Annotated in this window: 42 protein-coding genes and 1 pseudogene (2 of these 43 running past the window's edge); 22 read left to right on the forward strand and 21 right to left on the reverse strand. The window is 71.1% G+C overall.

All coding sequences use genetic code 11. The annotated features are described in order from the left end of the window. A protein-coding gene (locus ACIA5C_RS02730) for a GH92 family glycosyl hydrolase (protein WP_396050515.1) crosses the window boundary here: on the reverse strand, nt 1–3,405 show its 5' portion. 1,980 nt of this gene lie to the left of the window's left edge; only the first 3,405 of its 5,385 coding nucleotides appear in the window; its start codon is at nt 3,403–3,405; the stop codon falls past the left edge of the window. Nucleotides 3,406–3,538: 133 nt separating this feature from the next. After that, nucleotides 3,539–4,174, reverse strand: a complete 636-nt coding sequence (locus ACIA5C_RS02735) for a TetR/AcrR family transcriptional regulator (RefSeq protein ID WP_396050516.1) — start codon at nt 4,172–4,174, stop codon at nt 3,539–3,541. An 88-nt stretch (nt 4,175–4,262) separates the two neighbouring features. Between ACIA5C_RS02735 and ACIA5C_RS02740 the strand changes: the two genes are divergently transcribed. After that, nucleotides 4,263–5,759, forward strand: a complete 1,497-nt coding sequence (locus tag ACIA5C_RS02740; RefSeq protein ID WP_396050518.1) for an MFS transporter — start codon at nt 4,263–4,265, stop codon at nt 5,757–5,759. On the opposite strand, the gene ACIA5C_RS02745 is transcribed toward ACIA5C_RS02740, so the two are convergent. After that, nucleotides 5,756–6,754, reverse strand: coding sequence for a LacI family DNA-binding transcriptional regulator (locus ACIA5C_RS02745; protein ID WP_396050519.1), 999 nt, complete (start codon nt 6,752–6,754; stop codon nt 5,756–5,758). The genes ACIA5C_RS02740 and ACIA5C_RS02745 overlap by 4 nt on opposite strands. Before the next feature lie 121 nt (nt 6,755–6,875). Here ACIA5C_RS02745 and ACIA5C_RS02750 point away from each other — a divergent pair, with 121 nt between their 5' ends. From ACIA5C_RS02750 to ACIA5C_RS02765, 4 genes are all read left to right on the forward strand, one after another. After that, nucleotides 6,876–8,231, forward strand: coding sequence for an extracellular solute-binding protein (locus ACIA5C_RS02750; RefSeq protein WP_396050521.1), 1,356 nt, complete (start codon nt 6,876–6,878; stop codon nt 8,229–8,231). Next, complete coding sequence (locus ACIA5C_RS02755; RefSeq protein ID WP_396050523.1) at nt 8,228–9,097, forward strand: carbohydrate ABC transporter permease; 870 nt, start codon at nt 8,228–8,230, stop codon at nt 9,095–9,097. The genes ACIA5C_RS02750 and ACIA5C_RS02755 overlap by 4 nt, the downstream gene beginning before the upstream one ends. Continuing rightward, the gene (locus ACIA5C_RS02760; RefSeq protein ID WP_396050525.1) at nt 9,094–9,978 is read left to right on the forward strand and encodes a carbohydrate ABC transporter permease; all 885 of its coding nucleotides are present in this window, start codon (nt 9,094–9,096) and stop codon (nt 9,976–9,978) included. Before ACIA5C_RS02755 ends, ACIA5C_RS02760 begins: the two co-directional genes overlap by 4 nt. A 124-nt stretch (nt 9,979–10,102) precedes the next feature. Continuing rightward, complete coding sequence (locus tag ACIA5C_RS02765; protein ID WP_396050526.1) at nt 10,103–10,876, forward strand: hypothetical protein; 774 nt, start codon at nt 10,103–10,105, stop codon at nt 10,874–10,876. 45 nt (nt 10,877–10,921) lie between these two features. Here ACIA5C_RS02765 and ACIA5C_RS02770 read toward each other — a convergent pair whose 3' ends face one another. Both ACIA5C_RS02770 and ACIA5C_RS02775 read right to left on the reverse strand, forming a co-directional pair. Continuing rightward, nucleotides 10,922–11,131 carry a hypothetical protein gene (locus tag ACIA5C_RS02770; RefSeq protein ID WP_396050528.1) on the reverse strand — a complete coding sequence of 70 codons (210 nt, stop codon included), beginning with the start codon at nt 11,129–11,131 and terminating at the stop codon, nt 10,922–10,924. Between the two features lie 153 nt (nt 11,132–11,284). Continuing rightward, a complete protein-coding gene (locus ACIA5C_RS02775) occupies nt 11,285–12,907 on the reverse strand; it encodes an aminotransferase class V-fold PLP-dependent enzyme (protein ID WP_396052001.1) in 1,623 nt (540 codons plus the stop codon). Between the two features lie 161 nt (nt 12,908–13,068). Here ACIA5C_RS02775 and ACIA5C_RS02780 point away from each other — a divergent pair, with 161 nt between their 5' ends. From ACIA5C_RS02780 to ACIA5C_RS02795, 4 genes are all read left to right on the forward strand, one after another. Further along, nucleotides 13,069–13,272 (forward strand): hypothetical protein, encoded by a 204-nt coding sequence (locus tag ACIA5C_RS02780; protein WP_396050530.1) that lies wholly within the window; start codon nt 13,069–13,071, stop codon nt 13,270–13,272. Then, nucleotides 13,239–15,974 (forward strand): ATP-binding protein, encoded by a 2,736-nt coding sequence (locus ACIA5C_RS02785; RefSeq protein WP_396050531.1) that lies wholly within the window; start codon nt 13,239–13,241, stop codon nt 15,972–15,974. Before ACIA5C_RS02780 ends, ACIA5C_RS02785 begins: the two co-directional genes overlap by 34 nt. A gap of 143 nt (nt 15,975–16,117) precedes the next feature. Continuing rightward, on the forward strand, nt 16,118–18,787 hold the full coding sequence (locus ACIA5C_RS02790) for a glycosyl hydrolase (protein WP_396050533.1): 2,670 nt from the start codon (nt 16,118–16,120) through the stop codon (nt 18,785–18,787). 129 nt (nt 18,788–18,916) lie between these two features. Further along, the gene (locus tag ACIA5C_RS02795; protein WP_396050535.1) at nt 18,917–20,170 is read left to right on the forward strand and encodes an ABC transporter substrate-binding protein; all 1,254 of its coding nucleotides are present in this window, start codon (nt 18,917–18,919) and stop codon (nt 20,168–20,170) included. Here ACIA5C_RS02795 and ACIA5C_RS02800 read toward each other — a convergent pair. Continuing rightward, complete coding sequence (locus tag ACIA5C_RS02800; RefSeq protein ID WP_396050536.1) at nt 20,159–21,178, reverse strand: sugar ABC transporter substrate-binding protein; 1,020 nt, start codon at nt 21,176–21,178, stop codon at nt 20,159–20,161. The two genes, ACIA5C_RS02795 and ACIA5C_RS02800, sit on opposite strands and share 12 nt — an antisense overlap. A 164-nt stretch (nt 21,179–21,342) precedes the next feature. Here ACIA5C_RS02800 and ACIA5C_RS02805 point away from each other — a divergent pair, with 164 nt between their 5' ends. The 3 genes from ACIA5C_RS02805 (at nt 21,343) to ACIA5C_RS02815 (ending at nt 29,300) form a co-directional block, all read left to right on the forward strand. Further along, nucleotides 21,343–23,280, forward strand: coding sequence for a putative bifunctional diguanylate cyclase/phosphodiesterase (locus ACIA5C_RS02805; RefSeq protein ID WP_396050537.1), 1,938 nt, complete (start codon nt 21,343–21,345; stop codon nt 23,278–23,280). Between the two features lie 82 nt (nt 23,281–23,362). Continuing rightward, nucleotides 23,363–26,989: an arabinofuranosidase catalytic domain-containing protein gene (locus ACIA5C_RS02810; protein WP_396050539.1), complete on the forward strand. Its 3,627-nt coding sequence runs from the start codon at nt 23,363–23,365 to the stop codon at nt 26,987–26,989. 7 nt (nt 26,990–26,996) lie between these two features. Beyond that, nucleotides 26,997–29,300 carry a TIM-barrel domain-containing protein gene (locus ACIA5C_RS02815; protein ID WP_396050540.1) on the forward strand — a complete coding sequence of 768 codons (2,304 nt, stop codon included), beginning with the start codon at nt 26,997–26,999 and terminating at the stop codon, nt 29,298–29,300. A 20-nt stretch (nt 29,301–29,320) separates the two neighbouring features. On the opposite strand, the pseudogene ACIA5C_RS02820 reads toward ACIA5C_RS02815, so the two are convergent. Next, a pseudogene (locus tag ACIA5C_RS02820) lies at nt 29,321–29,746 on the reverse strand (transposase); the annotation flags it as partial. 240 nt (nt 29,747–29,986) lie between these two features. Between ACIA5C_RS02820 and ACIA5C_RS02825 the strand changes: the two are divergent. Continuing rightward, nucleotides 29,987–31,657 (forward strand): family 43 glycosylhydrolase, encoded by a 1,671-nt coding sequence (locus ACIA5C_RS02825; RefSeq protein ID WP_396050541.1) that lies wholly within the window; start codon nt 29,987–29,989, stop codon nt 31,655–31,657. Here the strand turns inward: ACIA5C_RS02825 and ACIA5C_RS02830 are convergent. The 12 genes from ACIA5C_RS02830 to ACIA5C_RS02885 all read right to left on the reverse strand — a co-directional run bounded on the left by ACIA5C_RS02830 (nt 31,644) and on the right by ACIA5C_RS02885 (nt 48,059). After that, nucleotides 31,644–32,411 (reverse strand): hypothetical protein, encoded by a 768-nt coding sequence (locus tag ACIA5C_RS02830; protein WP_396050542.1) that lies wholly within the window; start codon nt 32,409–32,411, stop codon nt 31,644–31,646. The genes ACIA5C_RS02825 and ACIA5C_RS02830 overlap by 14 nt on opposite strands. Nucleotides 32,412–32,509: 98 nt before the next feature. After that, nucleotides 32,510–33,619 (reverse strand): o-succinylbenzoate synthase, encoded by a 1,110-nt coding sequence (gene menC / locus ACIA5C_RS02835; protein WP_396050544.1) that lies wholly within the window; start codon nt 33,617–33,619, stop codon nt 32,510–32,512. Further along, nucleotides 33,616–34,500: a GNAT family N-acetyltransferase gene (locus tag ACIA5C_RS02840; protein ID WP_396050546.1), complete on the reverse strand. Its 885-nt coding sequence runs from the start codon at nt 34,498–34,500 to the stop codon at nt 33,616–33,618. Before ACIA5C_RS02840 ends, menC begins: the two co-directional genes overlap by 4 nt. After that, complete coding sequence (locus ACIA5C_RS02845; RefSeq protein WP_396050548.1) at nt 34,500–35,612, reverse strand: M20 family metallopeptidase; 1,113 nt, start codon at nt 35,610–35,612, stop codon at nt 34,500–34,502. The genes ACIA5C_RS02840 and ACIA5C_RS02845 overlap by 1 nt, the downstream gene beginning before the upstream one ends. Before the next feature lies 1 nt (nt 35,613). Then, nucleotides 35,614–38,886, reverse strand: a complete 3,273-nt coding sequence (locus ACIA5C_RS02850) for a serine hydrolase (RefSeq protein WP_396050550.1) — start codon at nt 38,884–38,886, stop codon at nt 35,614–35,616. Between the two features lie 101 nt (nt 38,887–38,987). Further along, on the reverse strand, nt 38,988–40,625 hold the full coding sequence (locus ACIA5C_RS02855) for a PucR family transcriptional regulator (protein WP_396050551.1): 1,638 nt from the start codon (nt 40,623–40,625) through the stop codon (nt 38,988–38,990). Between the two features lie 29 nt (nt 40,626–40,654). Then, the gene (locus ACIA5C_RS02860) at nt 40,655–41,422 is read right to left on the reverse strand and encodes an ABC transporter ATP-binding protein (RefSeq protein ID WP_396050553.1); all 768 of its coding nucleotides are present in this window, start codon (nt 41,420–41,422) and stop codon (nt 40,655–40,657) included. 7 nt (nt 41,423–41,429) lie between these two features. After that, on the reverse strand, nt 41,430–42,812 hold the full coding sequence (locus ACIA5C_RS02865) for a serine hydrolase domain-containing protein (RefSeq protein ID WP_396050555.1): 1,383 nt from the start codon (nt 42,810–42,812) through the stop codon (nt 41,430–41,432). Further along, entirely contained in the window at nt 42,809–44,683 is a 1,875-nt protein-coding gene (locus tag ACIA5C_RS02870) for a dipeptide/oligopeptide/nickel ABC transporter permease/ATP-binding protein (protein ID WP_396050556.1), read from the reverse strand. Before ACIA5C_RS02870 ends, ACIA5C_RS02865 begins: the two co-directional genes overlap by 4 nt. Continuing rightward, a complete protein-coding gene (locus ACIA5C_RS02875; RefSeq protein WP_396050557.1) occupies nt 44,683–45,672 on the reverse strand; it encodes an ABC transporter permease in 990 nt (329 codons plus the stop codon). The genes ACIA5C_RS02870 and ACIA5C_RS02875 overlap by 1 nt, the downstream gene beginning before the upstream one ends. 11 nt (nt 45,673–45,683) lie before the next feature. Beyond that, nucleotides 45,684–47,219: an ABC transporter substrate-binding protein gene (locus ACIA5C_RS02880; RefSeq protein WP_396050559.1), complete on the reverse strand. Its 1,536-nt coding sequence runs from the start codon at nt 47,217–47,219 to the stop codon at nt 45,684–45,686. A gap of 120 nt (nt 47,220–47,339) precedes the next feature. After that, nucleotides 47,340–48,059 (reverse strand): GntR family transcriptional regulator, encoded by a 720-nt coding sequence (locus tag ACIA5C_RS02885; RefSeq protein WP_396050561.1) that lies wholly within the window; start codon nt 48,057–48,059, stop codon nt 47,340–47,342. Nucleotides 48,060–48,178: 119 nt separating this feature from the next. Here ACIA5C_RS02885 and ACIA5C_RS02890 point away from each other — a divergent pair, with 119 nt between their 5' ends. From ACIA5C_RS02890 to ACIA5C_RS02925, 8 genes are read left to right on the forward strand one after another with little or no spacing between them, the layout of a single operon-like run. Then, nucleotides 48,179–49,516, forward strand: a complete 1,338-nt coding sequence (locus ACIA5C_RS02890; protein WP_396050562.1) for an ABC transporter substrate-binding protein — start codon at nt 48,179–48,181, stop codon at nt 49,514–49,516. Nucleotides 49,517–49,518: 2 nt separating this feature from the next. Then, nucleotides 49,519–50,463 carry a carbohydrate ABC transporter permease gene (locus tag ACIA5C_RS02895; RefSeq protein WP_396050564.1) on the forward strand — a complete coding sequence of 315 codons (945 nt, stop codon included), beginning with the start codon at nt 49,519–49,521 and terminating at the stop codon, nt 50,461–50,463. 2 nt (nt 50,464–50,465) lie between these two features. After that, nucleotides 50,466–51,278 (forward strand): carbohydrate ABC transporter permease, encoded by an 813-nt coding sequence (locus ACIA5C_RS02900; RefSeq protein ID WP_396050566.1) that lies wholly within the window; start codon nt 50,466–50,468, stop codon nt 51,276–51,278. A gap of 4 nt (nt 51,279–51,282) precedes the next feature. Further along, the gene (locus ACIA5C_RS02905) at nt 51,283–52,035 is read left to right on the forward strand and encodes a 6-phosphogluconolactonase (RefSeq protein ID WP_396050568.1); all 753 of its coding nucleotides are present in this window, start codon (nt 51,283–51,285) and stop codon (nt 52,033–52,035) included. 2 nt (nt 52,036–52,037) lie between these two features. Continuing rightward, nucleotides 52,038–53,339, forward strand: a complete 1,302-nt coding sequence (locus tag ACIA5C_RS02910) for a glycoside hydrolase (RefSeq protein WP_396050571.1) — start codon at nt 52,038–52,040, stop codon at nt 53,337–53,339. Continuing rightward, a complete protein-coding gene (locus ACIA5C_RS02915; protein ID WP_396050573.1) occupies nt 53,336–54,325 on the forward strand; it encodes a BadF/BadG/BcrA/BcrD ATPase family protein in 990 nt (329 codons plus the stop codon). The genes ACIA5C_RS02910 and ACIA5C_RS02915 overlap by 4 nt, the downstream gene beginning before the upstream one ends. A gap of 8 nt (nt 54,326–54,333) precedes the next feature. Further along, nucleotides 54,334–56,607: a beta-glucosidase gene (locus tag ACIA5C_RS02920; protein ID WP_396050575.1), complete on the forward strand. Its 2,274-nt coding sequence runs from the start codon at nt 54,334–54,336 to the stop codon at nt 56,605–56,607. 37 nt (nt 56,608–56,644) lie between these two features. Further along, on the forward strand, nt 56,645–57,076 hold the full coding sequence (locus ACIA5C_RS02925) for a nitroreductase/quinone reductase family protein (protein WP_396050577.1): 432 nt from the start codon (nt 56,645–56,647) through the stop codon (nt 57,074–57,076). Here ACIA5C_RS02925 and ACIA5C_RS02930 read toward each other — a convergent pair. Together ACIA5C_RS02930 and ACIA5C_RS02935 are read right to left on the reverse strand one after the other, a co-directional pair. Beyond that, nucleotides 57,005–57,274, reverse strand: a complete 270-nt coding sequence (locus ACIA5C_RS02930; protein WP_396050578.1) for a hypothetical protein — start codon at nt 57,272–57,274, stop codon at nt 57,005–57,007. The two genes, ACIA5C_RS02925 and ACIA5C_RS02930, sit on opposite strands and share 72 nt — an antisense overlap. Further along, nucleotides 57,271–57,633: an alcohol dehydrogenase catalytic domain-containing protein gene (locus ACIA5C_RS02935; protein WP_396050580.1), complete on the reverse strand. Its 363-nt coding sequence runs from the start codon at nt 57,631–57,633 to the stop codon at nt 57,271–57,273. Before ACIA5C_RS02935 ends, ACIA5C_RS02930 begins: the two co-directional genes overlap by 4 nt. Nucleotides 57,634–57,643: 10 nt before the next feature. Between ACIA5C_RS02935 and ACIA5C_RS02940 the strand changes: the two genes are divergently transcribed. Beyond that, on the forward strand, nt 57,644–57,671 hold the 5' end (the start) of the coding sequence (locus ACIA5C_RS02940; protein ID WP_396050582.1) for a hypothetical protein. Its footprint extends 176 nt past the window's final position; 28 of the gene's 204 nt are visible here — the first part of the coding sequence; its start codon is at nt 57,644–57,646; the stop codon falls past the right edge of the window.

The raw sequence follows: 57,671 nt of genomic DNA on the forward strand, positions 1-57,671 counted from the left end.
GCCGGTGCCCCAGGTCGAGGGGTTCGGGCCCATCTTGAAGTCGATGGTGCCGCCGTTCTCGAGACGCGACGAGTCGATGGAGGTGCTCTTCTGCGTCGCGCCGTTGACCTTCACGCTCTGCACGTAGACGTTCTTGGTGCTGTTGTTCTGCGCGTTGACGACGATGTCGCCGGTCGAGCGGTGCACGGTCATCTGGGTGAACTGCGGCGAGCCGATGACCCAGTTGGGCGAGCCGTTCTGCAGCGGGTAGAGGCCGAGCGAGCTGAGGATGTACCACGACGACATCTCGCCGTTGTCCTCGTCGCCCAGGTAGCCCTGGCCGATCTCGCTGCCGACGTACAGCCGCCGCATGATCTCCCGCACGATGGCCTGCGTCTTCGACGGCGCTCCGGCGTAGTCGTACATGTAGGGGATGTGGTGCGACGGCTGGTTGCTCATGCCGAGCTGGCCGATGCGTACGGCCCGGGCCTCCACCATCTCGTGGATGGTGCCCCCGTAACCGCCGGGGTGGTCGGCCTTCTCCGGGGTGGCGAAGAACTGGTCGAGCTTGTCCTGAAGCCCCTTCTGGCCGCCGTAGAGGTTGGCCAGGCCGTTGCCGTCCTGCTGGGCGGTGAAGGCGTAGTTCCAGCCGTCGGTCTCGGTGTAGACGCCACCCCAGTCGAGCGGGTTGCCCTGCTGGAAGTTGCCGGAGGCGTCGCGGCCCTCGAAGAACTTCGTCTGCGAGTCGAACAGGTTGACGTAGTTGCGGGCCCGCTGCAGGTAGTAACCCGAGTCGTCCTGCAGCTGCTCACGCCGGTCGGCCGGCGTCTTCGGGTCCTGGGCCAGGGCCGCGGCCATGTTGCCGATGCCGTAGTCGTTGATGAACCCTTCCAGCGCCCACGACACCGACTCGCCGGTGGAGGTCGGCGTGTAGCCGAGGAACAGCGACGTGTCGATGCCCTTGCGGCCGACCTCGCTGCGCCCGGAGGCCACCGTCGCGTCCTTCACCGCCGCGTCGTACGCCGCGAGCGGATCGGGGAGCTTGACCCCGTTGAGGTACGCCTCGGCGAGCGCGACGTCCGCGCTGGTGCCGGTCATCAGGTCGGCGTAGCCGGGCGAGGACCAGCGGGCGATCCAGCCGCCGTCGCGGTACTGCTGGACGAAGCCGTCCGCGATCTTGGCGGCGATGTCCGGGTAGAGCAGCGAGTACGCCGGCCACACGGTGCGGTAGGTGTCCCAGAACCCGTTGTTGACGTAGATCTGGCCGTCGACCAGCTTGGCGCCGGTCGTGGTCGCGGTCGACGCGCCGGTCGCCGCGGACACCGGGCTGGCGTACTGCCAGTGCGGCTGGGCGGCGGTGCCGGTGTTCTCCGACTGCGAGTTCGGGTAGAGGTTGAGCCGGTACAGGTTGGAGTAAAGCGTGACCTGCTGGGTCTCGGTGGCCCCCTTCACCTCGACCCGGCTCAGGCGCTCCTTCCAGGCCGCCGTCGCCGCGGCGTGGATCTGCTCGAAGCTCTGGCCGGTGACCTCGAGGTCGAGGTTCTTCTTGGCCTGGTCGACCGAGATGAACGACGTCGCGAACCGCAGGGTCACCTGCGAGGTCGCCGAGGTGTCGAAGGTGGCCGACGTCGAGCCGGTTCCGGCCGGTGCGCGGTCGAACGCGCCCGAGAAGAACATCCGGGTGCGCCCGGCCGAGAGGCCGCTGCCGTTGTCGACCCAGCCGGTGACCGTCCCGTCGGTGCCGAACGAGAAGTTGCCGTTCTGGAAGACGAGGGTGCCGGTCGCCTGCCCGGCCGTGAAGCCGAACTGCATGACGCCGCCGTGGTCGGTCGGCGACATCTGCGCGGTCATGCCGTTCTGCAGCTTGACGCTGTAGAAATCGGGCCGGGCGATCTCGTCGTCGTGACTGAACGCGAGCGCGCGGCTGCTGGGCTGCCCGGTGGTGTTGCCACCCGGCGGCACCGGCATGATCGACATCTGGTTGCGGTCGCCCATCCACGGGCTGGGCTCATGGGAGATCGCGAGCCCCTGCAGCATCGGCAGGTTGGCCGCGTTGTTGTTGCGCTGGTACACGTACTCCCACGAGTTCGACGTGGCGTCGGTGACCGGCGTCAGGAAGTTGAAGCCGTTCGGCACGGCCGAGATCGGAAGGTTGTTGCCGCGCGAGAACGAGCCCGAGGCGTTGCTGCCGCGGCGCGTGTCGACGTAGTTGGTGAGGCTGGAGCCGTCGATCGCCGCCGGCGTGGCGGTCACCGCGAGGTCGTCGATCCACCCCTGGAAGTGGGTGGCGGCGGTAGCGCCCGGGTTGTCGTAGGCCAGGAGGATGCGGTCGATCGTCTTGCCGTTCGCCACGTCACCGATGTCGGACTGCACGGCGTTCCACTCGTCGGCGAAGAGCACCTTGGACGCACCCTGGCCGGACGCGGTGAGCGCGTTGCCGTGCTGGTCGACCGGTGACCGCGAGCTCAGGTAGGTGCCGTCGGTGAAGTGCAGGTCGATCGCCGCGTACGTGGACGGGTACTGCAGGTCCTCGCCCGTGAGCTCGGGGAAGATCTTGTAGCTCAGCCGGGTCTTCGGGCCGACCGGGATGTTCACGTCGTAGAGCTTGTCGGTCGCGTACGAGCGGCCGGCCGCCTGCGCGCCACCGGCGTACCGCAGGGATTTGACGCCGGTGAAACCGGCGCTCGGCAGGTCGTTGGCACCGCGGGAGGGTCCCGATCCGACCTCGCTGACCATCGGGCTGGCGGCCGGCTGGGTGTCCGTGCCGTCGCTGATGTCCCAGTCGGCGAGCTGGATGATCGAGTCACCGGAGTTCGCGGTGACGTTCAGCCGGTAGTAGCTGTAGGCGGTGGTGTTCGTGAAGGTGTACGTGTTGGTCGCGAACCGGCCGCCGAAGGTCTGACCGGTCCGGCTGTCCAGATCGGTCCACTGCGAGCCGTCGTCGGACCCCTGGATCGTGAAGTTTTTGAGGTCCCGGCCCGGGGCGTCGTTCGCCGAGGTCAGCGAATACTTCACCACGGCCACCGGCGCGGACAGCCGGTAGGCCGCCCAGCCGGTCGTGCTGAACGCCAGCCACTTGGTCGACGAGTCGCCGTCCTTGAGGTTGGCCGCGACCTCGCCGGGCGGGTTCTCGGCGCTCGCGGTGACGGCGCTGACCTGCCCGAGCACGCTGCCGGGCAGCCCGCTGCGGATCGATCCGGTGAGGTTGCCCTGCACCGGCTTGCCATCCGGGCCGACCTCGGCCGTGCTGGCCGTCGGCTGCTGGTCACCGGATTCGAACGAGGAGCTGAAATCGCCGGGCGTGGCCGCGGCGTAGGCCCCGGCCGGAGCGGCGAACACTCCGGCCGAGACGAGTAAGGCGCCGGCGACGGCTGTCCACCGCCGGAGCAAGGAAGAGGCAGCGCGGGAGCCGCCGATCACCTTCATGCGCAACTCCTGGGGACAGGCGCTCGATCGGCGCCCGGGATCAGAGAGCGTCAGCTTCACCCCGCACTGACAACGTTGTCAAGAAAAGATCTCGCAATCTTCCCGAAACACCGCGGCTCCCTTTAGGAGTTCACTACCCGGCCGTACGCGGAGCACCGCCGGGAGTCGCACCGTAGACGAGCCGGAGGATCGCGTCGGTCAGCGTGTCGAGCAGTTCGTCGTCGTCGTAGGCGGCCGGGTTGGCATAGACCTCGGCGAACGTGATGGTCCGCAGGTGCACGGCGAGCTTGGCGATCAGCGCGGGCGGACCGCCGACGGTCAGCCCGGCCCGGGCGTCCCGCTCGATCCGCTCGGAGAAGAGGGAGCAGCCGTGGTCGACCAGCCGGTCGCGCACGTGCATCACGTCGGGCCCGGGATCGGGCGTGATGAAAGCTTCGCGCAGCCAGCGGCCGTCGGTCTTCCAGCGCGCGAGCCCGGCGGCCAGCCCCCGGCGCAACGCGCCCCGGTCGAGGCCGTCCGCGGCGAGCCACTCGGCCAGCTCGAGGTCGGCCTCGGCGAGGCGCTGGTCGACCAGTGCGGCGAGCAGGGCCTGCTTGGACTCGAAGTAGAAGTAGAAGCCGGAACGCGCGATGCCGGCCGCACCGGCCAGCTCGTCGATCGTGACCTGGCTGATCGACTTGTCGCGGAAGACCGCCCGGGCGGCCTCGATCAGGGCCTGCTCCCGCTGATCGCCTTTGGTGGGGGCACGGCGACTCTTGATGGCTGGCACGCCATCGACTCTACAGTCCGTCGTAGGAAATCGACGTCACATCTTTAATTCTCGACACGGTGTCGAGGGCAGGTCTAGCGTCGGACGGGTGACCTCGAAATCGCGCCTCGCGCTACCCGTCGCCTGCTACGTGGTGCTGCTCGTCTCGGCGCTGCAGACCCTGGTCGTCCCGGTCGTCGCCGACATTCGGACCGCCCTGGACGTCTCCGTCAGCGCCGCCAGCTGGGTGGTGACCGCCAACCTGCTCGCCGCCGCGGTGTTCACGCCGATGCTCGGCCGGCTCGGCGACCTGTACGGCCGCCGGCCGGTGATGCTCGGCGTGCTGGCCGTGGTGCTGCTCGGCTCGATCCTGGCCGCCACCACGTCCGACCTTCCCCTGCTGCTCGTCGGCCGGGTCGCCCAGGCGGCCAGCTTCGGACTCTTCCCGCTGGCCATCGGCGTGCTCCGCGAAGAGCTGCCGCCGCAGCGGCTGACCGGCGCGATGGCCCTGGTCAGCGGCATGCTCTCGGTCGGCGCCGGGTTCGGGCTGGTGGTCACCGGGCTGCTGATGCGCAACGGCGGCGACTACCACGAGCTGTTCTGGCTGGCCACCGCCCTGACCGCGATCGGTCTGGCCGGGGCGTGGCAGCTGCCGCGCCGCGCGGGCGCGGCCGCCGGCCGCCTCGACTGGGCGGGCGCCGCCCTGCTCGGCCTCGGCCTGGTGCTGCTGATCCTGCCGCTCGAGGAGGGCAACGGCTGGGGCTGGGGCTCGGCCCGGGTCCTCGGCTCGCTGGCCGCCGCGGTCGTCGTGCTCGTCGCGTTCGTCCTTCTCGAACGCCGCGTCACGCATCCCCTGGTCAGCACGCGGATGCTCAGCCATCGCCCGATCGTGGTCGCCAACGCGGCCGGCCTGTTCCTCGGCTTCGCGATGTTCGCCGTCTTCCTGGCCGTCTCCGCCCTGGTGCAGACCCCGCGCGAGGTCGCCGGCTACGGGTTCGGCGCGTCCGTGCTCGCGGCCAGCCTGGTCTACCTGCTGCCCGGCACGGCCGGCGGCGTGCTCACCGCACCTCTCGGCGGCCGGCTCGTCGCCCGCTTCGGCGCCAAGGCGACCCTGGTCATCGCGGCGGTGCTGGCCTGCGCCGGCTTCGCGATGCTGGCGGTGCTGCACGCGGCCACCTGGGAGGTCATCGTCGGGGCTCTGATCGTCAACACCGCGGTCACCTTCGGGTACGCGGCCCTGCCGGCACTGCTCATCGCCCACGTCGCGCCGGCCGAGACCGGCATCGCCAACAGCGTCAACTCGATCTCCCGCTCGGTCGGCATGTCGCTGGGCACCGCGTTCGTGGTCACGATGATGACCCGCAACGCGATCCCGGGCCCGGTGCCGCTGCCCCGCGAGGCCCAGTTCGTGACCGTCTTCGTGGTCGGCGCGGTCCTGGCCGCGATCGCCGCCGCGGTGGTCGCCGGGGCACTCCCCCGCGTGCGCCCGGAGCCGCTCACGGTGGCCGAGGTGGAGGCCGACGAGGTGCTCGGCGCGGCCGGCCTGGAGGTCGCCGGCCCACAGGCAGGTGCCGGCCCGCTGAGCGAAGAGGTGCCGGCCCGCTAAGCGGTGCCTCCCCGGGTGACCAGGGTGGTGCGGTGCACCGAGCGCTTCGGCGGGCCCTCGGCGCCATTGATGCGGGCGAACAGCAGTTCGGCCGCGTGCGCGCCCAGCCTGGTCGCGTCGTAGGTGACCAGCGCGACCGGCCGGGACAGCAGCGCGGCCAGTTCCACGTCGTCGAAGGCGGCCAGGCCGACCGGGCCGCCGTACTCGTGCAGGGCCTGCAGGACGCCGACCGCCATCCGGTTGTTGTCGGCGAAGACCGCGTCGACCGGGTCCGGCCCGTCGAGCAGGCCGGCCGCCGCCCGGTGCGCCTCGGCGACGGTATGCACGCCGAGCCGGATCAGTGCCGGGTCGGCGAGCAGGCCGGCCTGCTTGAGCGCCTGCTTGTAGCCGGCCAGCCGCTTCGCGCCGGTGGTGACGGACGGGTCGCCACCGATGTACGCGATCCGCCGGTGCCCCTGTCCGATCAGGTGCCCGACCGCACCTCGCGCGCCGCCCTGGTTGTCGAGCAGCACCGCGTCGGCGGCGACCCCGGCCGGTTTGCGGTCGATGAAGACGATCGGCGCCCACCGGCTCAGCTCGGCGTGCAACTCGTGCTGCGGTTGCGCGGTCGGCACCACGAGCACGCCGTCGACCCGGCGGCGCAGCACCAGGTCGCGCAGCAGTTCGCGTTCGCGGTCGTAGCTGTGCCGGGTGCTGCCGACCACCAGCATGTGCCGGTGCTGCCGGGCCACCTCCTCGGCGCCGTCGGTGATGGCCGACCAGAACGGGTTGGCGACGTCCTCGATGATCAGCGCGATGGTGTCGGTGGTCTGCCCGGGGCGCAGCGCGCGGGCCGCCTCGTTGCGCTGAAATCCGAGGTCCGCGATGGCGCGCTCGACCGCGTCCCGCGTCTCCTGGCGGATGTAGCGCTCCTTGTTGACGACGCGCGACACCGTCGCCGGGCTGACGCCCGCCGCCTTCGCGACGTCATGCATCGTCGGGCGACGTAGCGACATGCCAATTCCCTTCCATTGATCGTTGTCGCTCTTGACCATGCCGGGACGATCTGATTACGTTCTCAGAGAACGTTAGCAGAGACGAACTTAGATCTTTCGATCCTGCCCGCTAGGAGTTCAGATGCGGAATCGAATCGTTCTCGCTGCACTGTCGGCGCTGGCCATCACGGCCGCCACCGCCGGTTGCGGATCGTCCGGCGGCGACGCCAAGAACAAGACGGTCACCATCGCGTACCAGAAGTTCGGCGCCTTCATCCAGCTGGACCAGCAGCTGAAGGACGTCAAGAAGCAGTACGAGGCGGCGCACCCCGGCTACACGGTCAACCTCCAGCCGATCGAGGCGGCGGAGAACGACTACTACACCAAGCTGTCGCTGATGAACCGCTCACCCAAGAGCGCTCCCGACGTCATGTACGAGGACACCTTCCTCGTCAACACCGACATCCAGGCCGGCTTCCTGGCCCCGATCGACGACTACCTCAAGGACTGGCCGGACTGGTCGCAGTTCACCGACTCGGCCAAGAGCGCGGCCAAGGCGCAGGACGGCAAGACGTACGGCGTCCCGATGGGCACCGACACCCGCGCTCTCTGGTACAACCCGGCGCTGTTCAAGAAGGCCGGCATCCCGGTCCCGTGGCAACCCACGAACTGGAACGACATCCTGACCGCGGCCCGCACCATCAAGCAGAAGGTCCCGGGAGTCACCCCGCTCAACGTCTACTCGGGCAAGGGCGCCGGCGAGGGCGCCACCATGCAGGGCTTCGAGATGCTGCTGTACGGCACCAAGAACACCCTCTACGACGACGCCTCGAAGAAGTGGATCGTGTCGAGCCCCGGTTTCACCGACTCGCTCAACTTCGTCAAGACGATCTTCGACGAGAAGCTGGCGCCGAGCCCGCAGGACGCCCTCGACCCGAACATCGCGACCCGGGTCGCCACCGAACTGCTGCCGCAGAACAAGCTCGCCATCGACCTCGACGGCTCGTGGATCAACCAGGCGTGGGTCGCCTCGGGCCAGAAGCCGTGGCCGCAGTGGAGCAAGGTGCTCGCCACCGCCGCCATGCCGACCCAGAACGGCGAGGCCCCCGGCAAGGTCAGCATGTCCGGCGGCTGGGTGCTCTCGGTCGGCTCACACACCAAGGACAAGAAGGCCGCGTTCGACCTGGTCACCACCATGCTCAACCGCGAGAACACGCTGAAGTACGACATCGGCGCCAGCCAGATCGCCGAGCGCAACGACGTGGCGAACGACCCGCAGTACCTCAACTCCAACCCGACCCTGAAATTCTTCACCGACCTCGTGCAGGTGACCAAGTTCCGGCCCGCCTACCCGGTCTATCCGCAGATCTCCGACGCCGTCCAGGTGGCGATGGAGTCGGTGATGACCGGCCAGGCCCAGCCCGACGCGGCCGCCAAGACCTTCGCCGACCAGGCCAAGACGGCCGCCGGCGGCGACAAAGTGATGACCGCGCAATGACGACCGCCACCACATCCCGGGCGGCACGGTTCGGGGCGTACGTCCCGGCACTGCTGCTGCTCGGGGTGTTCTTCGCCGGCCCGCTGCTGTGGAGCGTCTACAGCGCCTTCACCAACGTCGCGCTGACCGGCTCCTCGACGATCGACTTCGTCGGCCTCGCCAACTTCCGGACGATGTTGCACGACAGCCAGTTCTGGAACTCGCTCTGGCTCACCCTGGTGTTCGTCGTCGGGTCGGCGGTGATCGGCCAGAACACGCTCGGGTTGCTGATCGCCCTGCTCCTGAAGGGGCGGGGCAAGGCGGCCCGGGCGATGGTCAGCGGGCTGGTGGTCGCGGCCTGGACGGTGCCCGAGACGGTGGCCGGCTTCTGCTGGTACTCGTTCCTGCATCAGGAGGGCACGCTGAACACCATCCTGCACCGGGTCGGGCTCAGCCAGAACTGGCTCTACACCACGCCGATGCTGGCGGTCATCCTGGCCAACGTGTGGCGGGGCACCGCCTTCTCCATGCTGGTCTATCAGGCCGCACTCAACGACGTGCCGCCCGAGTTGCACGAGGCGGCCGCGGTCGACGGGGCCACCGCGTGGCAGCGGCTGCGGCGGGTGACGCTGCCGCTGATCCGGCGGTCGATCGTCACCAACCTCATGCTGATCACCCTGCAGACGCTGGCCGCGTTCGGCCTGATCTATGTGATGACCAAGGGCGGGCCGGGCAACAAGAGCTCGACGACGCCGATCTACATGTATCAGGAGTCGTTCCAGTTCTACAAACTCGGCTACGGCACCGCGATGGCCCTGGTCCTGCTGGTGATCGGCGCGATCTTCTCGCTGATCTACGTACGCCTCATCAAGGTGGATGACCTGTGAGCGCCCCCGTAGTCGCGGTCCGGACACCGGCCCGCCGCGAGACCGCCGACCTCACGGCGCCCGGCCGCGGCCCGTCCCGGATCGCGGTGTGGATCGCGCTGCTGATCGTCGCGATCGCGTTCTTCCTGCCGTTCCTGTGGCTCCTCATCGCGTCGATCCAGCCCGGCGCGGCACTGTCGGCCCACATCAACTGGCACTTCTCGACCCGCAACTTCAAAGATGTGCTGAACGCCGACACGGTCTACCGCCCGATGCTCAACTCGTTCATCATCTCGGCCGGCACCGCGCTCATCACCGTGGCCGCGGCGGTGCTCGCGGCGTACCCGTTGTCGCGCCACCGCAGCCGGTTCGGCCGGATCCTGATGTACAGCATCCTGTTCTCCACCGGCCTGCCGATCACCGCGGTGATGGTGCCGGTCTACACCATGTACAGCCAGTTCGAGCTCACCGACTCGGTGCCCGCCCTGATCCTGTTCATGGCCGCGTCGTCGCTGCCGTTCGCCATCTGGATGATGAAGAACTTCATGGACGGCGTGCCGGTCAGCCTCGAGGAGGCGGCCTGGACCGACGGCGCCGGCTGGCTGCAGTCGCTGCGCCGGATCGTCCTGCCGCTGATGGTGCCCGGCCTGACCGTGGTCTTCGTCTTCACGTTCGTGCTGCAGTGGGGCAACTTCTTCGTGCCGTTCATCCTTCTTCAGGCGCCCGAGAGCCAGCCGGCCTCGGTGACCATCTACACGTTCTTCTCCACCTACGGCCAGGTCGCGTACGGCCAGCTGGCCGCGTTCGCGATCCTCTACACGGCACCGGTGGTGCTGCTCTACTCGGCGATGTCCCGGGTGTTCGGCGGGGCGTTCAGCCTCACCGGCGCCGTCAAGGGCTGACCGGGCGTCCGGATGCGGTAAACGTCACCGCAACGCAGTGCACAACCGCGGATACACAACCGTCTTACAGGTACAGCCTTCGAAACGGTCGGGGGCGGTCCGAACCTGCGTGCCGGGAGCATCCGTGAGTCAGCTCGACGACCAGTTCCGCGAGGTGTTCGCGGCTCACGAGCACCTGGCTCCGCAGATGGGCGCGGTGTACCTCGGATCGCAGGCGCTGTACCGCAAGTACATGCGGCGTCGCCGGGGCGCCCAGGTCGTGGGCGGCGCGGTGCTCGGCGCCGGGCTGTTCGCGGCCGGCACCAACCTTCCGGCGAGCCTCCTGCCCGGCGCGGCCCCTCCCGTGCCGACCCGCATCAGCACTCCCCCGATGGCCGTGCCGTCGTCGGTGCCGACATCGCTGAGCCCGGCCGAGCTCACCCGCGATCTGGCGGCTTTCGACCAGGCCGGCTACGGCTACGACGACGCCGCGGAGCTGGCCACGCTGTGGCACACCGGTGCGAAGGTCGGCTACGTGAAGGCGGAGGCCGGCCGGCTGCTGCTCGCCGGCCAGACCCTCCCGATCCGTCCGCACCCGGATCCGTCCGCCGCGGCGTCGGCGGCGGCCGTCGCGTTCGGCGACGCCGGCTACACCTCCGAGGACGCCGCCCGGCTGGCCGAGATGTGGCATCTGAACAGCCCGTCCGACGCCAAGGTCGCCGGCGGCACCAAGCTCGAGGCGGGCAAGAGGCTGCCGTTCCCGGCCCGGCTCGGCCCCCGGGACCGGTTCTGGGCCGCCGGCTACGACGTCGCGGACGCCGAGAAGCTGGCGCACCTGTGGCAGGTGTCGGTCGACGAGGCGAAGACCGAAGCGGGCCGCAGGCTGATCGCCGGCAAGGACCTACCGATCGGGCCGTGAGGCCGCCGCGAAGTCAGCCGCTCGCCGGCAGGCTCACCGTGACGGTCAGTCCGCCTCCGGGGCGGGCGCCGGCGGTCGCGGTGCTGACCCGGACCGCGCCCCGGTGACGTTGTAGCGCAACGCGTTGTCGATGAGGTTTGCCGCGAGACGCTCCAGCAGGATCGGGTCACCGTGGGTCGGTGCCGGGCCGAGCGCCGTGTGCAGGCGCGCCGCGCCGGCCTCGACGGGTGTGGCGTCGATCGCGTCCTCGATCACGGTGGCCAGGTCGATCGTTTCGCGTTCGAGTTGGCCCCGGTCGGTGCGGGCGACGGCGAGCAGCGCGTCGATGAGAGCCTGGGTCTGCCCGAGGGCGGTCCGGCGGCGACCCCAGCTTGCGCCGCCGGAGTAGGACGACGACCGCGGGCCGGGTCAACTCATACAGGTCTCCGGCAGCAGGAACCAGCGCAGCTTCTCGAAGGCCGGCGGCAGGTCCGGAGCGACGCCGTCCGACGGCTCGGGCCGGCCGGTCAGGATCGCGCGCGCCTCGTCCAGGTAGCCGGCCAGGGCGTCCTCACCGACCGCACCGGCCGGGCCGGGGAGCGGGGCATGGAGGAAGCCGGCCAGGCGGACCGGCGGCGGCGCATGCCGTACGTGCGTCCAGAGCGCGGTCCGCGGGTCGAAGCGGTAGTCCGGCAGGAGCCGGGCCCCGAAGCGCGCCACCAACGAGACCGCCTCGATCAGGTAGTCGGCCACGGTGTCGGAGATGAAGTAGTTGAGGTTGAGGCGGACCCAGCCGGGTTTGATGCCCTCCCAGCCGTTCAGGATCTCGACCTGGAACTCGTGGGAGTGTGCGTCGTCGATGCCGAGCAGCCGGTGCCCGTACGGGCCGGCGCAGGAGCAGCCGCTGCGGGCCTGGATGCCGAAAAGGTCGTTGAGCAGCGCCGCCACGAAGTTGTGGTGCAGGTAGCGCTCGCCCGCGCGAACCTGGAACGAGACGATCGACAGCCGTTCCGCGTCGAGGTCGCCGAGGATCTCGATGCGGTCCTCGGCCGTCCAGCGCTCGCGGGCCCGGTGCCACAGCTCGCGCTCGCGCGCCTCGATCAGGTCCGGGCCGACCGCGTCCTTGACCGCGAAGACCAGGCCGGCCCGGATCGACTCGACGATCGCCGGGGTGCCGCCCTCCTCGCGGGCGACCGGGTCGGTCAGGTAGCGGTGGCCGGTCGGGTCGACGTAGGCGACCGTGCCGCCGCCGGGCACCGTCGGCACCCGGTTGGTCAGCAGCTTCCGGTCGACGACCAGGACGCCGGGGGTCTGCGGGCCGCCGGCGAACTTGTGCGGGGACAGGAACACCGCGTCCTTGTCGGCCATCGTGATCGGCGAGTACGGCCCGGCCGCCGCGTAGTCCCACACCGACAGGGCGCCGTGCTCGCGCAGCACCCGGGACACCGCCGCAGTGTCGGTGCGGATGCCGGTGACGTTCGACGCGGCCGAGAAGCTTCCGATGCGCAACGGCCGGTCCGCGTACGCCCGGAGCGCGCGCCGAAGCGCATCGAGGTCGACGTGCCCGGTGTGATCGGAGTCGATCTCGACGACGTCGGCGATCGACTCGCGCCACGGCAGTTCGTTGGAGTGGTGCTCGTACGGGCCGACGAAGATCACCGGACGGTCGGCGGCCGGGATGCGGCTGCTCAGGGCGTACTTCTCGTCGAGGGCCTCGGGGATGCGGAGGCCGAGGATGCCGGTGAGCTTGTTGACCGCGGCCGTCGCACCCGAACCGCAGAAGATCACCACGTGGTCGGGGCCCGCCCCGACGCTGCGCCGGATGATCTCGCGGGCCTCCTCGCGCAGCGCGCCGGTCTGTGCACCGGTCGCCGACGCCTCGGTGTGCGTGTTGGCGTAGCGGGTCAGCACCTGGTCACGGATGAAGTCCTCGACGAAGTCGAGCGCCTGCCCGGAGGCGGTGTAGTCGGCGTACGTGATCCTCCGCGGCCCGAAGGGGCCGTCCACCACCTGGCCGTCGCCGACCAGCCCGTTCCGGATCCGTTCCAGCATGCTCACGTTTCGTCCTCCCCATTGAGCGACGCCTTTCGCGCCTAAGTATGCCTAGGCCTCGCTGAACATCGGTCCGGCGCAGAGATAGGTAAGGGCTTCCGATGTGACGGCTCGTTGCGCGGCCGAGGATCGACGTATCGATCGAGGCGAAGGAGAAAGCCATGAACATGCACCCGGTGATGCTCATGATGCTGGCCAACCAGCGGCAGCGGGACCTGGCCGACGAGGCCGACCGGCACCGCGTTCTGAACGGTGCCCGGGAGGCCCGCAAGGCCCGCAGGGGACGAAAAGCACGTGCGGTGCGGGGGCAGCCCACCGGTAGCCTGACGTCGTGCGACCCCTCCGCGGCGGTGCCGGCCCGGTGATGATCGGCCGGGAGAGCGAGCTGCGCCAGCTGGCGCAGCTCGCTTCGTCGCGGGAGCCGGCGGTCGCGCTCATCGCGGGCGAGCCCGGCATCGGCAAGACCCGGCTGGTGCACGAGCTGCTGGCGAGCCTGTCGCCGGAGACGGTGATATTGGTCGGCCAGGCGGAGCCCGGCTCGCTCTCCCGGCCGTACGAGGTGCTGCTCGACGCCATCGACGGCCGCACCGGGGTCGACGAGCAGCAGCTGGCGGCCCTGGCCGATCCACGGCGCAGCCCGGTCGAGCGGCTGCACACCGGCCTGGCCATCGTGTCCGACCTGATCGGCGCCGCACCCGCGGTCATCGTCTTCGAGGATCTGCACTGGGTCGACTCGGAGAGCGCGGCGCTGTTCGAACGCATCGCCGACCAGCGCGGCCCGCGGCTGCTGATCGGCACCTATCGGCCGGACGAGGTGAACCGTCGCCAGCCGGTGGCCGGTCTGCTGGCCCGGATGGAACGCCGGCACGCGGTCACCCACGTACTCCTGGACCGTCTGACCCCCGGTCAGACGGCGGCGTTGCTGGCGGCGCACACCGGCGCTCCGGCGCCGGTGCGCGCCGCGACGGCGCTGCACCACCGCACCGGCGGAAATCCCTTCTTCCTCGAGGAGCTGCTGCGGGCGCTTCCCGGGTACGCCGTGGAAGAGCTCGTCGACCAGCCCCTCCCGTGGAGTCTCGGCGACGTCCTCCGCCGGCAGGTCGACGACCTCGACCCGGTCAGCCGCCGGGTCGTCGAGGCGGCCACCGTGCTCGGTCACCGCATCCCGTTCGACCTGCTCGCCGGCGTGACCGGCACCGGCGAGGACGAGCTCATCGCGGTGCTGCGCGACCTGGTCACCTCGGGGGTGCTGGTCGAGTCCGGCGACGACGAGTTCGCCTTCCGGCATGCGCTGGTCCGCGAGGCGATCGCCGACCGGATGCTCGGCCGGCAGCGCCGCCGGCTGCACGAGGCCGCGCTCGACGTGCTCCTGAGCGGCGGCGGCTCCGACCCGGCGATGGTCGCGCACCACGCCCAGGGCGCCGGCCGCTACGCCGACATGATCGACGCGGCTCGCCGGGGCGCCGCGCTCTACCTGTCGATCGGTTCGGCCTATCAGGCGCTGCAACTGGCCGAGATGGGTCTCGACGAGGCGCCCGACGACACCGACCTGCTCGCCTCGGCCGCGCAGGCGGCCTGGCTGGCCGGGCTGCTCGACGACGCGTCGCGCTACGGGCGCCGCCGGCGTGACCTGGCCGAGCGCCCCACCGATCGGGCCGAGGCGCTCTACCTGCTGGTCCGCATCGCCTGGGAATCCCGCGACACCGACGAGACGAGTGCTCTCACCCACGACATCGAAACACTGATCGCCGAGCTGCCGCCCGGCGCCGCCCAGGCCCGGGCGATGACCGCGATCGCGCAGTCGGCCAATCTGCGGGACGACCTCGACGCCGCGCTGCTCTGGTCGGACCGCGCGCTGGTCCTGGCCGCCGAGTTCGACCTGCCGGCGATCCGGATGGCCGCGCTGGTGGAGAAGGGCGCGACGCTCACCGACCGCGCGCAGACCTCGGCCGAGGGCCGCGAGATCCTGTCCGCCCTGGTCGACGAGGCGGAGAAGGCGGGCGAGTGGGTGCTGGCCGCCCGCGCGCTCAACGTCCTGGTGCAGGGCGATCCGCCCGACACCCCGGCCGAGCACGCCGAGACCCTGGAGCGGATGCGGACCGACGCCGAGCGGGCCGGCTTCGAGTCGCTCGCGGTGGCCACCTACTTCCAGGGCCAGGCCCGGCTGGCCCTGCGGGCCGGTGACCTGCCCGGCGCGATCGCCGCCCTCGAGGACGGCCGCGAGCAGGACCGCAACTACCTGCGCCGGGGGCGCTGGGCCGACTATCACGGCATCTTCCTGGCCGGGCTCTACCTGGAGGCCGGCGAGCTCGACCGGGTCGAGGAGATCATCGCCGACCTGGCGGTGCTGCCCACCAACACGCCGCCGACGATCCCCGGCCTGACGTTCCATCTCGCCTGCCGGCGCCACGACTTTCCGGCCGCCGAATCGGCCCTCGACCAGCTGATCGCCGCGCTGGCCGGCCAGTCGTGGCGCAGCGGTGAACAGGCCCACGACCTCATCTCGGCCGCGCTCGAGCTGGGCCTGCCGGCGGCCCGCCTCGACGAGACGGCCGCGACCCTGCTCGACTTCGACGTCTGGGACGTCTTCCGCACGCTGGTCGGCGCCCAGCTGGCGGAGGCGCGCGGGCGGCACGCGGAAGCGCTCGAGAGTTACCGGTCGATCGCCGACGCCCGCATCCTCAGCCCGTACATCCGCGGGACCGTCCACGTCGGTGCCGCCCGCTGCCTCCTGGCGGCCGACCGGCGGCCGGAGGCGACCGCCGAGGTGGAGGCGGCGGCCGAGCTCCTGGCTTCCTGGCGGGGGTGGCGCGTGGCGCAACTCGACCAGGTGCGCACCCGGCTCGGCATGGCCCCGGCCGACGCCGCGGCGGCCGTCTCCGGACCGGCCGCGCTGACCCCGCGCGAACGCGAGGTGGCGGTGCTGATCAGTGACGGCCTGACCAACGCGGAGCTGGCCCGCCGCCTCTACATCTCACCGAAGACCGCCGCCGTCCACGTCTCCAGCATTCTGCGCAAGCTCGGAGTGTCGTCCCGCACCGACGTGGAGTCCGCGCTCCGGCACTGACTTGACCATGCTGCCTGGACAACCGTCGAAATATCGGCGGCAGTATTGACCAGATGCGATATTGCGCATCGCTCCCGATGGATGAAAAGTCTCCCTGAGAGTGTCCGCCCCCAGCGGCACATCTATTGGGGAGGATCACGGCATTGTCGCCACAAATCCGATTCAGCCCACCACGCCTGCTCCTGGCGAGCGGTGCCGCCACGCTGGCCGTGCTGGGTCTCGTTCCGGCCGCATCGGTCGCCGCGCCGGCCGGTGGGAAGCCGCGCCCGGCGCCGTACGAGCGCCTCGTCCAGCTCGCCGCGCAGCGGTCCGCACACCCGAACGCCACCGCCAAAACTCTCAAGGCCGCCGCGGACGACGACGGCGACGACGGTGAGGATCCGGAAGAGATCGCCGAGCAGGCCGAACAGTACGCGGCAGCGCGCAGCGCCCCGGGCGTCGTCGCGCCGGGCGCCTACACCGCCGCCTGGCGGGCGCTGCAGAGCATGCCGGCCACCGGCGGCGGCTGGCAGCACGTGACGAACCGGCCGTACAACTCGGACGACCCGCGCTACCGCGACATCAACAGCAACTCCTCCGGCGGCGCCGGGTTCGTGACCGGCCGGGTCACCGGGCTGGCCGCCGACGACCGCGGCTACGTCTACGCCGGCTCGGCCAACGGCGGGGTGTGGCGTTCGAGCACCGGCGGCGGACACTGGCAGCCGATCTCCGAACGCCTGCCCGCACCGTCCACCGGCGACCTGCGCCTCGACGCCAAGGGCCGGCTCTGGCTGGCCACCGGCGAGGCCAACACCGGCGCCGACACGTTCGCCGGCAGCGGCGTCTACGTTATGAGCGATCCGCGCCACGGCACCTTCTCGACCCGTGACCGCGTCGGTGGTACCGAACTGGAGAACACGATCATCCGCGAGGTGCGGATCTTCGGGAACACCGCGTGGGCGGCGACCAACCACGGCGCCTACAGCCACTCGGTGACCAACCTGTCCGGCCCGTGGAAGCTGCAGTTCGCCCCCAACCCGGACTACCTGCCGGGCGGGTCGCTGCAGGCCGACCCGAACGCGCCGTACAAGAACATCATCAACGACTTCGCCGCCGACCCGAAGGACCCGTCGAACGTGATCATCGCCGCCGGGTGGCGCAGCGGCGACACGTACAACGGGTTCTACGTGCGTACGGCCGGAAGCTGGCAGCGGACGACGCTGGCCGGCGCCATCGCCTCGGACGCCGCCGACGTCGGCGCCGTGACGTTCGCCGCCTCGGCCGACGGCTCCAAGTACTACGCCATCGAGCAGTCCCCGACCCAGCTCAACACCAACCCGGACAGCGCGCTGCAGGGCATCTACGTGTCCCCGTCGGGCTCGCCGTTCGGGCCGTGGACGCTGTCGGCCGATTACCACAAGCTGGCCGCCTCGGGCTCCGCGCTGACCGATCCCGGCTACATGCCCGGCATCCAGTCCTGGTACAACCAGTTCCTGCAGGTCGACCCCAAGAACGCCAACCACGTCTACATGGGTCTCGAAGAGGTCTTCGAGTCGGTCGACGGCGGACAGAACTGGCGGGTCCCCGGGCCGTACTGGAACTTCGGCTTCCCCTGCTGGAACATCGACCCGGCCAAGCAGACCGGTGACTGCCACCAGACCACCCACGCCGACCAGCACGCGGTGGCGATCGGCTCCGACCACGGCAGGTCGTACGTGGTGGTCGGCGACGACGGCGGCACCTTCCGCCGCCCGGTGAACGGCAAGGCGGACGCCTCCGGGCACGCGACCGACTGGACGTCGCTCAACGACGGCTCGATGGACGTGCTGCAGTACTACTCGGTCGGCGTCGGCCGCGACCGTCACGGTGTCGCCGTCTCGGGCGGCCTGCAGGACAACGGCCAGTCGATCCTGCGCCCCGGCGACCGGGTGATGGGCTCCAACTTCGGCGGCGACGGCGGCGACACCATCGTCGACCCGGCCAACGGCTGCAACATCGCCGAGGAGTACGTCTACCTGGCCGTCGCGGTGACCAACAACTGCGCGGTCAACGACGGCGCCTGGACGACCGACCCGAGCAAGGCCACCACCTACAACGTGTCACCGCCCGACGCCGAGACCGGCGAGGCCCGGTTCACCTCCCCGATCACCCAGGACCCCCGCAACAGCAACACCTGGATCGCCGGCGGCCGCCACGTGTGGCTCAACACCAAGGGTTACGCGATCCGCGACGGCGACGACTGGGTCAACCTGTTCGACCTGGGCCAGGGACACACGGCCACCGCGGTCGCCATCTCCGGCGGCACGGTGTACGCCGGGTGGTGCGGCCCGTGCAACAACCAGGGCTTCACCCGCGGCATCGCCGTCGGCAAGGCTGACGGCACCGGCTGGCACCAGCTCACCCTCCCGGTCGACGGGACGCTGCCCAACCGGTACATCTCCAGCTTCGACGTCGACCCGGCGAACCCGGCACACGTCGTGGTGGCCATCAACGGGTTCTCCCGCCACTGGACCGAGGGGCCGGGCGCCGGCATCGGCCACGTCTTCGAATCCCGCGACGCGGGAGCCCACTGGACCGACATCTCCGCCAACGTGCCCGACGCCCCGGCCGACAGCATCAAGTACGTCGCCGGCGGCGGGCTGGTGCTCGGCACCGACCAGGCCGTGTTCTACCGGGCGGCCGGCTCGCGCACCTGGTACCGGCTCGGCCACGGCATCCCGACCACCACGACGCTGGAGGTCCGCACCGACCCGACCGGCCGCTACCTGTACGCGGCGACCCACGGCCGCGGCATCTGGTCCTTCGACCTGAGCCAGCTGCCCCGTCACCACTGATCCCACCCGTACGAAACGGGCCTGGTCCGCACGGACCAGGCCCGTCGGCGTTCCCCCGGTCAGCGCGCCGGGGAGCAGAGAAGTCGCGATCGTGCGCGCCCGCTTGGCGGCTTTTGGTAGCTTTCGAGGGTGAAGCGGAGAGCGTTGCTCGCTGCTGCCCTCGTCTCGACGGCCGCCGGGTGCGGCACCGACCGGAAGGCGGGCGGCGGCGCCGCCGCGCAGGCGCTCGACCTCTGGTGCTGGCCGGGCGGCCTGGGCACGCAGACCGTCGCGGCCGCCGCGGTGCAGTTTCCCGGGCTCACCACGAAGATCGTCGACGGCGACTACCTCAAGGCGCTCATGCCCGTGCTCGACGGCAAGCAGGCGCCCGCGATCGCCGGCATCAAGGGCGAGGACGCTCCGACGATCCTGCCTCGGGCCGACCTGTTCGTCGATCTGAACACGCTCGGCGCGAGCACCCTGGAAGTCCAGTACCTCGACTGGAAGTGGCAGCAGGGCAGCACGCTCGACAACCAGCTGATCGGTTTCCCGATCGACATCGGGCCGACCGCGATGTTCTACCGGGCCGACCTGTTCGAGAGGGCCGGGCTGCCTGGCGAGCCGGCCGACGTCGCCCGGCAGATCGCGGACTGGCCCGCGTTCCTGGCCGCGGGCACCCGGCTGAAGGCCCGGAACGTCAAGCTGATCGCCAACGCCTGGGAGCTGTTCGCGGTCTGCTGCCAGCAGCAGGGCAAACGGTTCGTGGACGAGAGCAACCACTACGTCGGCGACAGCGAACCGATCCGTACGGCCTGGAACATCGCCGTCGAGGCGATCCAGCGCGGGCTGACCGCCGGGATCGCCAACGACGACAAGCGCTGGACCGGCCTGTTCGACCACGGGCAGGTGGCGACCGACTCGGGGGCGGCCTGGCACGCGGCCGACATGATCCAGGCCGCGCCGTCGACCAAGGGTAAGTGGCGGGTGGCCAACGGGGCCGCGGACGGCGCCAACATCGGCGGCTCGTTCCTCGGCGTGCCGGTCGACGGCGGCGACCACCAGACGGCGTTCAACGTGATCAAGTGGCTTCTGTCGCCGGAGAACCAGGCCAAGATGTTCGCCGAGGCGGCGCTGTTCCCGTCGGCTCCCGCGGCGTACAAGATGCCGGAGCTGCTCGCTCCCGACCCGTTCTTCGGTGGCCAGCGGACCACGGAGGTCTTCGCCGAGTCGGCGGCGAGGAAGAGGCGGTCGTTCCAGGCGCCGGGCGACGAGGAGCTCCAGCGGGTCTTCGCCGACCAGCTGCGGGCCCTGACCGCGGGCAGCGTGACCGCGGCCGCCGCCTGGAAGGCCGCGGTCGCGAACGGCCGCCAGAAGGCCCAGAGCCTGGGCGTGCTAACTCAGTGAGCCCTGCACGTCCTCGAGCGGCCGCAGATGGGCGGGCGCGTCGGTGACCAGCTCGTCGGCCACGCCCGGGGAACGGACCGCCGATGCCTGGCGGGCGCGGATCGCCGGTACGTCGGCCGCGGTGATCGGCAGCCCGGGAGTGACCAGCCAGCCCTCCGGCAGCGCGTCACCTCGGGCCGCGGCCGCCTGCAGCCGGCCGGCCACCGCGCCCTGGACGTAGAGCTCGGGTGAGACCAGCGCGAACTTTCCGGTACGCACGGCGGTGAGCGCCATGTCGTCGAGGCCGAAGCCGCCGGCCAGCCAGCCGCCGGCGCTGCTCGCCCGCAGCCGGGCCAGTGTCGCCGCGTCGTTGTCGCCGACGCCGACGAACGCGACCGCGTACGGGTTGGCGCGCAGCAGCGTCGTCCAGGCTTCCTGGCTGGCCGCCGGGTCCTGCTTGGTGTCGAACGGGCCGAGGATGCCGAGCCGCGGACGCACCCGGTTCAGCCAGTCCCGGACGCCCGCGCTGCGCCGGTCGAGCGCCAGGGCGCCCGGCACCGAGGTGCCGAGCACGACCGTCCCCTGCATGCCGGGCGGGATCATCGTCTCCAGCTGCTGCCCGAGCATCCGGCCGAGCTTGTAGTCGTCGTTGCCGACGTACAGCCGGATGCCGGAGCCGAGCGCCGGCGGGGTGTGCACCGCGATCACCCGCCGGTCGGTGACCTGGGCCAGCAGTTCCGGGTTCCAGGTGAACAGGGAGACCCCGGTGTGCGGCTGGCCGAGCGCGTCGCGCGCCATGGCCAGCTGGTTCGTGGTGTCACCGACCGCCGCGCCGCGCTGGCTCGACGCGACACCGGGAACCTCGGCGGCGCCGGCCGCGAACCCCGTCGCCAGCTCCTGGGCGTATCCGAGCGTCGCGTCGGCGACCAGGAAGCTGACGGCCGGTTCCCGGGCGACGTCCGGGCGGGCGAGGTCGCCGCCCAGCGACAGCCCGATCGCCAGCACCGCCAACATCGGCACCACACGCATCTGACAGCCCCTTTTCCGGTACGCGTTGACGCCCTGCTTTTCGGCTCCGGCGCGGGGAAAACGGCGGGTTTCAGCGGTGCTGAACGGGTGCGATCCTCATCCGCCCGGCCCGGCAGCCGATTCAGTCCGACGTCAGAGTCATGGGCGGCGGAGGGTACGGACGGATGCGCACGTCGTGGGTACGGCGCCGGGCGGTGGCCCGCAGTGCGATCGTCGCGCTGGTCACCGGCCTGATGCTGCTCGCCGGTCTGGCCGTGTTCAGCATCGAGACCACCACTCACGCGACCGCCCGGATCGCCGCCGCGGAGGAGACCACCCAGCAGTGGGGGCAGGTCTATCTGCGCATCGGCATCGAGTACGAGCAGCTGGTCGACTTCGTGCGGGCGGACAGTGCGGTCGGGCGGGAGCCACTGATCGCCTCGATCGGGTCGGCCGAGGAGAATCTGCGCTGGCTCAACTCGCACGGCGGGCCGGCCGAGTCGTTCCAGGCGCGGACCCTGCAGAACACCTACGGCGGGTACAGCTACACCCTTCGCGATCTGGTGCACGCTCAGGCGTACGGGGACCGCAAGCAGATGGAGAGCGACGCCGACCAGGCCCGGCTGAGTGCTTCCGCCCTGCGTAAGCAGGCGTCGGTCAACATCGCCCGGAACAACCTGGCCAGCGCCGCCCTGCTCGCGCAGGCGCAGAGGGCCAACCACCGGCTGCTGGTCGCGGTGAGCATCATCTCCGGCATCGACCTCATCGTGGTGCTGTTCTGCGCCTTCGTGCTGGTCGCCTATCAGCGCAACACCGAGCGGCAGGCCCGCGAGAGCCGGCACCGCGCCGCCCACGACGGGCTCACCGGCGTGGCGAACCGGAGCCTGCTCACCGAGAAGCTGGACGAGGCGATCGAGGACGGCCGGGCCGGCCTGCTGCTGCTCGACCTCAACCGCTTCAAGGAGGTCAACGACACCCTCGGCCACCACGCCGGCGACCTGCTGATCCAGGAGGTGGCCCGGCGCCTGGGCGCCTCGGCCCGGCACTACGACACGGTGGCCCGCCTCGGCGGCGACGAGTTCGCGATCGTGCTGCCGGACGTCACCTCCACCGACGATCTGCTGAGGCTGGGCCGGCGCATTCTGACCGCGCTCTGCCTGCCGGCCGAGATCGACGGGGTGACGGTCGACGTCAGCGTCAGCATCGGCGCCTCGCTGTTCCCGATCCAGTCGGCCAACGCGGCCGAACTGCTGCAGCACGCCGACGTGGCGATGTACGCGGCCAAGCGCGGCCACCTGGGTGTGGCGCTCTACGACGCGCAGTCCGACGAGAACAGCTTCGAGAAGCTGGCCGTGGTGGGCGATCTGCGCCGGGCCATCGACAACGACGAGCTGGAGCTGCACTATCAGCCCAAGGTCCGCGTTTCCGACCGTACGGTCTGCGGTGTCGAGGCCCTGGTCCGCTGGCGGCACCCGGTTCGCGGCCTGGTCTTCCCGGACCAGTTCATCCCGGTCGCCGAGCAGAACGGCCTGATCCGCCCGCTGACCGACGTGGTGCTGCGGCTGGCCCTGGCCCAGCAGCGGACGTGGCGCGAGGGCGGCCGGCGCATCCCGGTCGCGGTGAACGTGGGCGCCGACTGCCTTCTCGACCCCGTTTTCACCGACCGGCTGCGCGAGCTGATGGCGGGCTACGGCACCTGGCCCGAGGACCTGACGGTCGAGATCACCGAGGGCGCCGTCATCGCCGATCCGGTGCTGGCGGCGGCCGTGCTGACCGAGATCCGGGCGCTCGGCGTCCGCGTCTCGATCGACGACTTCGGCACCGGCTACTCGTCGATGAGCTACCTCCAGGAGATGCCGCTCGACGAGCTCAAGATCGATCGCCGTTTCACCTCGCGCATCGACTCGACGGCCGGCGGCCGGGCCATCGTCGCCGCGATCGCCGACCTGGCCCACGCGCTCGACCTGGAGGTCGTGGCGGAGGGTGTCGAGGACGAGTCGGTCTTGACCGCTCTGGGGGAGATCGGCTGCGAGAGCGCGCAGGGCTACTACATGTGCCGCCCGCAGCCGGCCGACGTGGCGCTGGCGTGGATCGCGGCCGCGCCGGTCGAGGTTCTCGCCTGAGTTGGCGGCAGCCTCTTGACTTAGGGCATTGTTAACGTTCACCGTGACATCGACGCGCTCCTCTGGGTGACGGGACGGTGACATGAGAAAGTTCATCGCGATCACGCTCACGTTGATCATGGCCATGTTCGGCGGGGTCGCCGCGGCTCCCGGCACGGCCGCGGCCGCCCCGGCCGGCCCACCAGGCCGCCCGTGCGACATCTACGCCGCCGGCGGCACCCCGTGCGTCGCCGCGCACAGCACCACCCGCGCCCTCTACTCGTCCTACCACGGCCCCCTCTACCAGGTCGAACGCCTGTCGGACCACGCCGAGAGGAACATCGGCCTGCTCAGCCCGGGCGGATACGCCGACGCCGCCGCGCAGGACCGGTTCTGCCGCGGCACGACCTGCCTGATCACGAAGCTCTACGACCAGTCACCCATGCACAACGACCTCACCCAGCCGCCTCGCGGCGGATTCAGCGGGCCGGCCATGGGCGGCTACGACAACCTCCCGATCGCCGACGCGGCGCCGATCACCGTCGGCGGCCACCAGGCGTACGGGGTCTTCATCGCCCCCGGCATGGGTCTGCGTGACAACGACACCCGGGGCGTCGCGGTCGACGACCAGCCCGAGGGCATGTACTGGATCGTCGACGGGCAGCACTTCAACGGCGGTTGCTGCTTCGACTACGGCAACACCGAGATCGACAGCCGCGACGACGACAACGGCACGATGGAGACCAGCTACTTCGGCACCGCCGCCGCCTGGTACCACGGCAACCCGCCCGGCCCGTGGATCATGACCGACCAGGAGAACAACCTGGTCGGCTGCGTCAACCCGGGCAGCACCTCGAAGCTCTGCCCCGACCTGCCGAGCATCACCGACCGGTTCGTCACCGCGGTCGCCAAGGGCGAACCGCACCACTGGGCCTCGCTCGGCGGCAACGCGCAGCAGGGTCCGCTGACGACGATGTTCGACGGTCCACGGGTCGACGCGAGCTACGACCCGATGCGCAAACAGGGCGGCATCGTGCTCGGCAACGGCGGCGACAACAGCAACAGCGCCCAGGGCACGTTCTACGAGGGCGTGATGACGGCCGGTTATCCCACCGACGCCGTCGACCAGAAGGTGCAGGCCGACATCGTGGCCGCGAAGTACGCCCCGCCCGAGCTGACCTTGACTCCGGGACAGCAGACCTTCTCGCCCGGTGAGAGCCGGAGCGTTGTCGAGGCGTACACCAACAACGCCGCCGGGCCGGCGGCGGACGTCGTGCTCAGCCTCGACGTGCCGCCGGGCTGGAAGGCGAAGCCGGCCGGTCCGTCGAAATTCCGGTCGGTCGCGGCCGGCCAGAGCGTGAGCACCACCTTCACCGTCACTTCCGGTCGAACACCCTTCAACGGCGACATCGTCGGCCGGGCCTCGACCGAAGGCGGGCGGCACATCGCCACCACGGCTTCCGACGTACGCAACGACAGCCCGATCACCGTCAACGAGTTCCGCATCGGCACCAGCGCGAACCCGACCGATTCCTTCATCGAGCTCAGCAACGCCGGCGACCACAGCGTCGACCTCTCCGGCTGGACCCTGACCGAGCACCCGGCCCAGCAGGCGATCTCCTCGACGGTGACGATCCCGGCCGGTACCCGGATCGCGGCCCACGGCCAATATCTGCTCGGCCTGTCCACCTCCGGCCTCGCCGCCCCGGCCCGGCCCGGCGACAAGACCCTCAACGTCCGCAGCACGACCGGCCTCAACGTCGGCGACCCGATCGTCGTCGGCACCGGCCGGTCGGCCGAGGCCGCGAAGATCGCCGACATCCCGGCCGGCGGTGCCTCCGGGCCGCGGGTCGCCGGACGGCTCGGCACCGCGGTCAAGCTGAACGGCTCCGACGAGTACGTCAGCCTGCCCACCGGCATCGTCAGCGGCCTGTCCGACTACACCATCTCGGCCTGGGTCAACCCGGCCGCCGACGACACCTGGGCCCGCATCTTCGACTTCGGCCGCGGCACCTCGGTCAACATGTTCCTGACCGTCAACGGCGGCGGGAACGGGCTCCGCTTCGGCATCACCACCGGCGGCAACGGCGCCGAGCAGGACCTCACCGGCGGCGGCCAGCTGCCGCTGAACACCTGGTCACACGTCGCGGTCACGCTGTCCGGCACCACCGGCACCCTCTACCTCAACGGCACACCGGTGGCGACCAGCGCGAACATGACGCTGAAGCCGTCCGCGCTGGGCAACACCAACCAGAACTGGATCGGCCGCTCCCAGTACCCCGACCCGTACCTCAACGCCACGGTCGACGACTTCGCCATCTACGACCACGCACTGTCGACGGCCGAGGTCGCCGCCCTGGCCGGTGGCGCTCCCGCCGCGGGCAACGTCGCCGACTACAAGTTCGACGAGTCGACGGGCGGCACCGCGACCGACTCCTCGGGCAACGCCCGTAACGCGTCGATCGTCAGCGCGGGCTCGGCCGCCACCGCCGCCACCCCGCTGTGGCAGCCGGTGCCGGACGGCCCGATCACGGTGCCGGCCCGCTCGACCAACGTGCCGGTGACCAGCACGGCCGGCTTCAAGGTCGGGCAGAAGGTGTCCATCGGCTACGGCCACCGGCTGGAGGTCGCCACGGTCACCGCGATCGGCAAGGCCGGCACCCAGGCCCGGCTGACCGCTCCCGCGGCGGCCGGCGCGACCACCATCAAGGTCACGTCCACCGCCAACATCACGGCCGGGGACAAGATCCGGCTCGACATCGACAAGAAGATCGAGACGGTCACCGTCGCGGCCGTCGCCACCGGCAGCCTCGACCTGGCCGCGCCCCTGAGGTTCAGCCACTCGTCCAACCTGCCCTTCTCCTCCCGGGGAACCGGCATCAGCTTCACCCCGGCGACGCGCTATCCGCACTCGAGCAACGAGCCGGTGCAGGCCCTGGGCGGCGGGGTCGTGCTGGACCGTCCGCTGGCGCGGTCGCACGCTCTCCATTCGCCGCTGCGGGACGCCGCGGTGGCAACGGCCGGCTACCAGGGAACGCCGGCCCAATGGTTCGGCGGTCCGGCCCTGTCCGCGAGCGCCGGCAACATGGTGCTGCGGGACCGGCACGGGCTGGTCGCCGACAGCCTCAACTACGGGCTGCTCGTCGACCCGTGGGCCGCCGAAGGTGGTTGCGCGGTCAGCACGCCGCCCCTGGACCGCAGCGCGAGCCGCTTCCCCGACGGCACCGACACCGACCGCAACTGCAACGACTTCATCACGTCCAAGGCCACGCCCGGCGCGTCCAACCTGCTGGCCCTCGACCCGGGACCGCGGGTATCCCTGCAGAACGGGTCGGCGTTCATCAAGCACGACGACGACCTTGTCACCACCGGGCCGGTCACGTCTTCCCTCGACAAATCGGACGCCACTTGGGTGCAGACCGCCGGCCTGGCCGACCCGGGCTGCTCCTCCTTCGAGTCGATCAACAAGCCGGGCAGCTATCTGCGGCACCAGAACTTCCAGCTCCACCTGCAACCCAGCGACGGCAGCACGCTGTACGCCCAGGACGCGACGTTCTGCGCGCAGGGTTCGCAGTTCCGCTCGGTCAACTTCCCCGACCATTTCATCCGCACGTTCGGCGGCTCGGTCTATCTCGCGGTCAGCGGAGGGACCAACCCGTGGGACACCAGCACCTCGTTTACCGCGGATTCGACCTGGCAGGTGGCCCCACCCTGGGTACCCGCGCCATGATCGGGGTATGACGACAGGCCGTTTCGCTCTCCGCCAGTCCTCCCCTCTCACTCCCCCGGAATCCGTGCTGAGAGGTGAGCACTGGCGGATCAGCGTCCTGCTCGACGGCCTGCTGCGGCTGGAGTGGAGCGACGACGGCTCGTTCGAGGACCGCGCGTCCACGTTCGCCGTTCAGCGCTCATTACCGACGCCGGCGTTCACCGTCACCGAGTCGGACGAGCAGTTGGAGATCCTTACGGATCGGTTCCACCTGACGTGGGATCGCCGGCCGTTCAGCACGGCCGGCCTTTCCGTACGCGTCCTCGGCGCGATCAGCGCCCACCGGGCGACCTGGCGCTGGGGCACTTCGCCGAGGACCCTGGGCGGCACCGCCCGCACGCTCGACGAGGCCGACGGGGCGGTCCCGCTGGAGGACGGCGTGGCGTCCCGGGACGGCATCGCGGTCATCGACGACAGCGAGTCGTTCCTGTTCACCGACGCCGGGTGGATCGACAGCCGGGTGCCCGGCCGCCGCGACGTGTACGTGTTCGCGTACGGCCACGACTACGCCGACGCGGTCCGCGCGCTCTACGCCGTGTCCGGGCCGCCGCCGGTGCTGCCCCGGTGGGCGCTCGGCAACTGGTGGAGCCGCTACCACGCGTACAGCGCCGACGAATATCTGCAGCTGATGGACCGGTTCGAGGCCGAGCGGGTGCCGTTCTCGGTCGCCGTCATCGACATGGACTGGCACCGGGTGAAATCGGTCCCGCCCGAGTACGGCACCGGCTGGACCGGGTACAGCTGGGAACGCTCACTGTTCCCCGACCCGCCCGCCTTCCTGGCCGAACTGCACCGGCGCGGCCTGCGGGTGACGCTCAACCTGCACCCGCACGAGGGTGTCCAGCCGTTCGAGGACGCGTTCCCTGCCTTTTCCCAGGCCCTCGGCCTCGACCCTTCTTCCGACGTCGGCGTGCCGTTCGACATCACCGACGAACGCTTCGCCGAGGCATACTTCGACGTCCTGCACCGCCCGCTCGAAAAGCAGGGCGTCGACTTCTGGTGGATCGACTGGCAGCAGGGACAGCTGTCCAACGTGCCCGGCGTCGACCCGCTGTGGATGCTCAACCACCTGCACTTCGTCGACTCCGAGAGCGGAATGATCTTCTCCCGCTACGCCGGGCCGGGCAGCCAGCGCTACCCGGTCGGCTTCAGCGGGGACAGCATCATCAGCTGGGAGTCACTGCGCTTCCAGCCGCATTTCACGGCCACCGCCTCCAACATCGGGTACGGCTGGTGGAGCCACGACGTCGGCGGCCACATCTTCGGCGTACGCGACGACATGCTCACCGTGCGCTGGATCCAGCTCGGCGTCTTCTCCCCGATCAACCGGCTGCACTCGTCGTCCAACCCGTTCCTGCAGAAGGAACCCTGGGACTATCCCCGGCAGGCCCGCGACGCGTTCGGCGCGGCACTGCGGTTCCGGCACCGCCTGGTCCCCTACCTGCACACGATGAACCACCGGGCCGCGCAGGGCGACCCCCTGGTCCGGCCGATGTACTGGGAACACCCGGCCTACGACGTGCCCCGCCAGTTCCTGTTCGGCGACTCGCTGCTGGTCGCCCCCATCACCGACCCGAACGACGAGGTCACGCTGATGGGCGCCACCGACGCCTGGCTCCCGGAGGGCACCTGGGCCGACATCTTCACCGGCACCGTCTACCGCGCCGGCCCGGGCGGCCAGCACATCCGCCTGCACCGCGACGACCAGTCGATCCCGGCCCTGCTGCAGGCGGGCGCGGCGCTGCCCCTGACGGCGGACGCCTCGGTACGCCCCGACACCAACCCGTCCTCGCTGGAGCTTCTCCTGCTGCCGGGAGCCGACGGCACCCGCGAACTGGTCGAGGACGACGGCGGCGACCGCGTCTCCCGCACCCCCCTGGTGTGGAACGAAGCCGACCGCACCCTGACCATCGGGCCCGCCTCCGACCCGTCGGTGGTCCCCGCCCACCGCGACTGGACCATCCGCTTCCTCGGTGCCGAGGTCACCGAGGCCACCGGGGCGGACGTCACCGGCGGCCTCCTGACGATCACCGGGGCACCCGCCGACAGCGAGCTGCGGATTTCCGTACGCTTCGAGACCGCCCCGCCGGACAAGCGGCAGCGGCTGTTCGGCCTCCTGGCCCGCGCCCAATGGGATCACGCCCGCAAACTGGACGCCTGGCACGTCCTCCGCACCGACGCCGACAACCTCCGCAAGGTCGCGGGCCTGCAGGCGCTCGGCCTCCCCGAGACGCTGCTCAGCGCCCTGACCGAAATCCTCGTCAGCGACTAGCAGCACGATTTGACCGACGCTCAGTGGGCGGCGCTTGAGCCGTGGTGTTCGGTGGCGCGGATCGCGGCGAGCCGGGCCAGGGCGAGCACGGACAAGGTGATGTGGGCGTACCAGCCGATCTGACAGTTGTCCCACTTCCCGCTCGTGCCGGTGTATTGCCGCTGCACACCCGCTCGGCGCAGGCCTTTCTTGATGAACCCGATGTCGTCGATGACCAGCACCGCCCCGGTATGCCCCAGCCGGTCCGCGACGTAGTCCCGGATGTCGTCACGGACCCCGTCGACGTCCCCGTCCGCACGGCGTAACAAGCGCTACATCCCGTCCGGGCTCGCCTCTCCGGCGTGTTCGGCAAGGGTCCGGCCGGTCTTGCGTTCCAACCCGGCAACCAAGCCGCCGACATACCGCGCTGCCCGCTCACGCGGCTCTGAGCTGCCGAAACGCGACGTGCCGTTGCAATACTGACCCTCGCCGTCATCAACGAGTGGCTCTGACCGACTTGCGAAACGCGCCGTAGTTTCGACTCGCCGGGCCATTGACACAGGTAGCGGACGTCCGGCCCACGGTGGTGGCGCGGTGATGTCCGCGATCTCTGTGGCCTCTGGCGAACCGGCGCTCCGCGGATCAACGGCCTCAAGATGCCCGCCCGGGCACTGGTGTGGTCGGCGTCCAACGAGGACTATGCAGGAATGACCGTCGCCGCGCGGCGCGTGTTCGCCGTACTGCTGCTGCTTGTCGCCTCTATCGGTGCGCTTCCGGGCGGGGCGGCCGTGGCAGCGCCGCGAGGCGTCGCGGCCGGGCGGGTTGCCGATGACCCGGTTGCGCACGACCCCACCATGATCCGGCAGGGGCGGTATTACTACACCTTCATCACCGGTGACTCCGGGACGCGCACCTATCTGCCGATGCGGCGGTCGGCCGACCTGCTGCACTGGACCGACCTCGGCCCGGTCTTCGCGACCGCGCCCACGTGGGTCACCGAGCAGCTCGGCACCACTCCCCCGGATTTCTGGGCGCCCGACATCAGCTTCTACGGCGGCCTCTACCACCTCTATTACGCGGCTTCCTCGTTCGGCACCAACAACTCGGTGATCGGGCTGGCGACCAACACGACGCTCGACCCGGCGAGCCGGGCCTACCGCTGGGTCGATCACGGCATGGTGCTGCGGTCGACGACGGCCGGCAACTTCAACGCCATCGACCCCGAGCTGGTCCTCGACGGCAGCCGGGCCTGGCTGGCGTTCGGGTCGTTCTGGGACGGCATCAAGATGCGCCGGCTCGACCGCGCGACCGGCATGCTGTCCGCCGGCGACACGACGCTCTACTCGCTCGCCTCGCGCGGCGGTGCCTCGATCGAGGGCGCGTCGATCACCCGGCACGGCGGCTACTACTACCTGTTCGCGAGCTTCGACTTCTGCTGCCGCGGCATCGACAGCGACTACCGCGTCGTCGTCGGGCGTTCCAGGAACGTCACCGGGCCCTTCGTCGACCGCTCGAACGTGGCGATGCTCAGTGGCGGCGGCACCGAGGTGCTCCGGGGCTACAACGAGTTCCGCGGGCCGGGCGGCGGCGACGTCTTCGGCGGCCTCTACGTGCACCACTACTACGACCTCTACGACAACGGCCGGCCCAAGCTTTCGGTCCGGCCCATCCGATGGGCCGGCGGGTGGCCCACGCTGGGCGATCCGCTGTCCGGCAGCCGGGAGATCGGCCACGGTCCGGCGTACGCCGAACTGGTGAGCCGTATCGACGGCAGTGTCATCGCGAACCCGTCCTGTGGTTACGAGGGCGCCGACATCACGCTCAGCGCGTCGTCCACGTACGACACCTGTCGGCAGTGGCGGCTCGATGACCGCGGCGACGGCTACGTGAGTGTCGACAACCGTTTCAGCAACAAGGTCGCCGAGGTCGCGGCCTGCGTCAACGCCGAGGGTGCCCGGGTCGCTCAGTGGGGCTGGCTCGACAACGACTGCCAGCAGTTCCGGTTCGTCGCGGCGCAGGACGGCTGGTCGACGATCCAGAGCAGGCTCAACGGGCGGGTGCTGCAGGGCGCCGGCTGTCAGGGGGCCGGCTCACCGGTGCAGACGGCGACCGTGACCGGTGCGGCGTGCCAGCAGTTCCGGGTCCAGCCGGTCGGCTATGTGCTGCTCGTCGACGCGACCGGCCGGAAGGCTCTCGACGCGTGCGGGCGTACGGTCGCCTATCGCTCCCGCAAAGCGGGAGGTTGCCAGCTCTGGCGGTTCGAGCATGTCGGCGGCGGCTATTACCGCGTCGTCAGCCGGACGGGCCGCGTCCTCGACCGAAGTGGACGCATCGACGCCGGCCAGTTGTTCGACGGCGCCCGGATCACAGCGGAATGAGCCGTGCCGCGAGGGCTACCGCCGACAGGTCGCCCTCGCGCAGGCGTCCGGCCGCCGAGGGTTCGCCGAGCGTCTCGAGCCGGTGGGCGACCGCGTCGACCAGCTGCTCGTCGGCGTCGATGAGGCGGCGGGCCATCCGCGCCTGGGCCGGGCTGAGTTCCGCGTAGGCGCAGCGGTCGAGGGCCGTGATGACGTCCGCGTCGAGGGTGCCGGCGAGGGCCCGTTCGGTGACGACCTTGAGGAGCCAGGTCGGCCACCAGCCGTACCGGGAGATGGCGATGCTCGATTGCATCGCCGTCGACGGCGTCTGGCCGGCGCCGAGCAGCCGGAGGGTCATGGCGGTGTTGACGGCGTCCAGGCGCAGCGCCCCGATCAGGGCCCGCACCAGCGGCACGGTGCCGATCTGCGGCTCGGCGGTGGCGGTCCCCTCGGCCCAGCGACCGTGCAGGACGAGGGCGAGCGCGGCGGCCATTACGGTGCCGTCGCCGTCGTCGGTGGCCCGGTCCTCCAGCCGCGTGACGGTGGCGGCCAGCCGCGCGGCCGCCTCGTGGGCCTGCGCGGCGAGCACCGCGCCGCCCGGCTTGTTCAGGTGACGCACGACGGTTTCGACGGCGATCTGGGCTTCCCGCCGCAGCAGCGCCGACGGGATCCCGGGCGCCATGACGTCGCCCAGGGCTTCGACCACGGACGCCTCGTCGAAACGATCGGTTGCGGTGGCGAATTGTGCCCACCAAGCGGCGGCGTGCGTGCTCATGGCTCTCCCATCCCAGCTTCCGAGGGAAGGGATCGGCCCGCGACCAAAAGGTCTGAACAAACCATCGCTTATTGTGACCTACACATCACCCTTCGCAGTTACGCCAGCGGTAGCCATTCCGTAGCGGTCGTCACCTCGGCGAGGATCTCCGGGCGCGGAGCCACCCCGATGCCCGGCCCGTCCGGCACCGGCAGGTGGCCGTCCTCGAGCACGAACGGCTCCGTGAGGTCGGTCCGGAAGTACCGGTCGGACGCCGACGTGTCGCCGGGCAGCGTGAATCCGGGGAGGGCGGCCAGCGCGACGTTGGCGGCCCGGCCCACGCCGGTCTCGAGCATGCCGCCGCACCAGACCGGGACGCCGTTGGCCACGCATACGTCGTGGATGCGCCGGGATTCCAGGTAGCCGCCGACCCGGCCCGGCTTGACGTTGATGATGCTGCACGCGCCGAGCCGGATGGCGTCGGCCGCCGCCCGGGCCGACACGATCGACTCGTCCAGGCAGATCGGGGTGCGGACCCGGCGCGAAAGCTCGACGTGCCCGAGGATGTCCTCCTCGTCCAGCGGCTGCTCGATCAGCAGCAGCCCGAACGGGTCGAGCGCGGCCAGCAGAGACGCGTCCCCGACCGTGTACGCCGTGTTCGCGTCGACCTGAAGCAGCACGTCGTCGCCGTACCGTTCGCGGACGGCCCGGACCGGCGCCACGTCCCAGCCTGGCTCGATCTTGAGCTTGATCCGGACATATCCCTCGGCGAGGTAGCCACCGACGGTGTCGAGCAGTTCGGGGACCGAGTCGGTGATGCCGACCGACACACCGCACGGCACGCGGTCGCGGGTCGCGCCGAGCTCGCGCGCGAACGTACGCCCGGTCTCCCGCAGTTCGGCGTCGAGTATCGCGGTCTCGAGTGCCGCCTTGGCCATCCGGTGGCCCTTGAACGGCCGCAGCGCCGGCGCGACCGCGACCGCGTCGGCGGGCGGGCGGTCGGCCAGCGCCGGAACCAGATAGCGCCGCATGACGTCGGCCGCGGCCTCGACGTACTCGCTGGAGTAGAGCGGATCGGTCATCGCGACGCACTCGCCCCAGCCCTCGGCCTCGCCGGTCACCGCCCGCACCAGCAGGACGTCGCGTTCGGTTGCGGTGCCGAACGACGTCCGGAACGGTGCCACCAGCGGCATCCGGACGCGGCGCAGCTCGATGCCGGTGAGCTTCATCGGTTCTCCCCTCGGTCCAGCACGTACCATCCGGCTCGGTCGAAACCCACCACCGCCGCGCCCCGGTCGAGCAGCCGGCCGAGCGTGTCGCGCACCGCCGCCCGCCACTCCCGCGCGCAGGCCGGGTCGGCGCGGCGCAGAGATTCGATGTCCGGCGGGACCGCCACGAGCACGGCCGAGCCGTCCGCCGTGCCCGCGAGGGGCCGCCCGTCCGGGGAGCGGCCGAGACCGACCACCGCGCCGTTCTCGCGTAGCGTCGACGCGTCCCAGCGCTCGTGGAGGCCGCGGGCGGCCCGCGCGACGTGGTCGGCGGTGAGGTCCCAGCGCAGCAGCAGACGGTCGGTGACGTCGTTGCCGTTGATGGCGTCGCCCATGCTGCCGTAGAAGTCCGGCAGGTACTGCGCCGGCGTCGCGCCCAGCTTGACCAGGTTGACGTAGGCGTTGCGGCTCACCAGCGGGTCGAACGTCCAGGTGACCGTGGTGACGCCCTGGCTCAGGGCCCAGGCGCGCTGGTGCAGCTTCAGGGCCCGGCCCACGCTGCGGCCGCGGGCCGCCGCCGCCACCCCGGCGATGTGGCTGTGCAGCTCCTGACGGGTCGGTGCGGCGAAGAAGCCGACGCAGGCGCCGATCAGACCACCACCGCCGCAGTCGTAGGCACCGGCCACGTAGCTGCCCGCCTTGCTCAGCGCCCGCAGCAGGCTCGGGGTCACCGCGGCATCGGCCGGGTCGGGGTGCCAGATGCCGTCGAAGAGCCGGCAGACCGCGCGCAGCTCGGCCGGGTCGGAGAGCGGACGCACCGCGACCCCGGCGCCGTTCGCGGCCGCCTCGGCCACCGCGGTGGCGTTCTCCGCCTCGCTGAGCATGCCGATGTGGTCGCTCATCAGCGTCCCGCCGGAGAATCGACCGCCAGCAGTTCCGCGGTGAGCCCGGCGACCAGCGCCACCCGGTGCGGAAGCTCGGTCACGACGACATGTTCGGAGTCGGCGTGGGCACCGCCGCCGACCGCGCCGAGCCCGTCCAGCGTCGGCGTGCCGATCCCGGCGGTGAAGTTGCCGTCCGACGCACCGCCGACCGACGCCCGGGCCGGCGAGGGCAGGTCCAGACGAGCCGCCACCTTCACCGCCCGGGCGAACAACTCGGCCGAGGCCGACTCCTCGAGCGGCGGGCGGTTCGGGCCGCCCTCGACCTCGACCCGGGCGTCCGGCAGCACCGGGCTCAGCGCCCGCATCGCCCGGTCGACCCGGTCCTGCTCGGCGAGGGTACGCACGCGCACGTCCACGTCGAACTCGCCGGCCGCCGGAACGGTGTTGGTCGTCGTGCCCGCCTTGGCCCGCGTGGGTTCCACGGTGGTTCCCAGCGCCGGATCGGCCAGCGCCCGCACGGCCAGCACCTGATGGGCCAGCTCCACAGTCGAGTTCACGCCCGCCTCCGGCTCCAGACCGGCGTGCGAGGCCCGGCCCACGACACGTACCCGATAGAGCGAGACCCCCTTCCGGGACGTCTTCAGCGCACCGCCGTCGGCCGACGCCTCGAGCACCAGCGCGCCGGCACAACCGGCCGCCTCCGTCTCGATGAGTTCGCGCGACGTCGGCGAACCGAGCTCCTCGTCGCCGGTGATGAGGATCGTCACCCCGGCCCGGTCCGGCAGACCGGCCACGGCGTGCAGAGCCTGCGCCACACCCGCCTTCATGTCGAAGCAACCCGGACCCCGCAGGATCAAACCCTTGTTCTCGTACGGATGGGAGACAAGCGACCCGATCGGCCACACCGTGTCGTGATGCCCGAGCAGCAGCACCCGCGTGGGCGCGTCCCCGAACTTCCAGCGCAGGTGAGTGCGCCCGTCGAGGACGATCCGGTCCGGCCACGCCCCGAGCAGCCGATGGCCGATCCCCGCGACCACCTCGGCGCTGCGAGCCACGGCGGCCCGGTCCTCCGACGGCGACTCGCAGGTCACCATGGCCTCGATGTCGGCCAGCAGGCCCGGCACCTCCATGTCAGGCGACCTTCGGGGTCGCGCGTACGCCGAGGTGCACGTATTGCTCGCCGGTGGGCAGCCGGTAGAACATCACCGGCAGCCAGGATTGACTCTCCGGAAGGCGTACGAGGAACAGGTTCTCGTCCACCGCGACCATAGGCAGCTCGGTGACCGGGTGCGGGTCGAGCTCGGCCAGCGGCCCGGTCAGCGTCATCCGCAGCACCGGCTCGCCATCGCCGGGGAGTACCTCGATGCGGCTGCTCGTCCGCTCGTAGGTGCCCAGATGCGGTGTGATGTCGACGGTGACCGGCGGACGCGGTGGCGTGAGGGGTTGCGGCATCGTCACCCCGGCCACCTCGGCGAAGATCTCGCCGAACAGATCCTGGTAGAGGTCGCGGGCGCCCTCGCCGTTGGTGAGAAGGGTTACCGCCAGCCCCTGTTCCGGCAGCAGCCGCAGGAAGGCGGACTGCCCGATGGTGTTGCCGTCGTGGCCGATCAGCCGCCGGCCGTCCCAGCCGAACCGGATCCAGCCGAGCCCCCACGAGTCACCGAGGGTGTGCTTCTCGGGCAACTCGACCTGCTCGGTGGCCATCGCCGCGGCGCCGTCCTCGCTCAGGAGCCTGCTGCCGTCGGGACCCACGCCGCCGTCGAGGTGCAGACGGGCGAAACCGAGCAGGTCGGCCACCGTGGACGTGATGAGACCGGCCGGGCCGAGCGCGCGCGGGAGCGTCCACACCGGAGCTACCGCTGGACCGGCGGTGTGACCGGCCGAGGCGCGGTGCAGCAACGCCTCCTCGGGCAGCGTGCCGGTGCGGTGCAGGCCGAGCGGGGTGATGATCCGCTCCCGGATCGCCGCGTCCCACGTGCCGCCGGTGAGTTTCTCGATGACCCGGCCGGCGATCACGTACCCCGAGTTGCAGTACGCCCAGGTGGCGCCCAGCGGATGGTTCTGGGCCACGTCGCGCAGCCCGTGAACGTACTTCTCCAGGCAGTCGTCGCCCCGGCCGGTGTCGGTGAAGACGTCGCCGTCGATGCCGCTGGTGTGGGTGAGCAGGTGCCGCATCGTCACCTTGGCCGTGGTGCCCGGGTCGGCGAGGACCAGTTCGGGAAGTACGTCGGTGATCGGCGCGTCGAGCTCGAGCTTGCCCTCGTCCACCAGCTGCTGCACGACCGTGGCGGTCCACACCTTGCTGATCGAGCCGATCTGGAACACCGATGTGGTGGTGGTCTCGACGCCGGTGTCCACGTTGAGCACGCCGTACGCCGCCTCGACCAGCTCGTCACCACGCAGGATTCCCAGTGTGGCGCCGGGAATGCCGTGCCGCTCGGCCAGCACCGACAACCTCCGCTGCCAGTGCGCGGCGTCCACCGGGGCCCGGCCGGTGCCGGTGTGGCGGCGTACCCACTCGGAGATCCGCCGGTTGAAGTCCACCCGCTGCGAGGGCCGCCCCTCGACGATGAACAGGTGTGAGGCGCCCGGATAGAGCACCATTTCGGCCGGCACGTCGCGCTCCCGCAGCGCGGTGTGCCACTGCTGGGCCTGGCCGATCGGACACCGCACGTCGGCGTCGCCCTGCAGGATCAGGGTCGGCGTGTGCACGTCGGCGACCCGGCTGAGCGGCGACATCGCCGCGTACCGCTCGGGCGCCTCCCACGGCCGCCCGCCCAGCTCGAGGGCGGCCAGCAGGGTGCCGTCGTCGGAGGTCCCGGCCATGCTGGTCAGATCGCTCACCACGCCGCCGGTCACCGCGGCCGCGAACCGGTCGTCGTGCGCGGTCAGATAGCACGCCATGTAACCGCCGTAGCTGTAGCCGGCCACCGCGAGGCGCCGCGGGTCGGCGGTGCCGTCGGCGACCAGCTGGTCGACCGGTTCCAGGAAGTCACGGGCGTCGGCCTCGCCCCAGGCGCCGAGGGCCGCGGTGTAGAACCGCTCGCCGTAGCCGTCGCTCGCCCGCGGGTTGACCAGCAGCACGGTCCAGCCGTCGGCGGCCAGTTCCTGGTGATAGAGATGTACCTCGTCGGCGGCGCCGTTCCAGGCGTTGTGCGGGCCGCCGTGGACGTCGAGCAGCAGCGGCCCCGGCCCGGTCGCCTCGGGATCGCGGATCAGCCAGGCCTGCACCTCGGTGCCGTCCGAGATGGCGAAGGTCCGCTCGACGCGGGGGAACGGCTCCACGTCGGCGAAGGCGGTGCCGTGCCCGGTGCGTACGGTCTCGGTGCCGGACGCCAGATCCACCGTCACCACCTCGCCGTACGAGGTGGGCGTCGCCAGGACCACCGCGGCGGTGTCGCCGGCAACCGACAGCCCGGAGACGACCCGGCCGGCCCCGGCGACGATCGGCCGCGGCGCCCCGCCGTCCAGGTCGGCCGCGTAGAGGTGGGTGCAGCCCCGGTCGCGGGCGCAGAAGAGCACCGTACGGCCGTCGGCGGTGAACCGCGGCAGCCCACCCGGATAGCCGGGGCCGCCGGCCATCACGTTGCGGTCCAGCCAGGCGGCGAGGTTGCGGACCGGACCGCCGTCCAGCGGCACGTATTGCAGACCGGCGTGCCCGGTCGGGGTGCCCGTCGTGCCGACGACCAGCAGCGCGTCGCCGCGCGGCGTCCACACCACCGCGCCGGCGGCGCCCTCGGCGAGGCCGGCGATCCGTGGGCGGGCCTTCCCGTCGGTGACGTCCAGGACGTGCACCGGTGCCCGGAACACCAGGTCGGCGTCGGGTGCGGTGGCCGCGCCGAAGGCGAGCCGGGTCGAGTCGGGTGACCAGGCCGGCTCGCCGGCGTGCCAGTCGCCCTCGGTCACCTGGCGGGACTTCCCGGTCGCGACGTCGAGCACGAACAGATGCTTGCGGACGCCGCGCAGCAGCCCGGCCCCGTCGGCCTGGTAGTCGATCCGCCGGATCACGCTCGGGTCCTCGCCGGTGCCACCGACCGGCGCCGAGAACGCGATCCTCGTGCCGTCCGGGCTCCACACCGGAGCGCCCGCGCCCGACGCCAGATCGGTGACCGCCTCCGCCTCGCCGCCGCCCACCGGCAGCAGCCAGATCTGGGCGGGACCGTCGCCGCCGCGCAGGAAGGCCAGCCGCTGCCCGTCGGGCGACCAGGCCGGGGCCGAGTCGGCGGGCCCCCGGGTGAGGCGGCGGTTGTCCGTTCCGGCGATCCAGATACTCCGGACCACACGGTCGCCGGCCTCGTCCGCGCTGCGCAACACGTAGGCGACGGTCCGGCCGTCCGGGCTGAGGGCGGGCTGCTCCGGCGCCGCCACCGACATCAGGTCATCGATCCGCGCACGACGTACCACGGCAATACCTCCGGCTCGCGGGTTCCTGGCGCGAAGCCTGCCCGCCGGCCGCCCGGATGTCTTGGTGCGCGGCGACGAGAGAAGGCCGCCCGGCTCGTCCGCTACGCCGAGTCGGCCGGCCGTCGCTGGTCACCAGAAAAGACCCGGAGCTGCAGCATGACGCCGAAGCGGGCCTCCGGGTCGGACAGGTCGAGCTCGCCGACCTCGGCCAGCCGGCGCAGCCGGTACCGGAACGTGTTGGGGTGCACGTGCAGCGCGGCCGCGGCGGCCACCGCGTCACCGAACGCGTCCAGCCACGCCACCAGCGTCTCGACCAGATTCGCGTGGTGTTCGGTGTCGTACGCAAGCAGCCGCGCCATCGGCCCGGTGGGCTCGTCCCCGCGGGCCACCACCAGATCCCTCAGCTCCAGCACCATGGCCTCGACGTGCACATCGGTGAGCCGGGCGACCAGCCGTCCGCATCCGTTTCCGCTGCGCAGCACCCGCAACGCGCGGTCGGCGCCGGCCCGCGCGGCCGGCAGCGCCGCCGCCGACGACGCCACCGGACCGACCCCGGCCACCGCCGGCACACGTTCGCCGACCCGGTCGAGGAAGTCGCCGGCCACCTTGACCGCCCGCTCCTCGTCGGCGAGGGGAAGGAGCCCGTAGACCACGTCGCCGAGCACCGCCACCGCACTGTTGGCCTGCACGGCGCTCAGATGCATGGCGAGCGCGTCGCCGAGTCGTTGCCGCTGCGCGGCCGGCCCGGCCGGCGCACCGCCGTCCGCGCCCGCGAGAGCCAGCGCGAGCACCACCAACGGCTGATCGGCCAGGCCGAGGCGGGCCACCGCGTCCCGGGTCCCGGGCCGGCCCTCGAGCACGGTGCCGACCAGTTCCGTCCGCAGGCGGCGCTCGACGTCCGCGCCCGCCCGCAACCGCAGCAGGTGCAGGGCAACCAGCTTGGCGGCATCGCAGAACGCCTGCGAGCGTTCGGGGCTCAGCGGCTCACGCACGGCGGCCCAGATCGACCCGAGGAACTCGTCGCCGGCGCGCACGGCGACCGCCACCCGCGGCACCGAGAAGTCGCTCGGCGCGTTGGCCGGCGGATGAACGTAGACCGGCTGGTCGCTGTGGTGCAGGTCGCGATGGACGCCGGCGCGCGAGAGCAGGCGGGCGTAGCGGTCGGGCACCTGGCGGCCGAGGATCGTCTCCACACGGGACGGATCGGCTTCCTCCTGGCGTGCCGAGAAGGCCAGCACCCGGGAGTCCGGATCCTCGATCGTCACCGGCGCGTCGACAAGCGCGGCGACCGCGTTGGCCAGGGCGAAGAGATCGCCGGACGGCATCCCGCCGAGCGTCTCGGGCTCGGCCGCGCCGACGTCGCCCTGCCGGAGCATCGAGCGCAGCAGCGAGGCCAGGTGGGCCCAGGACGCGCCCCGGGTCAGCGTGAGCAGCGCGACCCCCGATTCGGCGACCGCGGCCCGCAGCGCGTCCCCGGCGGGCAGCGGGGCCCGGACGACCAGACCGGCGGCGCCCTGCTCACCGAGCGCCCGGAGGCGGGCCGCGATCTCGCCGGCATCGCGCAGGCCCACACCGAGGACCAGCGCGTGCGCGGGCAGGTCCGGTTCGTCGTACGGGTCGTGGATGGCCACCCCGGTGATCGGCTCGGACGACGACGGGTCGCCGTGCACCAGGTCGAGCAGCGTCGCCCCGAGGTCGTCGAGGACGCGACCCAGGCTGGCGCGCGGCTGCTGGCTCATGACCTTCCAGCCTAACGGCTGAGGAGCGGTCACGAGCCGGGCAACGGGACGCCGGGGCGGGGAACGGCGGCCAGCAACTCCCGCGTGTATTCGTGGTGAGGATCGCCCAGCACCTGGTCGACCGGGCCGCACTCGACGATCCGGCCCTGCCGCATCACCGCCACGATGTCGCTCACGTACCGGACCACCGCCAGGTTGTGCGAGATGAACAACAGGGTCAGCCGCATCTGTCGCTGGAGGTCGCGCACCACGTTGAGCACCGCACCCTGGATCGAGACGTCCAGCGCCGAGGTGATCTCGTCGGCCACGATCACCTCGGGCCGGCCGGCCAGCGCGCGGGCCAGGGCGACCCGTTGCCGCTGCCCGCCGGAGAGCTGATCCGGCCGGGCGTCCGCGTGGTCGGCGGCCAGCCCGACGAGGTCCAGCAGACGGGCCACCTCGACACGCCGGCCCTCCCCACGGAGCGGCGGGCGCCGTGGGATGGCCTCGGCGACCGAGGCGCCGACGGTCATCCGCGGGTCCAGCGCCGAGTACGGATCCTGGAACACCATCTGCAGCGGCCGCGGTTCTCCCTTACGCGCGAACGGCGGCCGCCCGTCGAGGAGGATCCGCCCGCCGGTGAGCGGGACCAGCCCGGCCGCCGCGCGAGCCAGCGTCGACTTGCCCGAACCGGACTCGCCGACCAGGCCGACCACCTGTCCGGCCGGCACGACGAGGTCGACGCCGTCGACCGCGACCGTGCCGTGCCGGCGCGATCCGAATCGGACGGTGACGGCCTCGAAGGTGAGCTCGCGCATCCGGCCCTCACCCGTGTGCCGGGGTGGCCCGGGCGCCGAAATGGACGTACCGCTCGCCGGTCGGCAGCTGATAGAAGGTGGCCGGGATCCAGTTGCCGGTCTCCGGGTCCCGGCAGACGAACAGGTCCGGTGCGACCGGCACCATCGGGTAGTCGGCGTCCGGCGCCTGCAGCACCTCGGCCAGCGGTCCGGTCACGCTGACCCGCATCACCGGGCCGTTGTCGCCGACCAGCACCTGCTGACGGATGCTGGACCTCTCGTAGACGCCGAGGTAGGGGTTCATGTCGACGTGCACCGGCTCGTCGGGCGGCCCGAGCGGGCGCGGGACCGGCACACCGCCCAGCTGGTCGAAGATCTCCCGGTAGAGCTCCTCGTAGAGCTTGGCCCCGTTGCCCCCGTTGGTCAGCAGCGTGACGGCCAGGCCCTCCTCGGGCAGCATCCGCAGGTACGACGCCTGGCCGATGGTGTTGCCGTCGTGGCCGATCAGCCGGTGACCGCCCCAGTCGGCCCGCTCCCAGCCCAGGCCCCACGAGTCGCCGAGGGTGTGCTTGTCCGGCAGTTCCACCTGGTGCGCGGCCATCGCGGCGGCGCTGTCGGCGCTCAGCACCCGGGTGCCGTCGACGGCTACCCCGCCGTTGAGGTGCATGCGGGCGAAGAGCAGCAGGTCGGCGACGGTCGCGACGATGGCACCGGCCGGTCCGGCCGAGCGCGGGATGCCCCAGACCGGCGCCGGGATCTGCTCGCCCTCGTCGGTCAGGTGGCCCATCGCGGCCCGGTACGGCAGCACGTCCTCCGGCAGCGTGACGGTCTGGGTCAACCCCAGCGGGGTGACCAGCCGGTCCCTGATCGCCGCGTCCCAGGTACCGCCGGTCAGTTTCTCGACCACCCGCCCGGCCAGCGAATAGCCGGAGTTGCAGTAGGACCAGGTGGCCTCGAGCGGGTGGTTCTGCGCCGCGCCGGCCAGCCCGGCCGCGTACTTCTCGAGGCAGTCGTCGCCGCGCCCGGTGTCGGTGAGGATGTCGCCGTCGATGCCGCTGGTGTGCGTGAGCAGGTGCCGCATCGTCAGCTTGGCGGCCACCGCCGGGTCGCCCAGGCTCAGCTCGGGCATGACCTCGATCAACGGGGCGTCGAGCTGCAGCCGGCCCTCGTCGACCAGTTGCATGACCAGGGTGGCGGTCCACACCTTGCTGATCGAGCCGAGCTGGAACATCGAGTCGACGGTGGTCTCCACCCCGGTACGCAGGTTCAGCAGCCCGTAGGCGGCCTCGGCCACCTCGTCCTCGCCGCCGTCGGCCGCCATCCGCAGGATGCCCAGGGTCGCGCCCGGTACGTGGTGCCGTGCGGCCAGTTCGGCGAGTCGCCCGGACCAGTGATCGGTATCGATGGTCATGACACTTCTCCTTTCAGTTCGACGGGGGCCACGACAACGGGGGCGATGTCGGCGTGCCAGCAGGCGACCCGGCGGCCGTTGCCGTATTCGGCGAGCGGCGGGTCATCCTCCCGGCAGGTGGTGGTGGCGAGGGGACAGCGCGGGGCGAAGGCGCAGCCGGGCGGGAGTGCGTGCGGATCCGGCGGCCGGCCGGGGATCACCGCGAGCGGCCGGTCCCGGTCGGTGTCCATGTCCGGCACCGCGGCCACCAGCGCCCGCGTGTACGGGTGCCGGGCGTCGTGCAGCAGCGCCTCGGTCGGCAGGTCCTCGACGATCCGCCCGGCGTACATGACCAGCACCCGGTCGCAGACCTGCCCCACAACGGTGACGTCGTGGCTGATGAACAGCAGGCCCAGTTCCCGATCGGCGCGGATGGCGGCCAGCAGCTGGAGCACCTGGCGTTGCACGGTGACGTCGAGCGCGGTGGTCGGCTCGTCGGCGATGATCAGTTGCGGCTCGCCCATCAGGCCCATGCCGATCATCGCGCGCTGCCGCATGCCGCCGGAGAACTCGTGCGGCAACTGCGAGGCGCGGCGTTCGGCATCGGGGATCCGGACCGCCTCCAGCCGGTCGACCGCGCGTCGCCAGGCCGGGCGACGGCCCGCGCGCTGGTGCTCGCGGACCACCTCGGCGAGCTGCCGGCCCACCCGCTGGGTGGGGTTGAGCGAGGTCATCGGGTCCTGGAAGACCATGGCGAGCGAGGTGCCGAGCATCCGGCGGTGAGCCCGGCGGGCGCCCTCGCGCAGATCGGTGCCGAACAGGTCGAGCCGGTCGGCGCGCACCACTCCCGGCCGCTCCACCAGTTGCGCGACGGCCAGCGCGGTGAGGCTCTTGCCCGATCCGGACTCGCCGACGATCCCGACCGCCTCGCCCCGGTCCAGCGCCAGGCTCACACCACGCACCGGCGTCACGTCACCGAAACCGACTCGCAGGTTTTCCACCGTCAGGAGGGCTTTCCGCTCCTCGCGTCCGGGCCGGACGGCGGTCGCCGGCGCGGCGGCCCGCCCGGGCGTACGGGCGGAGGAGCGCATCCCGATGACCCGCGCGACCGCCTCGCCGGAGAGGTTGAACGCCATGGCCGCGAGCACGACCGCGATCCCTGGGACGACCGCCCCGGCCGGATGTATGTAGATCTGCGCCAGGCCCTCGCCGAGCAGCCGTCCCCAGTCGTAACTCGGCGCCTGCACGCCCAGTCCGAGGAAGGACAGGCTGGCGAAGGCCAGCAACGCGCCGCCGGCCGACATGGTCGCGGTGACCACCAGCGGCTCGGCGATGTTCGGCAGGATGTGCCGTAGCAGGATCCGGACGGAGCCGACCCCGGCGACCCGCGCGGCGGCGATGAAGTCCCGGCCGGCGATCGTGGCGGCCATGGTGTGGGTCAGGCGGGCGAATCCGGGCGCCGTGGCGAAACCGATGGCCAGCACCGCGCCTCGGGCGCCGACCCCGAAGATCACCGCGAAGAAGAGGGCCAGCAGCAGGCTCGGGAACGCGACCGCGACGTTGATCGCCGCGGTGACCCAGCGGCCGAGGGCGGGGCCGAGCAACGTCGGCGCGGTGCCCAGCAGCAGCCCGACGAACACCCCGAGCCCGGTCGCCAGCAGCGCCAGCAGGAGCGACAGCCGGGTGGCGACCAGGACCCGGGCCAGGATGTCCCGTCCGAGCAGGTCGGTGCCGGCGGGATGGGCGGCCGACGGCCCCTGCAGGATGGCGGCCGGCGCGACCGCGTCGGCGCGCGCGTGCAGAAGCAGCGGGGCGAGCACCGCGGCGCCGGCCACCAGGACGAGCAGGACGCCGGCCGTGATCCCGAGGGGGCTGCGCAGCCGAGCGAGCATCAGGCCTCCCGGATCGTCGAACGCGGATCGATCAGAGCGAGTGCCACGTCGACCGCGAGGTTGACCAGCAGGACGCCGACGCCGTAGACGAGAACCACGGCCTGGACGGTCGGATAGTCCTTGGCCACGATCGAGCCGACGATGGTGCCGCCCAGCCCCGGCCACGCGAAGATGTTCTCCACCAGCACCGTTCCGGCGACCAGCGCCCCGAGCAACAGCCCGCCCATCGTGATGGTCGCGGTCAGGGCGTTGGGCAGCGCGTGCTTCAGATAGAGCGCGGTGCTGCGCACGCGCTTGGCCCGGGCCGTACGGATGTAGTCGGTCTGGAGCACCGCGAGCATCTCCACCCGGACGATGCGGGCCAGCATGAGTGCGGGCCCGATCGCCAGCGAGAGCACCGGAAGGACGTACGAGACGGGGCCCGACCGCCCGGCCACCGGCAACCAGTGGAGCGACACGCTGAACACGAAGACCAGTCCGACCGCCATCAGGAAGTCGGGGATGGTCGCCACGACGATGCTGGCCGAGGTGAAGAACCAGTCGCCGCCCCGGCGCCGGCCGTCCCGGGCCAGCACCGCCATCAGCGTGCCGAGCGGCACCGAGACCGCCACCGCGACCGCGAACGCCAGCACCGCCATTTCGACCGTCGCGCCCAGACGGTCGCCGATCACGCCGGCCACCGGCAGACCCGAGGTCATCGAGACGCCCAGATCGCCGGTGAACAGGTGCCCCAGGTAGTGGAAGTACTGCTGCCACCACGGATCGTCGAGCCCCAGTGCGGCCCGCCGCTGCTGGATCAGGGCGAGCGGCGCGGTCGGTCCCAGGGCGGCGCGGACCGGGTCGCCCGGGATCACGTGGATCATCGTGAACGCGGCGGTCACCAGCACCCAGAGCGACAGCACCAGCTGCCCGGCCCGGCGAAGGGCGAACCGGACCCAGACGCTGCCGGCCCAATCGGTGAAGCTACGGTCCACGGACGCCGCTGTCACTTTCGCCTCCGTCAGCCGAGCATGCGGATGGACGCCGGATCGATGTCGCCCTGGGACAGGTCGAGATCCGCGCCCTTGGCCACCACCGGCGCGTTCGCACTGGCGAACGGCACCAGGTCGACGTGCCGGATCACCGCCTTCTCGGCCGCGTTCCACTGGGCGCATCCGCCGTCGCCGGGCTGCTTCTGGGCCGCCGCGACCGCCGCGAGGTAGTCCTTGTTGTCGAACGAGGAGAAGTTCGTGCCGTTCGGCGGGGTCGGCCCGGACAGGTAGGGCACCAGCTGACTCGGCAGGGTCACCCCGATCGGGAACAGCGCCACGTCCCAGGCCAGCTGTCCGGCGGCGATCTGACCCACCTGGGTGGCCGTCACCGACTTGAGCTGGATCTGCGCCCCGGCCGCCTGCCATTGCTGCTGCAGGAGTTCGGCGGCCGCCTGCGCGCCCGGGCTGCCGGTGGCCGCCCAGGCCACCGTGAGCTTCTTGCCGGCCAGGGCCGCCTTGCCGGCCGCCGGATCGAAGGCCGGCAGATCTCCGGTCACCGTGTCGCCCTTGCAGGGGCTCATCGCCGGCGCCACGAGTCCGGTCGGCGCCGAGCCGCGCCCGCTGGTGTAGACCTGCTGCATCTGCTTCAGATCCACCGATTTGATCAGGGCGGTCCGCAGGCCGAGGTCGGCGGTCGGCAGGCCGGTCTTCTGGTTGAACCACATCTCGCCGGTCGGCGCCAGGATGTCCCGTTTGACGTAGTCGGAACCCTGCAGCCGCTGGCTGTCCGGACCGGTGAACCGGGCCGCGTTGACCCCTCCGGAGAGGACGAGATTGGCGGCGGTCGCCTCGTTGGCGATCACCTTGATCACCACGGTGTCCGGCAGCCCGACCGTGCCGGCCTTGAAGTCACCCGGGCCCCAGGCGTACTCCTTGCGCCGGACCAGCGTGTAGTGGTCGTCCGGGACGGCTTCGGACAGCTTGTACATGCCGGTGCCGTCCGAGCTCTGCTTGAGTTTGCCGCGGTCCTTCATGCCCTGCTCGCACACGATCGGCAGGCCGCCCAGGTTGCGGTCGAGGAAGGCGTCCGGGCTGGGCGACGTCACCGTGACCACGCCTGTCGCGTCGTCCGCGGTCGCCTTCGCGCCCGCCGGCACGAACGTGCCGACCCGGGTCGAGCCGTTCTTGACGTCGCCGACGAACGAGATGTTCCCAGCCACCGTGCTCGCGGTCAGCGGGCTACCGTCGGCGCAGGTCACTCCCTTGCGGAGGGTGAACTTCGCGGTGGTGCCGGTCGCCTCCCACTTCTCGGCCAGAGCGGGGAGCACCTTGCCGTCCGGCGCGAAGCCGAGCAGCGAGTCGTAGAGGAAGCGGTCGACCTGCCCGGTGATCGTCAGTGAGGTGAAATGGGGATCGAGGTTGCCCGGGTCGCCCGCGACAGCCATCGTGAAAGTCTTGCCGTTGACCGGCTGCCGGCCGCTCGAGCCGCCGCCGGAGTTGTCACCGCAGGCACCGGCCAGGAGCGCTGCCGCCCCGAGCACGGCAGTAAGTCGCAGAGCCTTCATCGCGCCTCCACGTGTACGTGTCCGGCAAGACTGCCGATGGAGGCGTGTCGTTGTCTTTGGCCCCGGCGACAACATGAGGGGGGCCGGCTTGTCGTCGCGGACGACCGCCCGCAGGCGGGCTCAGGCGCGGCGGAAGAGGTCCGCCTCGAAGCGGTACGCGTCGCCGCGGTATTTATTGTGGCCGATGAGCACCGGTGTGCCGTCCGCGGTGTAGGCCACCTCGTCGCCGACCAGCACCGGCGCCCCGGCGGTGATGCCGAGCAGCCGGGCGAGCTCGGCATCGGCGATCTCGGCCATCAGCGTGTAGGCACTGCGGTGCACCTCGATGCCGCAGCGCTGCCGCAGTTCGTCGTAGAGCGACACGTCGCTGAGGTCGGCCCCGGCCAGCGCCGCGGCGTGGCTCTCGGGCACGACCACCACGTCGAAGCAGACCGGCGTGCCGTCCATGCCGCGCAGCCGGTCGATCTGGATGACCGGCGCGGCCGGGGCGATGCGCAGCTTGTCCGCCTCGTCGAGGCTGGCCGGCCGCACCTCCTGGCGCATCACGCGGGCGGTCGGGCGCAGCCCGCGGGCCCGCGCCATCTCGGTGAACGACTGCAGTGTGCTCGGCGGCTCGCCGAGCACCTGGGTCGGCACGAACCAGCCGCGCTGGGCGGAGCGCTGCAGCGTGCCCTCGGACTCGAGGCGGCTGAGCGCCAGGCGCAGCGTGGCCCGGCTGACGCCGAGCTGGGTCGCGAGGTCGCGCTCGCCGGGCAGCCGTGAACCGGGTGCGTAGCGGCCGACCGTGAGGTCACGGGCCAGCTGCTCATAGGCCTGCGTCGAGGCGGTACCGGTAATCACGCCGAGCACTGTACCAGCTTGCTCTTTGGTGGGACCAGTTCTGGTTTCTGGTTCAGCACTGGACTAACTGGTATAGGAACGTCTAGGGTCCGGAGAACCGGCGACACAACGGAGTGAAGATGAGAGTTCATAAAGCGGGGCTCGCCGTAGCCATCGCGTTAAGCCTGGCCGCCTGCGCCCCGGGCGGCGGCTCTTCGGACAAGAAAGACGCCCCGGCCACGGTCTCCACCGACGTCGCCAAGGCGGGCAACGTGACGCTCAACCTCACCGACTTCTGGGGTGCGGCCGAGGGCGAGTGGATCAAGCAGGTGATCGGCGACTTCGAGAAGAAGTACCCGAACGTCAAGATCGAACGGAAGACCGAGGACTGGGGCCAGCTCAACTCCACCCTCAACCTGCAGCTCCAGGACGCCGGCGGCCCCGACATCGCGACCGCCAACAACGGGTGGCAGTCGCTCGGCACGCTGGCCAAGGGCGGCCTGGTCGTCAACCTCGACCCGTACGCGAAGGCCTACGGCTGGGACAAGTCGGTGCCGACCACGATCGCGCGGCAGAACCAGTTCAGCACCGACTTCAAGACCATGGGCGCGGGCTCGTGGTTCGCGACGCCGATGGCCCGCACGTCGCTGATCGGCCTCTACTACAACGCCGACAAACTCAAGTCGCTCGGCATCGACCCGCCCAGGACGCTCGCCGACCTCGAAGCCGACGCCGCGAAGGCCAAGGCCGCGGGCCAGGTGCCCTTCGAGTACGGCAGCCAGGACGGCTCGACGACCGTGCTCCTCGGGCTGCAGGCCCTGCTCGCCGACAAGAAGAAGCTCAACGACTACATCTACGGCGACAAGACCGTGAAAGCCACCGACGTCGCGATGGCCGACGCCGCCGCGCTGACCAAGAAGTGGGCCGACCAGGGCTGGTTCCCGCCCAACTTCAACGGAATCGACTACCAGACCGCGGTCGCCAACTTCGTCGCCGGCAAGGGCGTCTTCCGCTGGGAATACACGGGTTCGCTCGGCCTGAACACGCAGCAGCAGGGCCACTTCGGCTACCTGCAGCTGCCGCAGCAGAGCGGCAGCGGTACGGTCGGCGTCGGTGCCGCGCCGGGCGCCATGGTGGTCTCGGCGAAGAGCAAGCACCCGGACGTCGCCGCGGCGTTCCTCAACTACATGATGTCCCCCCAGGCGGGCCAGGCGGCCGCCGACCGCGGCCTCGTCCCGGCCATGTCGCCCGACGTCAGCGTCCCGGCCTCCTCGCTCAGCCTGACCGGTGAGTCGGCCGGCGCGGCGACCCTCGACCAGAACGACGGCTACGTGCCGTACTTCGACTGGTCCAGCCCGACCATGCTCGACACCCTCGGTCAGAACCTCCAGCTGCTGTACGCCGGCAAGACGACGGCCGACAAGTTCACCGCCGCCGTCGACAAGGACCGGGACACCTTCCTGGCTGGGCAGAGCTGACGATGGTCACCTCCGCGCGCTCGACCTCGTCGGCTCAGACACGCGACGCGCGCCCGGCTCCCACCGACGTCCGGCGCCGCTCGGTGCGCCGCCGGACGCGGTGGATCGGCCTCGCCTTCGCCGCGCTCCCGCTGGCCCTGTACGCCGCCGTCGTGCTCGTCCCGCTGGGCCAGTCCATCCAGTACTCGTTCTACAAGTGGGACGGCGTGAGCGCGGCGTCCTGGGTCGGCTTGAAGAACTACGTCGACTTCGTGACCGACCCGGTGCTGCGGACGACCTTCGGGCACGTGCTGGTGCTGATCGGCTTCTTCGCGCTGCTGCCCATCGTGCTCGGCCTGCTGTCGGCGGCGCTGCTCACGCGGGCGAAGCAGCCCGGCATGGCCGTCTACCGCTGGATCTTCTTCCTGCCCCAGGTGATGACCACCGTCGTCATCGCCCTGGTGTTCAAGCGGATCTACGCGCCGGACGGGCCGCTCAACTCGGCGCTGCGGGCGGTCGGGCTCGGCTCGCTCGCGCGTACATGGCTCGGTGATTTCACGTGGGCTCTGCCCGCGCTGGGTCTCATCGGCACCTGGGTGACCTTCGGTTTCTGCATGGTGCTGTTCATCTCCGGCACCTCGGCCATCTCCCCCGAGCTGTACGAGGCGGCCCGCATCGACGGCGCCGGACCGGTCCGTGAGTTCTTCGCCGTCACCCTGCCGGGCCTGCGCGGGCAGATGGCGGTGGCGATGACCCTGACGATCACCGCCGCCCTGCGCACGTTCGACCTCGTCTGGATCACCACCCACGGCGGTCCGGGCACGTCGACGCTCACTCCCGCGGTCGCGCTCTACAAGGCCGCGTTCCAGAACCCGCAGATCGGACTCGCCGCGGCGATCGGCGTCGTGATGGCGGCCCTGTGCCTGGTCATCGCCGTCGTCATCACCCGCGTGTCGGAGAGGGACTGACCGTGATCTCGAAGGCGGAACGCGTCGTCAACTATGCCGTCCTGACGATTCTGGCCATCATCGTGCTGTTCCCGATCGGGACGTTCGTGGTCTCGGCCCTCAGCCCGGACCGCTCGGGCAAGCCGGTCGGCTTCTCGGAGCTCCAGTGGAGCAACTTCACCACCGCGTGGCGGGACGCCGACTTCTCGCACGCCATGACGGTCTCGATGATCGTCACCGTCTGCGTCGTGGTCGGCCAGGTGCTTCTCGCACTGCTCGGCGGGTACGCGTTCGGCGTGCTCGGCGTAGTCGGCGACAAGGTGCTGTTCCCGATCGTCCTGCTCGGCATGATGATCTCCCTCGAGGCGATCATCGTCCCGCTCTATTACCAGTTCCGTACGTTCGGGCTCACCAACACGTTGCCCGGCATCATCCTCGTCCACCTGGGCATGGGAGTGCCGTTCGGCATCTTCTGGATGCGGGCCGCGTTCCGGGCCCTGCCCCGCTCGGCCTTCGAATCGGCCGAACTCGACGGCGCCGGATCGCTGCGCATGCTGCGGTCGATGGCCGCGCCCATGGCCCGGCCCGCCATCTACACGCTGATCCTCCTGAGCTTCATGTGGACCTGGAACGACTACTTCCTGTCGCTGGTGTTCCTGCACGGCACCAACCAGACGGCGACCGTCGCCCTCGGCGTCTTCCAGGGCAAGTACGTCACCCAGATCAACCTGATGGCCGCCGGTGGCCTGATCGTCGCCGCGCCGGTACTCGCCCTCTACGTCGTCTTCCAGCGCAAATTCATCTCCGGAATGCTGGCCGGCGCGATCAAGGAGTAAGCACGTGACCCTTCAACCCATCGTCCGGCCCGACGCCGACGCCGTCGGCGACGTGGTCGCCACGACGATCCTCGAGCGCATGGCCACGGCCGGCGACCGGCCGTTCCTGCTCGGGTGCCCGAGCGGTCGCACCGCGATGCCGGTCTACCGGGCCCTGGCGCGGCACGCCGCGCACGGCGTGGACCTGTCGCGCATGGTGATCGTCATGATGGACGACTACGTCGAGTCCGGTGCTCTTCGCCGGGTCGCGCCGGAACTGTCGTACTCGTGCCTGGGTTTCGCGGAACGCCAGATCGTGGCGCCGATCGGGCAGCCGATCGAGATCTGGGCGCCCGATCCGGCCGACCCGTCCCGCTACGACGAGGTCATCGACGCGGCGGGCGGGATCGACCTGTTCCTGCTGGCCACCGGGGCCGGGGACGGGCACATCGCGTTCAACCAGCCGGGCACGCCGCGGGACGCGCGGACCCATGTCACGCCGCTCGGCGTAGCGACCCGGCGCGACAACATGGAGACGTTTCCCGAGTTCACGACCCTCGACATGGTGCCCACCCGGGGGGTGACGGTCGGCGTCGACACGATCGCCGCGCTATCCCGCGAGGTGATCATGATCGTGTGCGGGTCGCACAAGAACAAGGCGTTTGCCCGAATCGCCCGCGCAGAGGCCTACGAGCCGGACTGGCCGGCCACCATCGTCGTCGAATGCAAGAACCCCACGCTCATCGCGGACCGCTCGGCCGCTCTCCTGGAGAAGTGATCATGGCATCCATCAAGCTCGTGTACATCGGCGGCGGATCGTCCCGCGGCGCCGGGACCATGGCGTCGATCCTGGCCCACGGCAAGGAGTTCGACGGCTCCGAGATCGTCATCCAGGACGTCAACCCGGACCGGCTCCAGGCCGTCGAGACGATCGCGCGGAAGATCGCCCGGGCGGAGGGGCTCGACATCAAGATCTCCTCGACGACCGACCGGCGAGCAGCGCTCACCGACGCCGACGCCGTGCTCGCCAGCTTCCGGCCGGGCGACTTCGCGGCGCGCGCCCTCGACGAGCGCATCCCGCTCAAGCACGGCGTCATCGGCCAGGAGACGCAGGGACCGGGCGGGTTCTTCATGGCCCTGCGCTCGATCCACATCTACGAGGACATCATCCGCGACCTCGACGCGGTGGCGCCGAACGCGGTCATCTTCAACTACACCAACCCGGTCAACATCGTTTCGCAGGCGGTCACCCGGTTCACCGACCGTACGATCTGGTCGATGTGCGAAGGCCCGATCGTCTTCCCGAAGACCGTGCTTCGCGCGGCCGGGCTCGACGTTGACAAGGCCGACATCGTCATGGCCGGCGTGAACCACAACATCTGGTCGTACGAGCACACGTACGACGGCCAGGACCTCATGCCGCTTCTGGACGCCGCGTGGGAAGCGCGCAAGGACGACCCGACGCTCGACAGCCACTCCAAGCGGATGCTGCGGCTGGCGACCACGATGCGCTCGGTGCCGGCCGACTACTTCCAGTACTACTACTTCCGCGAGGAAGTGCTGCGGGAGTCGCAGGCCAAGCGCACCACGCGGGCCGAGGATCTGCTCGCGGCGCTGCCCGGCTACTGGCAGCACTACGAGGAGCAGATGCACGTGGACGTCCCGTCGCTGGACCCGGCCCGCTCCCGGGGCGGCATCCACGAGCTCGAGCTCGCGATCGACGTGATGAGCGCGTACTACAACGACAAGAGCGCCCGCCTGCCGGTCAACCTGCCGAACGCCGGCGGTGCGCTGCCCGGCTTCGACGAGGACGTAGTCGTCGAGGTGTGGTGCACAGTGGACGGCCAGGGCGTGCGGCCGCTGCCGCAGAAGCCCGTCCCGCACGCTGTACGCGGTCTCGTGCAGCAGCTGGCCGAATTCCAGTACCTGGCCGCCGAGGCCGCCTGGAAGGGCAACCGGGCCGACGGCATCCGCGCGCTGGCCGCCAACCCGATGGTGCCCACGCTCGCGGTCGCCGAGGAGCTGTACGACGAGATGGCGTACGCGCACCGGGACCACCTCCCTTCGCGCCTGCTCAAATGACCGCCGCCTACCTGGCGGTCGACGCCGGGAACTCCAAGACGGTCGCCCTCGTCACCGACGCCGAGGGCACCGTCTTGGGCCGCGGCCGCGGCGGGAACGGTGACATCTACGGCGCCCCTTCGGTCGCCGATGCGGTGGAGGCCGTTTTCGCCGCGGTCGGCGCCACCGGCATCGCCCCCGCGGACATCGCCTCGGCCGCGTTCCGGATGGCCGGCGTCGACTACCCCGAGGACGCGGCGTTCTGGGACGGCCACATCCGCGGGCGGCTCGGCGAGATGGGCCGCTGGAGCGTCAAGAACGACGCGTACGCCTCACTTCGCCTGGTCGACGGCTCGGGCGTTGCCGTCTCGATCGCCGTCGGCACCGGTCCCGCCGTCGCCGCCCGGTCCAAGGACGGCCGCGAGGAGCACTCGGGCTTCTTCGTCTTCGACCACCTCGGCGGCGGCGGGCTCGGCGACGCCGCACTCAAGGCGGTGGTCCGGGCCTGGATGGGGATCGGGCCCGAGACGGCCCTCACCGAAGCGATGTGCGAGCTCTACGGCGTCGCCGACGGCTGGGAGCTCCGGCACACCTTCACCCGGCGGTTCGGCGCACGACCCGGCACCGACCTCTGGAAGGCGGCGCGGGTCGTTCTGGCGACGGCCGGCGCCGGCGACGCGGTCGCCACGGAGATCATTGCCGCGCAGGCGGCGGCCTTCGTCCGGTACGCGCAGTGGTGCGCACGACGGGTCGGCGTGGACCTGGCCTCCGGCGAACTACCCGTGCTCCTCAACGGATCGGTCGCCGCCTCCGAGCACCCGGCAATGCGGGACGCCCTCACCTCGGAGCTGGCACGGGTCGCACCCGCCGCGGGGATCGTCGTCGCCGACGCCTCCCCGCTGAGCGGCGTCGTGCTCGACGCCCTCGCCGAGGGCGGCATCGACATCGGCCCCGGCCTGCTCACCCGGGTGCGCGACGCCCACCCGCACGACTTCCTGATGACGTAAGGACTTCGATGAACGACGTTGACGCCGTGCTGGCCGCCCTCACCTTGGAGGAGAAGGCGTCCCTGCTCTCGGGCCACGACGACTGGTACACCGAGGCGATCGAACGCCTCGGCGTGCCGGCCATCGAGGTCGGCGACGGCCCGCACGGGCTGCGCAAGGAAACCGGCGCCGACATGGTGTGGGTGCCCGCGACCGGCTTCCCGACCGCGTCGGCGCTCGGCGCCTCCTGGGACCGCGAGCTCGTACGCCGGGTCGCCACCGCGATCGGCGAGGAGGCCCGCGCCGAGGGGGTTCAGGTCGTGCTCGGGCCGGGTGTCAACATGAAGCGGTCACCGCTGTGCGGGCGCAACTTCGAATACTTCGCCGAGGATCCGCTGCTGTCCGGCGAGCTCGGTGTCGCCTACGTCGAAGGGCTGCAGTCGACCGGCGTCGGCGCCTCCCTCAAGCATTTCGCGGCCAACAACCAGGAGATCGAGCGCACCCGTATCTCGGTCGAGGCCGATGACCGTACGCTCCGGGAGATCTACCTGCCCGCCTTCGAGCGGGTGGTGAAAACCGCCCGCCCGTGGACCGTGATGTGTTCCTACAACCGGCTACGGGGAGTGCATGCCTCGGAGAACCGGTGGTTGCTCACTTCGCTGTTGCGGGACGAATGGGGGTACGCCGGGGTGGTCGTCTCCGACTGGAACGCCGTCCACCACCGCGTGCCCGCTCTGGTGGCCGGGCTCGACCTGGAGATGCCCGGCACCGGCGGCCGCACCGACGCCGAGATCGTGGCCGCCGTCGAATCGGGCTCGCTGGAACTCGCGGTAGTCGACGCGGCGGTCCGGCGGGTGCTGCAGCTGGTTTTTCTTACCTACCCCGGCCCTGGTGCTGTCAATGGCCCGGTCATGGACCTGGGCGTCGCACCCGGCCAACGGTTGTCCGCCCAGCAACTCGCGCTCCTGAAGGCCGACGAGCACCACGCGCTCGCCCGGGACGCCGCGGCCGGCTGCACAACCCTGCTACGCAACGAAAACTCGGTGCTGCCGCTGTCCGGTGACGGCCGCGTCGCTGTGATCGGAGCGTTCGCTGCGCACGCGCGCATCCAGGGCGGCGGTTCCTCCGGCGTAGACCCGACCCGGGTCGACAACGCGCTCGACTTCCTGGGCGACGTCGTCTACGCGCCGGGTTACGTGCACACGCCGCTCGACGCGTACCAGGACGACCTGGACGCCTACTTCGCCGCGCACGACGCCAAGTTCGTCGACGACGGCCAGGGCCCGGCCCGCCGGACGGCCGCCCTCGTGGAACCGTTGCGCAAGGCCGCGGCCGCGGAGCGTCTCGCCGCCGGCCCGCTCTCCGCGCGCGCCGTGAGCCTCATCGACGACGCGGTCACCGTTGCCGCTGCCGCCGACGTGATCGTGGTGTTCGCCGGCCTGCCCCTCGCCTTCGAGCAGGAGGCCGACGACCGTACGACGCTGGCCCTGCCGGCCGACCAGATCGCGCTGATCGGCCGCCTGGCCGACCTCCCGGCCAAGGTGGTCGTGGTTCTCTCCAACGGCGCCGCGGTCACCATGGACCCGTGGCACGACCGGGTTGATGCGATCGTCGAGGCGTGGCTGCCCGGCCAGGCCGGCGCGGGCGCGGTCGTCGACGTTCTGCTGGGCCGGGTCAACCCGTCCGGCAAGGTGGCGGAGACCTTTCCGCTGGCGCTCGAGGACACCCCCGGTTACGTCACGTGGACCGGCGAACGCGGCACGGTCCTCTACGGCGAGGGCGTGTTCATCGGCTACCGCTGGTACGACGCGCTGCGGCGGGAGGTGCGCTACCCGTTCGGCCACGGCCTGTCGTACACCACCTTCGCGTACTCGGATCTCGAAGTCAGCGGCACCGACACGGTCACCGTCTCCTGCACCGTCACCAACACGGGCGCGCGGGCCGGCCGCGAGGTGGTCCAGCTCTACGTGGGCGACCCCGACGCCGCGGTCCGCCGCCCGGTCCGCGAACTCCGCGGCTTCGACAAGGTCACCCTCGAACCCGGCGGGAGCGCCCGCGTCACCTTCACCCTGTCCGGCCGCGACTTCGCCTACTGGGACGTCGCCGCCGACGCCTGGCGCCTGGAGGGCGGCGACTTCATCATCGAGGTCGGCGCGTCCTCCCGCGACATCCGCCTGCACGCAACCATCAACCTGCCCGACGACCCGGCTCTCCCGCCGCTGGTCCCGGACGAGAGGCTGCTCGACCTCGGCCGCACCGATTCCTTTCACGGGCCGGGACGGTCTGCATTACCGCCGTGGTAAGAGCAACCCGAATATCGCCGGGACACCGAGGAGAGCCATGCCCACCGTGCCGTCGGACGAGGAGTTCCGCACCTACAACCAGACCGTCATCAGCGAATTCCGGGCCAGTCACGGCAAGGTCAGCCAACCGCCGTTCCCGATCCTGCTGCTGACCACGACCGGCGCGCGCACCGGCCGGCAAACGACAGTGCCCCTGGGCTTCGCGGTCGACGACAGGGGCCGCGTCTTCGTGGTCGGCTCCAAGGCGGGCGCCCCCGAGCATCCGGCCTGGTTCCACAACCTGCGAGCCAACCCCGACGTGACGGTCGAGGTCGGCGACAGCACCTACCGGGGCCGGGCCACCGTGACGGCCGGCGCCGAGCGCGACCGCCTCTACCGCCTGATCTCCGACGGCACCTCAGCCTACGAGCAGAACACCGACCGGGTGTTTCCGGTGATCGTCCTCGAAGGTGTCCCCGCCCCGGCCTGAAATGCGCCGGTCGCTGGGTGGCACCAGGTTGAAAACCGTGTCGACGCCGTCCGGGTAGTCGCCGTAGGCGATCGGTTCGGCTCCGAGGTCCGCGATCAGCTGCCGGTCGGTGTCGGTGGCCGTGGCGACGACCCGCGCTCCGGCCCGCACCAGCAGCGGCAGCACGGTGACGCCCACCCCGCCGGTCGCACCGATCACCAGTACCCGTTCGCCGCGAAGGGAGCGGCCGTCGCCATCAGCGCACCGGCGGTCAACCCGACCGTCGGGAGCGCGGCGGCCATCACTGTGTCCGAACTCGACGGACGATGGGCCAGGAACGGCGTGTTCGCCTCGAAGACCGCGTACTCGGCGAGCGTGCCGGTCGTCATGCTCGGATTCTTCGAGCCGGCCATGTGGCGCAGGGCCCGCGGGATCGCATGGCCGAAGATTTCGGCCCCGACCGCGTACGCGGTGACCCCTTCCTCGACCGCGGTGACGGTCCCGGCGAAGTCGTTGCCCGGCACGTGCGGAAAGTCGATCTGCACGTGGTCGCGGAAGTCGCCGCGGGGCAGCAGCACGTCGGCCGCGTTGACCGCACTGGTGCGACGGGCTCAGG

This window comes from Actinoplanes sp. NPDC051343, assembly GCF_044455125.1.
Classification (GTDB): Bacteria; Actinomycetota; Actinomycetes; order Mycobacteriales; family Micromonosporaceae; genus Actinoplanes.

Excerpts from the sequence above, each read along its gene's own strand:
- ACIA5C_RS02745 (WP_396050519.1), bottom strand. The coding sequence starts at position 6,754 with ATGTCGCTACGTCGCCCGACGATGCATGACGTCGCGAAGGCGGCGGGC.
- ACIA5C_RS02750 (WP_396050521.1), top strand. The coding sequence starts at position 6,876 with ATGCGGAATCGAATCGTTCTCGCTGCACTGTCGGCGCTGGCCATCACG.
- ACIA5C_RS02755 (WP_396050523.1), top strand. The coding sequence starts at position 8,228 with ATGACGACCGCCACCACATCCCGGGCGGCACGGTTCGGGGCGTACGTC.
- ACIA5C_RS02775 (WP_396052001.1), bottom strand. The coding sequence starts at position 12,907 with ATGCTGGAACGGATCCGGAACGGGCTGGTCGGCGACGGCCAGGTGGTG.
- ACIA5C_RS02780 (WP_396050530.1), top strand. The coding sequence starts at position 13,069 with ATGAACATGCACCCGGTGATGCTCATGATGCTGGCCAACCAGCGGCAG.
- ACIA5C_RS02800 (WP_396050536.1), bottom strand. The coding sequence starts at position 21,178 with ATGCGTGTGGTGCCGATGTTGGCGGTGCTGGCGATCGGGCTGTCGCTG.
- ACIA5C_RS02805 (WP_396050537.1), top strand. The coding sequence starts at position 21,343 with ATGCGCACGTCGTGGGTACGGCGCCGGGCGGTGGCCCGCAGTGCGATC.
- ACIA5C_RS02810 (WP_396050539.1), top strand. The coding sequence starts at position 23,363 with ATGAGAAAGTTCATCGCGATCACGCTCACGTTGATCATGGCCATGTTC.
- ACIA5C_RS02815 (WP_396050540.1), top strand. The coding sequence starts at position 26,997 with ATGACGACAGGCCGTTTCGCTCTCCGCCAGTCCTCCCCTCTCACTCCC.
- ACIA5C_RS02825 (WP_396050541.1), top strand. The coding sequence starts at position 29,987 with ATGACCGTCGCCGCGCGGCGCGTGTTCGCCGTACTGCTGCTGCTTGTC.
- ACIA5C_RS02830 (WP_396050542.1), bottom strand. The coding sequence starts at position 32,411 with ATGAGCACGCACGCCGCCGCTTGGTGGGCACAATTCGCCACCGCAACC.
- menC (WP_396050544.1), bottom strand. The coding sequence starts at position 33,619 with ATGAAGCTCACCGGCATCGAGCTGCGCCGCGTCCGGATGCCGCTGGTG.
- ACIA5C_RS02840 (WP_396050546.1), bottom strand. The coding sequence starts at position 34,500 with ATGAGCGACCACATCGGCATGCTCAGCGAGGCGGAGAACGCCACCGCG.
- ACIA5C_RS02845 (WP_396050548.1), bottom strand. The coding sequence starts at position 35,612 with ATGGAGGTGCCGGGCCTGCTGGCCGACATCGAGGCCATGGTGACCTGC.
- ACIA5C_RS02855 (WP_396050551.1), bottom strand. The coding sequence starts at position 40,625 with ATGAGCCAGCAGCCGCGCGCCAGCCTGGGTCGCGTCCTCGACGACCTC.
- ACIA5C_RS02860 (WP_396050553.1), bottom strand. The coding sequence starts at position 41,422 with ATGCGCGAGCTCACCTTCGAGGCCGTCACCGTCCGATTCGGATCGCGC.
- ACIA5C_RS02865 (WP_396050555.1), bottom strand. The coding sequence starts at position 42,812 with ATGACCATCGATACCGATCACTGGTCCGGGCGACTCGCCGAACTGGCC.
- ACIA5C_RS02870 (WP_396050556.1), bottom strand. The coding sequence starts at position 44,683 with ATGCTCGCTCGGCTGCGCAGCCCCCTCGGGATCACGGCCGGCGTCCTG.
- ACIA5C_RS02880 (WP_396050559.1), bottom strand. The coding sequence starts at position 47,219 with ATGAAGGCTCTGCGACTTACTGCCGTGCTCGGGGCGGCAGCGCTCCTG.
- ACIA5C_RS02890 (WP_396050562.1), top strand. The coding sequence starts at position 48,179 with ATGAGAGTTCATAAAGCGGGGCTCGCCGTAGCCATCGCGTTAAGCCTG.
- ACIA5C_RS02895 (WP_396050564.1), top strand. The coding sequence starts at position 49,519 with ATGGTCACCTCCGCGCGCTCGACCTCGTCGGCTCAGACACGCGACGCG.
- ACIA5C_RS02910 (WP_396050571.1), top strand. The coding sequence starts at position 52,038 with ATGGCATCCATCAAGCTCGTGTACATCGGCGGCGGATCGTCCCGCGGC.
- ACIA5C_RS02915 (WP_396050573.1), top strand. The coding sequence starts at position 53,336 with ATGACCGCCGCCTACCTGGCGGTCGACGCCGGGAACTCCAAGACGGTC.
- ACIA5C_RS02920 (WP_396050575.1), top strand. The coding sequence starts at position 54,334 with ATGAACGACGTTGACGCCGTGCTGGCCGCCCTCACCTTGGAGGAGAAG.
- ACIA5C_RS02925 (WP_396050577.1), top strand. The coding sequence starts at position 56,645 with ATGCCCACCGTGCCGTCGGACGAGGAGTTCCGCACCTACAACCAGACC.